We start from the raw sequence: 57671 nt of genomic DNA, 5'->3' as shown, positions 1-57671 counted from the left end.
GGGGGCGTCGGCCTGAGCCGCTCGTGTGGTGGGGGGCGTCACAGCGGCGTGCCCCGCCGTGAGAGAGTGACCGTCATGCGTGCTCGCCGTCTTGTCGCCGTCGCCAGCGTGGCGGTCGGTCTCATCGCCCTCTCCGGATGTCGTGCCGAGCCCGGCATCGCCGCCTACATCGGTGACCACCGCATCACCGACGAGCGGGTTGCCGCCGTGCTTAAGGACCTGCGCGACAAGAACCCTGAGTCGCCCGCCGCGAGCCAGCCCGGCCAGGCGGCGCCGAAGCCGACCGGCCCGGCCGACGTGGCCAGCGTGCTGGTGCTGAGCGAGGTGTGCAAGCAGGTCTCCGCCGAGAAGAACTACCAGCCGCGTGGCCAGGTGGCGTCCGACCAGGTCGCCCAGGCGCTCCAGTTGACGGCTGACACGGAGTACGTGCAGCAGATGTCCGCCCTCTACACCTGCCTGTCCGGGGTGCCGTCCGAGGCGATCGCGCCGACCGAGCAGGAGATGAAGACCCTGATCGCGGTCGGCCGCGAGGCGGGCCAGATCCCCGCCGCCACGAGCGACCAGGAGGCCGCCAGCCAGCTCGACGGCGACCAGTTGCGTGGCGCGCTGGCCACCCGACGGTCGCTGGTCGAGGCGGTCGAGCGCTACGACGTGACGGTCAGCCCCCGGTACCGCCCGTTGGAGTTCCCGGTGCTCAGCTTCCCCGGTAACATCCCCGCGGTGAGCGTGCCGCTGGGTGAGCCGGGCTCCGACATGGTCACCGACGTCACCACCCCGGAGTCCGTCGACTCGGCCGCCACTCCCGACGCCGAGGGCACGGCCAGCTGAACATGACGGCACGGATCGTCCTGCTGGTCACGTCGCCCCGGCTACCGGCCGGTCTGCTGACGGCGGCGGCCTGGGACGTCGTACGCCGGCACCCGGTGCTGACCGGCGCGGAGAGCGAGTTGGTCACGGCGGTGCGCCAGGCGGGCGCCGAGGTCGCCGTGGTGGACGGCCCGGCGACGCAACGGCTGCTGGACACCGTCGCGGAGCACGGCACGGCGGTCTGGTTGGCCGGCCCGGCCGGCGACGAGGCCCTTGCCCGGGAGTTGGGCCTGCGGCTGGCCCGGGAGCCGGGGTTGGCCGAGATGGAGCTGATGTACGGCTCGTGGGACCCGCCGGGCGCGCGACTGCTCGACGCGGTGGCCGTGCTGGACCGGTTGGCCTCGCCGGGTGGTGACCCGTGGAAGCGGGCGCAGACGCACCGCAGCCTCGCCGGTTACCTGCTGGAGGAGAGCTACGAGGCGTACGACGCGATCGACGCCGACGACACCGACGCGCTGCGGGAGGAGTTGGGCGACGTCCTCTTGCAGGTGGTGTTGCACGCGCGGCTCGCCGAGGAGCTGCCCGAGGGTGAGCGGTGGAGCATCGACGACGTGGCGGGTGGCCTGGTCGACAAGATGATCCGGCGCAATCCGCACGTCTTCGCCGGTGCCGAGGCGGGCACACTGGAGGAGATCACCGAGAACTGGGAGCGGATCAAGCGCGCGGAGAAGGCCCGGACGTCGGTGCTGGACGGCATCGCGTTGAGCCAGCCTGCCCTGGCCCTGGCCACGCAGATCCTGGCGCGTGCCGCGCGGGCGGGCATGAGTGTTCCGCCGCCACTGGCCGACACGCAGGTGGACGCCGAAGCAAGGCTGGGCGCGAGCCTCCTGGCAACGGTGGCGGCTGCCCGCGAAGCGGGCATCAACCCGGAAGCGGCCCTCCGGCGCGCGACCCTCGCCTACGCCGAAGCCCTCCGCACCGCCGAAGTCGCCGTCGAACCCCCACCCGGGGACCCTTGTCGACAATGAGGTTGTTGCCACGACAACCCGGGGCGGACGGCGACAACCTCATGATCGACGGGCGTGGGAGGGGCATCGACGGGAGCGTGCGGAACCGGCGGCGTCGTCGGGGGTGATCGGTAGGGTGGGCCGGGTGGAAGCCTTTGGGGTGCTGGCCGAGCGGGTTGTCGAGGCGTTGCTGGAGTCGCGGCCGGGGGTAGCCACCGCCGCCGGAGACCACCGGTTCGACGACCGGCTTCCTGATCTGTCCGCCGACGGGCTCGCGGCCGACCGGGCGATGCTCTCCGACGCGGCCAACGCGCTGTCCGAGCTGGACCCGGATTCACTCGACGTCGACGAGCAGGTCGACCACGCGCTGTTGACCTCCTTCGTGGACCGGGAGCTGTTCGAGCTGACCGAGATCCGCTCGCACGAGTGGAACCCGCTGTGGCACAACCCCGGATCGCTCCTGCACCCGTTGCTGACCCGCTCGTACGCCCCGGCGGAGGTGCGACTGACCCAACTGGCCGGTCGGCTCGCCGCCGTACCGGACGCCCTCGCCACCGCGCGCTCGATGCTGCGCGACATGCCGCGGATCCACGCGGAGACGGCGGTCGGGCAGTTCGCCGGCACGGCCGCCTTGATCCGTGACGAGTTGCCGGCCCTGCTCGCCCAGGTGCCGAGCGCCCTCGACCGGGTCGAGCCGGCCGCCACCGCGGCGATCGCCGCGATCGAGGAGTTCGTCGCCTGGCTGCGCGCCGGCCTGGCCGCCGACGCGGGCCCCGGACGTGACCCCCGGCTGGGCCGCCGCCGCTGGGAGGCGCGGCTGTGGCACACCCTCGACACCGAGTTGGGCGCCGCCGAGATCCAGCGCCGTGCCTGGGCCAACCTGGACCGGGTCACCACGGAGATCCGCGAGGCGGCCGTCGAGCTGGTCGGTGGTCCGGCCGACGACGCCGCGGTCCGCAGGGCGCTGGACCTGCTCGCCGCCGAGCACCCGAACGACGCGACGATCGTCGAGCTGGCCGCTGTGACACTGGACGAGGCGACCGACTTCGTCCGGGCGCACGACCTGGTCACCCTGGTCGACGACAGGTGCGTGATCCAGGAGATGCCGGAGTTCGCCAGGGGTGTCGCGGTGGCCTACTGCGACGCGCCCGGCCCGCTGGAGACCGCGGCAGTGCCGACCTTCTACTGCATCGCGCCCACCCCGGCGGACTGGCCGGCGCAGCGGGTCGAGTCGTTCTACCGGGAGTACAACGACCACATGATCCGCAACCTGACCGTGCACGAGGCGATGCCGGGGCACTTCCTCCAGCTCGCCCACGCGCGCCGCTACGTCGGCGGCACCCGGGTTCGTGCGCTGGCCGAGTCCGGCCCGTTCATCGAGGGCTGGGCGGTGTATGCGGAGGAGTTGATGACGGGCCTCGGTTTCGGTGGGCTGCCGGTGCGGTTGCAGCAGCTCAAGATGCAGCTCCGGATGACCATCAACGCGTTGCTCGACCAGTTGGTGCACGCCGAGGACCTGCCCGAGGCGGAGGCGATGGCGTTGATGACGGGGCGCGGCTTCCAGGAGGAGGGTGAGGCGGCCGGCAAGTGGCGTCGCTCGTTGCTCACCTCCACCCAGCTCTCCACCTACTTCGTCGGGTACAGCGAGGTCGCCGAGATCGCCGCCGCCCGCCCGGACGGGGTGTCGGTGCGCGACTGGCACGACGCGATGCTGTCCCACGACTGCCCGCCCCCGCGCCACCTGCGTACCCTGCTCGACGTCTGAGGAGACGCCGGGCCCGCGCGGTTCAGCGCCGCGCGGCGGTCACTGTCGCGTCGATCAGCCAGCGCGAGATGGAGTACGCGGGCGGCAGTTCCGCCGGCAGCGCATCCACACCGAACCACCGGGCCTCGGTCAGCTCCCGGCCGTCGACCACCGGCTCGGCGCGCGGGTCGGCGGCACGGGCGGTGAAGCCGGCGAGCAGCACCCCGGGGCCGGAGATCGCCCACGGCTGGCTGCCGAAGTACGCCAGTCGGTCGACGGACAACCCGACCTCCTCGCCGACCTCCCGGTGCACCGCCGCCTCCAGCGTCTCGCCGGCCTCCACGAAGCCGGCCACGAGTGCCCACAGCCCGGTCGGTCCGGTGGCGTGCCGGACCAGCAGCAGCTCGTCGGCGCGACCGGCCGGGCCGGGCCGGGTGATCGCCACCAACACCGCGGCGGAGAGCTGCATCGGGACGTACAGGCCGCAGTCGGGGCACCGCCGCGCGGTCTCGCCCGGCTTGTCGGTCAGCTCGGCGCGGCAGGCGCCACACCACCTGTGGGTACGCCGCCAGGTGATCACCGCCAACGCCCGGCTGGCGAGCGCGGCGTGCGGCTCCGGCACCTCTGCGGCGAGCGACGCCCAGCCACGTGCCCGGCCGGGAAGAGCGCCGGCGGCGGTGAGATCGGTGGCCCAGGCGGGCACCCCGTCGAGGGTGCCCAGCGGCACCCAGTCGGTGTCGGCGGGCAGGTCGGCGACGCGGAGTGGTCGACCGTCGGCGTCGGTCAGCAGTTTCGCGCCGGTCACCGGTAGGGCCAGGTTGCCGGAGGCGGGCAGCCGCCCCCGCTCGGCTCCGGGCTGGAAACCGGCGGGTCGTGCCGCGGACGCGGGTGCGTCGAGCCCGGCAGCGGCGGCCGGGCCGGTCACGACCCTCCCGGGCGGCTGTCCACGACTCCGGCGCCGGCCGGCGGGTCGAACGCGTTGTTGTCCACGGTCGCGGAGTAGCGGCTCAGCGCCAGCTCCATCGGCTTGCCGTCGACCGGTCCGGTGAAGCTGCCGAGCACACCCTCGGTGGTCACGCAGGCGGTGAAGTCACCGGAGGAGCTCTGGACGTTCACACACGCGGCGTGGTGTCCGGCGATCGTGGTGTCGCTCTGCTTGATGACCGCCTGCGGGTCCAGCGCGGCGGTGGTCAGCAGCCCGACCACCACGGGCGGTGTGACAAGACCCTGCTGGTTGGCTTCTCCGAAGAGCGTCACGGTGGGCTTGCTGCCCGGGGTGGGTGGGGTGGCCAGGGTGCACTCCGGCCGGGCGCCGGTGGTCGTGCACCGGGTGATCGCCTCCGGTGTGACGGTGAGCCGCCCGCCCGGATAGGTGTACGCGGAGCGGGCCGGGTCCTGCGCCTGCACGATCGCGGCGCTCTGGCCGCCGGGCAGCTGGTAGTCGGCCGAGTACGTCAACTCCAACGCCCGGTCGAGTCGGGCGGCGAGGTCGTTGACGAGTTCCGAGCGACCCATGGCGACTCCGGCGTCCTCGAATGTCTGACAGCCAGTGACCGTGAGCGACGCGATGACCGACACGGCGAGCATGCGGAGGGTGGTCGAGGCGGCGGGCATGCCGACCAGCCTGGTGGATCTGGTCCGCGCAGCGCAAACCCGTTGCCGGTTGACGCCCGGAAATCCGGGAATGTCCGTCAGTGCGGGGCGACTCGGGTGCGCGGGCGACGCCGTGCCGTTTCCCGTGGCCCGATACGCTGCGTTCAACACCTGCCTCAGCCGCACCGTCGCGGCCCACCCACGGACCGGATTACAACAACGAGGAGCGACTCAGTGGCAACCATCGAGGGAATCGTCGCCCGGGAGATTCTCGACTCGCGGGGCAACCCCACTGTCGAGGTCGAGGTCGGCCTGGACGACGGCACGGTGGCTCGCGCCGCGGTGCCCTCCGGCGCCTCCACCGGCGCGTTCGAGGCGATCGAGCTGCGCGACGGTGACGCCGACCGCTACCAGGGCAAGGGCGTGGAGAAGGCGGTCTCCAACGTCGAAGACAAGATCGTCGACCAGATCATCGGGTACGAGGCCAGCGAGCAGCGGCTCATCGACCAGAAGATGCTCGACATCGACGGCACCGACAGCAAGTCGGAGCTGGGCGCGAACGCCATCCTGGGGGTCTCCCTGGCGGTGGCGAAGGCCGCTGCCGGCAGCGCCGAGCTGAGCCTCTTCCGCTACCTGGGCGGCCCGAACGCGCACCTCCTGCCGGTGCCGATGATGAACATCCTCAACGGTGGCGCGCACGCCGACTCGAACGTCGACATCCAGGAATTCATGATCGCGCCGATCGGCGCGCCCACCTTCCGGGAGGCGCTGCGCTCGGGCGCGGAGGTCTACCACGCGTTGAAGTCGGTGCTGAAGAAGAAGGGTCTGTCGACCGGCCTCGGTGACGAGGGTGGCTTCGCGCCGAACCTGCCGACGAACGCGGCGGCCCTGGACCTGATCGCGGAGGCGGTCGAGAAGGCCGGCTACCGGCTCGGCACCGACATCGTGTTCGCGCTCGACGTGGCGGCCACCGAGTTCTTCGACAACGGCACCTACACCTTCGAGGGTGCCGCGAAGTCCGCCGAGGACATGAGCACCTACTACACCAAGCTGGCCGACGAGTACCCGATCGTGTCGATCGAGGACCCGCTGGCCGAGGACGACTGGAGTGGCTGGCAGACGCTGACCGCCTCGATCGGCGACCGGGTGCAGATCGTCGGCGACGACCTGTTCGTCACCAACCCGCAGCGCATCGCCCGCGGCATCGCGGAGAAGTCCGCGAACGCGGTCCTGGTCAAGGTCAACCAGATCGGCTCGCTGACCGAGACGCTGGACGCGGTGGACCTGGCCCACCGGGCCGGCTTCAAGTGCATGATGAGCCACCGCTCCGGCGAGACCGAGGACACCACCATCGCCGACCTGGCGGTCGCCACCGGTTGTGGCCAGATCAAGACCGGCGCGCCGGCCCGCTCGGACCGTGTCGCCAAGTACAACCAGCTGCTCCGGATCGAGGAGGAGCTGGCTGACGCGGCGCGCTACGCGGGCGCCGGCGCGTTCCCGCGCTACCGTTCGGCCTGAGACGCTGCCGGGAAGCCCCGCCGCGGGGCTTCCCGACAAACCCTGTAACGCACGAAGCCTCGGGAGAGGGGTGTGACGATGCAGCAGCGCCGCACACCGGGTGGTCAGCGTCCCGCCCGTCGGCCGGGTCAGTCCGGTCGGCCGGGCGGAGGCCGCTCCACGCGGGGATCGGTGCGGGAGGCCGGCGTACGCGCCGAACCCCGTACCGCCGCTGGTCGGGCACCGGGCGCGGCCCGGGGCGCCGAGGGGGTGCGCTCGGCGAACCGTCCGGCCGCCGCCCGGCGTACCGCCGCCGGTGGGTCCGTCAAGCGGCTCGTCGCACCCCACCCCCGTCGCTTCACCGGTCGGGCCACCGTGCTGTTCGCGGTCCTGATCGCGCTCGCGCTCGCCTACACGTACCCGGTCCGGGTCTACCTGGACCAGCAGGCCGACATCGAGCGCATGGAGGCGGCCCAGGCGGCGCAGGAGGCGGAGATCGCCAAGCTCACCGCCGAGGCGGCCAACTGGAAGGACAAGGAGTACATCAAGACGCAGGCTCGGGAGCGGTTCTTCATGGGCGAGCCGGGCGAGAAGATGATGGTGGTGCTGTACGACCCGGAGGGCGCGGCCCGGGACACCGGGAAGTCGGCCGGTGCAACGCCACCAGCCGGGCCGACCACCTGGTACGACACGCTCTGGTCGAGCGTGCAGGCGGCCGACAGCGAGCAGCCGGGCAAGTGAACCACCGATCAGCGCACCAGGAGAGATGGGCACCGTGACTGTCGTACCACCGTCGGAGCCGGCGGCGGACTCCGTACCCCTGCCGCAGCGGGAGCCCGCGACCGAGGCCGACCTGGCCGCGGTGGCCGCGCAGCTCGGCCGCACGCCCCGGGGCACCCGGGCGGTCGCCCACCGGTGCCCGTGCGGCCTTCCGGACGTGGTGGAGACCACCCCGCGCCTGGCCGACGGCACACCGTTCCCCACGCTCTACTACCTGACCTGCCCCCGGGCCACCGCGGCGTGCAGCCGGCTGGAGTCGGCGGGGCTGATGAAGGAGATGGCCGACCGGCTGACGACCGACCCCGAGCTGGCTGCCCACTACCGTGCCGCGCACGAGGACTACCTCGCCCGCCGGGAGGCGATCGGCGAGGTTCCGGAGATCGCCGGCATCTCGGCCGGCGGCATGCCGGGCCGGGTGAAGTGCCTACACGTGCACCTGGGGCACGCGCTGGGCGCCGGCCCCGGGGTCAACCCGTTCGGCGACGAGACGTTGGAGCTGGTCGAGCCCTGGTGGGCGGCCGGCCCGTGCGTGGACGTGCCGGCGGACGAGTGAGCGCGCAGACTGCGGATCAGATCACGGTCCGACGGGCCCGCACCGGGGACGTCCGGGGCATCCGGCGTCTGGTGGACACCTACACCAACGACCGGCGGCTGTTGAGCAAGGCCACCGTCACCCTCTACGAGCAGGTGCAGGAGTTCCGGGTCGCCGTCCGCGCCGAGGACGGCGTCGTGGTGGGCTGTGGCGCGCTGCACGTGATGTGGGAGGACCTGGCCGAGATCCGCACGGTCGCGGTGGACCCGTCGTGTCGCGGTCAGCGGATCGGGCACCGACTGGTGAGCGAGCTGATCGACGCGGCCCGGGAGCTGGGCGTGGCGCGGATCTTCGTGCTCACTTTCGAGACGCAGTTCTTCGGCGCGTTCGGCTTCCGGGAGATCGACGGCGCACCGGTGCCGCAACCCGTGTACGAGCAGCTGCTGCGTTCGTACGACGAGGGTGTCGCGGAGTTCCTGGACCTGGAGCGGGTCAAGCCGAACACGCTGGGCAACACCCGGATGCTGCTGCGCCTGTAGTCGGGTGCTCGTCGCCGGGGCGTCAGCTCGACGCGGAGGCTGCGGAGGTCGGGGCCGACGAGGGTTGCCCCCGCTCAGCACAAGCTGCAGCCATGACGGTGAGGCAGCGCCCCGTCAACACTGCCACCGTCGGCCGCACGTCGGCCACCCCCCGTCGACCCCGCCGTCCACCCTGGAGGTGGCCGGCTCGGGAAACAACCCTTTCGGTCCTGGGCGAAGCAGGGCAGGCTGTCTCCCATGCTTCGCCTCCATCTCGGGTCGGCGGATCTCTGCCGGGTGCGCTTCGGTGACCGGCTGCACCCGGTCGGCACCGCGCTGCTGGCCGGGCAGTGGCTGCGTGACCCGACGGTCGCGACGATGGCACCGGCCCTGGCCGAGCGAGCGGCAGCTGTGGAGAGCACCGGGACCGCCCAGGCGGCGACAGCGATCCTGCGACACCTGCTGCCGGCACGGGGGCGTCTGCCGGATTTCGTCACGCCCTTCGACGGGGTGGAGTCGCTCACCGCCGGCCTGGAGGCGATCCAGGCCACCCCTGCACGGCGGGTACGCGACGAGGTCGCCGCCACGTACGGGGATGTGGCGGCGACCCCGCTGCGGCGACGGTTCGCAGCGGCCGACCCGGAGGTGCTGGACCTGTTCGGCGGGGCCGTCCGCACCTGGTTCGACGCGGTCCTCGCGCCGCACTGGTCCGAGCTGGTCTCCGCGTACCGCCAGCAGGTGACCTGTGCCAGCGGGCGGCTGGCGCAACACGGCCTGGCCGGCCTCTTCGCGGACCTGCACCCGGCGATCAGCTGGCGGGAGCCGGTGCTGGAGATACGGACGTGGTGGGACGGGGACCTGCCCGGCACCGGTCACGGGCTGCTCCTGCTGCCATCCCCGCTGGCCGGGCCCCGACCACGGGTCCTGGTCGAGCCGGGTCGCCCCATCCTGCTCGTCTACCCGTCGGCGATGCCCGCGCGTGCGGCCACCGCCGACGGCGACGCCCTCGGTCGGCTGCTCGGCGTCACCCGGGCGCTGGTCCTGCGCCGACTCGCGGCCGAGAGTGGGTTGACCACCACGGTGCTGTCCCGGGCGGTCGGCATCAGCCTCTCCTCGGCCTCGGAGCACGCCAGCGCGCTGCGGGCGACCGGGCTGGTGGTCAGCGAGCGGGAGGGTGGGGCCGTCCGGCATCACCTGACGACGCTCGGCGCGAATCTGTTGCGGGGCCTGTCGGACGACCCGCCCGCGACGTGTCCGCGGCCGTGCCGACCCGCCGGATGGCCGTCCGGCCTGCCGTAAGGTTGCTGCCGTGACGACGCGTGTGGCGGCCATCGACTGCGGGACCAACTCGATCCGACTGTTGGTCGCCGACCTGCCCGACGATTCGGGCGGGCCGCCGGCACCGCTTGTCGACCTGACCCGCCGGATGGAGATCGTCCGGCTCGGTGAGGGTGTGGACCGCACCGGTCGGCTGGCCCCGGAGGCGATCGAGCGGACCCGGGTGGCGCTGGCGTCGTACGCCGCCGACATCGAGAAGCTGGGCGCGGAGCGGGTCCGCATGTGTGCCACCTCCGCCTCCCGGGACGCCGCCAACGCGGCCGACTTCACCGAGATGGTGCAGCGCACCCTCGGCGTCGCGCCCGAGGTGGTCACCGGCGACGAGGAGGCCCGGCTGTCGTTCACCGGTGCGGTGCGCGGGCTGCCGGCCGACGCGAAGGCGCCCTTCCTGGTGGTCGACATCGGCGGTGGTTCCACCGAGTTCGTGGTTGGCGACCGGGAGGCAGGGGTGCGCGCGGCGATCTCGGTCGACATCGGCTGTGTCCGGATGACCGAACGGCACCTGCCCGATGACCCTCCGACGTCCGAGCAGGTCGCTGCCGCGCAGGCCGACATTGCGGCCGCGGTGGACCGGGCGCTCGCCGCGGTGCCCGGCCGGGAGGCGGCCACACTGGTCGGCCTCGCCGGGTCGGTCACCACAGTGGTCGCCATCGCACAGGGCCTTCAGGAGTACGACCCGGAGCGCATCCACCACGCCCGGGTGTCGTACGAGGCGGTCGCCCAGGTGACGGCGGACCTGCTGGGTCAGACCCGTGCCCAGCGGTTGGCGAACCCGGTGATGCACCCGGGCCGGGCCGACGTGATCGGCGCGGGCGCGCTGGTGCTTCGCGTGATCATGGAGCGCGCCGGGATGCCCTCGGTGGTCGCCTCGGAGCACGACATCCTCGACGGCATCGCCTGGAGCCTCCAACCAGCCACCCGCTAGCCGCCTGCTAGCCGCTTGATCGACTCGCCTTCGCCGAAGTCGGGGTATCCCCGTCACCAAGACACCCCAACGTCGCCGAACCGCGCACCGCGCGATCGTCCGCTCCGTGTCGTGTTTTCCGCACCCTGCGCTCAGGTCGGCGTGTTGGGGCGAGATCGTTGACGCTACTTCGCATTGCACACTAGTCTCGAATGCGTGGACACCACACAGTTACTGAAGGGCGTGCTGGACCTGGCCGTCCTGGCCGTGCTCCGGGAGGAGGACGGCTACGGGTACGACATCCTGCGCCGGTTGCGCGAGGCTGGCCTGGAGGAGGTCGGTGACGCCTCGGTCTACGGGACGCTTCGCCGTCTCTTCGCCGCCGGCCTGCTCACCACCTATGTCGTGCCGAGCGAATCCGGGCCGCACCGTAAGTACTACTCACTCAACGCCGCGGGGCGTGACCAGTTGACCCGCTCCGGCAAGCTCTGGCGCTCGTTCGCCACCACAATGGACACTCTGCTCGACGATCGGGGGCTGGCGGCATGACCGTCACGGAGCAGGAGATCACCGACTACGTGGCGCGGGTCCGGGCCGCTCTGGCCGACCTGCCGCCCACTCAGCGCGACGAGCTGACCGAGGACCTCGCCGACCACCTCACCGAGGTTGCCGCCGAGTCCGGGGGCACGCTCGTCGAGCGGCTGGGCGAGCCCGAGACGTACGCCGCCGAACTGCGCGCCGCTGCCGGCGCCACCAGCGTCAGTGGGCGCAATCTCGACCAGCGGGTCGCCACCGCCATGGTCCAGGTCCGCACCCGGCTGCGCGCGGTCGACGTCCGACTCGGCCCGGCGCTGGGGTACGAGACGGCGAGCGAGTTCCTGCGGTTGCTGCGACCCGCCTGGTGGGTGCTGCGCGGCTACCTGGCAGCGATGCTGGTGACGATGATGAGCACCGGTGGAAGCTACGGGCTGCTGCCTCGGTTCGGCGGCGAGCTGCTCGCCGGCATGGTCATGCTCGTCGCATTCGTGCTCGCCTCCATCTGGATCGGTCGCCGATCCGCCGGCCTGGCCGGCTGGCCACGGTGGGCGCTGCACGGCGGCACGTTCGTCCTGGTGGTGTTCGCGCTCGCCGCACTCGGTCACGCGGAGGACCGTCTCGACCGCGACTACTACTACGACCAGACCTCGGTCGACAGCCAGTACAGCCAGATCCGGGACGTCTACGTCTACGACCGTGAGGGTCGTCTGGTGGAGGATGCGCGACTCTTCGACCAGAACGGCAACCCGATCCGCCTGGGTTATCCGGACTGTGGGAGCAGCATGGACGAGTACGGCAACTCGCTGCTGCGGCCGTACCCGTACTGCCCCGAACAGGCGCCCTTCGGGGCTCGTGCCCCGGGTGCGACAGTGCCGCTCACGCCACCGGCCGCCTCGACGACGACGCCGACCGCAACGCCTGGCGTCGGCACCACGTCGGAGCCGAGCGCCAACGCGGGTACGCCCGGTGCGCCGCAGCCGAGCGAGACGGCGTCCGGCGAACCCTCGGTGGGATCCACCGGTAGGCCGGGTGGCGCACCGACACCGACCGCGACGAGCTGAGTGACGATGTGAACTGGATCATGCCGATGAAGCTGGGAAATAGCTGAACGGACGAGGCGGGCGGGACGGCACCGGAAATCAATGATCGTTACGGTGTCGTCTGCTCATCAACCCCTCGGAAGGAACCACAGTGCCAGAGCAGGTCGCACCCCCCTCCGCGCCCGACGCCGCAGCACCCCAGCCGGCCGTCGAGACGCCGCAGCCGACGCCGGCCCAGCCGGAGACGGCCAAGCCGGCCGGGGCCGCGCCGGATGCGGCCACGCCGAACGCTTCCGCGCCGGATGCGGCCGCGCAGGCCACCACCGCGCCGGATGCGACCGCGCCGGATGCGGCCGCGCCGATCACCCCCGCATCCGATGCAGCCACGCCGAACACGACCGCGCCGGGTGAAGGGGCGCCGGACGTGGCCAAGCCGGAGGCGGAGAAGTCCGGTGGCAAGAAGGCGCTGGGCATCATCGGCGCGATCCTCGCGGTCGTCGTCATCGCCGGTCTGAAGTTCGGCATCGCCTCGGCGATCGGCAACTACTTCAACAAGGACGAGACGGCTGACGCCAAGGTCGGCGACTGCATCGCCGAGCTGCCCGAGGTCACCGGTACGCAGCAGGAGGAGGTCGACGGCGCCAAGGTCGTGTCCTGCACCTCCACCGACGCCGCGTACACGGTGGTCGGTCGGGTGAACGACCAAAGCCAGGCCCAGGCCCAGGCCGGCACCGCCTGCGACCAGTTCTTCAAGGAGGGCGAGGAGGGGTACGTCTTCTCCAGCATCGAGCCGGGCAAGACCGGCTACGTGCTCTGCCTGACCAAGAAGGCCTGATCACGAAGGCCTGATCACGAAGGCCTGACCACGAAGGCCTGACCAGCGAGGAAGGCCACCACCGACGGCGGCGGGAGGGATCCCGCCGCCGTTGGCGTACCCGCGGTCACCGGTCGGCGAACAGGAGGTGAATGCCACTGTTCCGGCGTCTTCCCGAGGGCCGCGCGGCGTGGCAGGCTACCGGCACGTAGGACCACTGGGCGACCAGCCAACGATGACTGACCGCTAGGAGGACGGCCCATGGGCGAAATGGTGAGCTACCGCAGCAACGGGGGCACGAGCGAGGGGTATCTCGCGATACCCGCCAGCGGAATGGCCAGCCCTGCCGTCATCGTGATCCAGGAGTGGTGGGGCCTCGTCCCACACATCCGGTCGGTGGCGGACCGCTTCGCCGAGGCCGGTTTCGTCGCCCTCGCCCCGGACTTCTACCACGGCGAGACGGCCAGCGAACCCGACGAGGCGCAGCGCCTCCTGATGGCGATGCGGATGGACGAGGCGGCGAAGGACATCTCCGGCGCGGCCGACTATCTCGCCGGGCGGCCGGAGGTCACCGGTAAGGTCGGTGCCGTGGGCTTCTGCGCCGGTGGCAGCCTGGCCCTCTGGTCGGCCACCATCTCCGAGCGGATCGTCGCCACCGCCGGCTTCTACCCCGTGCTGCCCTGGGAGTCGATGCGCCCCGACTGGGCCGACTACGCCGGGAAGGCCGCTGTCATCCACTGCTCCGAAGAGGACGGCACCTCGGCCGCCGAGGGCGTGCAGACCGCCCGGCGGGCCATCGAGGAGGCCGGCGGCAACTGCCACCTCTACGACTACCCGGGCACCTCGCACGCCTTCTTCAACGACGACCGGCCGGAGGCGTTCGACCAGCGCGCCGCCGCCACGGCCTTCGCCCGCACCCTGGAACTCTTCCGGGCCAAGCTTGGCTGAGTCGCGTACCCCGGAACAGGTGGTCGCCCGCGCAGCGCGGGCGGCCGACCTGGCCGACCTCGACGCGGGTGTCAGCGACTGTTTCGCCTGCCCCCGCCTGGTCGAGTGGCGGGAGGAGGTGGCCCGCACCCGCCGGGCCGCCTTCCGCGACCAGGAGTACTGGGGTCGGCCGGTGCCCGGCTTCGGCCCCGCCGACGCGCGGATCGCGATCCTCGGGCTGGCGCCCGCGGCGCACGGCGGCAACCGCACCGGTCGGATCTTCACCGGCGACCGGTCCGGTGACGTGCTGTTCGCCGCGCTGCACCGGGCGGGGCTGGCCAACCAACCGACGAGCGTCGCCGCCGACGACGGGCTCACCCTGCGCGACATCCGGATCTTCTCGGCCGTCCGATGTGCGCCGCCGGACAACAAGCCGACGCCGAAGGAGCGGGACACGTGCGCACCCTGGCTGCACCGTGAGGTCTCGCTGATCCGGCCCACGCTGCGCGTCGTGGTCGCGCTCGGCGCATTCGCCTGGGCTGCGTGGTGGCCGGTGCTGCGTCAGGTGTACGGGCTGCGACCGCCCAGCCCGCGACCGGTGTTCGGTCATGGGGCACACTGGTCCGGCACAGCCGCTCCGGACCTGCTGGGCAGCTACCACGTCAGCCAGCAGAACACCTTCACCGGGCGGTTGACGCCAAAGATGCTGGACGACGTCTTCGACCAGGCTAAACAGCTGGCCGAGGTGGACTGAGAACGCGTGGGGCGGTGGCGATGACAGACGGAACACGCCCACCCGCGCCGTCACCGGCTGACGAGTCCGGTGTGTTGCGCCCGGCGGTGGGCCTGCTTCGCAGGTGGTGGCCGGTCGGCGCGGTCGCCGCGCTGCTGGCCGGTGCCGCGCTGGCGTCCGCCCACTCGTCGCTCGGGACCAGTCGGATCCCACCAGCGGCGGAGAACGTCCCCTGGGTGCCCGAGTACCCGACAGTCGAGCCGTCCCCGTCCATCCCGGTCGAGCCACGCGAGGCCGGCGAGGCCACCCAGGCGCACATACCGCAGTGGATCGCCACTGTGGCGATGGTCCTGCTGGGGCTCGCCATCCTGGCCGCCCTCGGCTACCTGACCTGGGTCCTGATCCGGGGCGCGTTGCGCCGTACCACCCGGTCGTTGCCGGCGCAGCGGGCCCGGCGTACCGCCGAGGGCACCGCCCGCGAGGTGGTCGCCGCCCTCGACGCCGGCCTGGTGGAGTTGGACGACCGGGACACCGACCCACGGGTGGCGGTGATCGCCTGCTGGGTGCGCCTGGAGGAGGCCGCCGCGGCGGCCGGCGTGCCACGACTCACCGGGGACACCCCCACCGACCTGGTCAGCCGGCTGCTGCGCGGAGACCCGGCGGCCGGTGTGCCGGCGATCGTCAGCGCCGACGTGCTGGCCGAGTTCGCGCACGTCTACCGGGAGGCCCGGTACGCCACCCGTCCGGTCGACGAACGCACCCGCGACCAGGCCCGCGCCGCGCTGCGCCGGCTGCGTGGCGAGCTCACCACGGCGGTGACGACCACATGAGCAGCACCAGCATCGACGACCTGCTCGCGTTCGAGGAGGAGGCGACGCCGTCCGGTCCGCCGGAGCGCCGCTCCCGGCTGGGTCCCGTGCTGCGCGCGCTCGCGGGAGCCGCCGCGCTGGTCGCGGTGCTGCTCGTCGGTCTCCGCGCGGTGGGCCTCCAGATCTCACTGCCGGTACTGATCGCAGGGGTGCTCGCCGTCCTGGCGGTCCGCCGGGTCACCGCACTGCTCGCGCCGCCACCCCTGCCGCCGGCCGGTGCCCGGTCCGCGCCGGGCGAGGAGGACGGCAGCTACAACTGGGGTGCCCGGGACGCGCTGCGGAGCGCGATCAACCGGTGGGAGTGGCCCCTGGACTGGTCCGCGACCCGACCCGAGCGGTTCACCGGGACGGTTCTGCCCCGGATCGGTGAGCTGGCCGACGAGCGGATGCGCCTGAAGCACGGCGTCACCCGGGAGTCGGATCCGGCCCGTGCCCGTGCCCTGCTGGGTGACCGACTGTGGACGTTCCTGGAGACCCCGCCTCGCCGCACCCCGTCGCCGCGCGACCTCGCGGTGATCGTCGCCGAACTGGAGAAAATCTGATGAAGGACGTGGACCGGAGCATCGCCCCCGCCGAGGTCGGCCACCTCGCCCGGGCCGTCCTGGACGCGGTGGGCACCGTCGTGGTCGGCAAGCGGGACGCGTTGGAACTGGTCCTCGCCGGCATCCTCGCGGGTGGGCACGTCCTGCTGGAAGACCTGCCCGGGTTGGGTAAGACGCTCACCGCGCGCTCGTTCGCGCAGGCGCTCGGGTTGGACTTCCGCCGGTTGCAGTTCACCCCCGACCTGCTCCCCGCCGACGTCACCGGTTCGTTCCTGTACGACCAGCGCAACGGCGACTTCGCCTTCCGGGCCGGCCCGGTATTCACCAACCTGCTCCTCGCCGACGAGATCAACCGGACGCCGCCGAAGACCCAGTCCGCGCTGCTGGAGGCGATGCAGGAGAAGCAGGTCTCGGTGGAGGGTGTGACCTACAAGCTGGACGAGCCGTTCCACGTGCTGGCCACCGCCAACCCCATCGAGTACGAGGGCACCTACCCGCTGCCCGAGGCGCAACTGGACCGTTTCCTGCTGCGGGTCTCGTTCGGCTACCCGCACCACGAAGAGGAGTGGGAGGTGCTCCGCCGTCGGATGGGTCGTCGCCGCGAGGAGGCGGACATCAAGGCGGTGGTCGACGCGGCCACGTTGCGGGCGATGCAGGCCGCCCTGGAGGACGTGGTGGTGGAGGACTCCGTCGGCCGGTACATCGTGGCCCTCACCGCGGCCACGCGGGAGCACCCGTCGGTGCTGGTCGGCGCGTCACCGCGCGGTTCGTTGGCGCTGCTGCTGCTGGCCCGGGTGCGGGCCGTCTTCGCCGGACGGGACTACGTGGTGCCGGAGGACGTCAAGGAGGTGGCCGCACCCGCGCTGGCCCACCGGATCACCCTGCGCCCGGAGATGTGGTTGCGTCGGGTCGACCCGGCGTTCGTGGTCGGCGAGGTGCTGGAAGGCACCCCGGCCCCGGCGAGCGGCGCGCTGCCCAGCTACGCCGCTGGCGGGCCCCAGCGCTGATGACCGCACCGACCGAGTCGAGATCCACCGAGCCGGAACCGGCTGCCGGCTGGGCGCCCACCCCGGCGCTCGGTCGGGCGGTGCTGCTCGCCGGTCTGCTGCTCGTGGCGGGGGTGCTGCTGGGGCGGGTCGACCTGATCGTGCTGGCCGCCCCGTTCGCACTGGGCACCGCGTACGCGCTGCGTCGACGGCCGACGGCACTGCCACAGGTGTGGATCACCACGGGTGACGACGGGCCACTGGTCGAGGGCGGCGCCGCGACGGCGGCCGTCAGCGTCGGAAACCCGGACACTGTCGACTACGACCTGGTGGTGCTGCGTACCCGGGTGTCGCCGTGGCTGCGGATCTTCCGGGCCGGCTTCGCCCGGGACGAGGCCGTCGCCGACGTGCCGCCGACCGGTGGTGAGGGTCCGGCGGTCAGCGGCGCGGGTCGTTCCGTGGCCGACCGGCCGTTCGTGACGTCGGTGCCCGTCGGATCGGCTGTCGACCTGGAGTTGGCCGGCCGTGCCCTGCGTTGGGGCCGACACCCGGTCGGCCCGGCCGGCGCTCGGGTCGCCACGGCAGGGGGCCTGCTGGTTTCCCGCGCGGTGATCGTCGAGCCGGTTCGCGTGCGGGTGTACCCGCGTACCGAGCCGTTCGAGGCGGTGGAGGCGATGCCCCGGGCCGCCGGTCTGGTCGGGGCGCACCACTCGCGGCGGCCCGGCGAGGGCGGCGAACTGGCCGGCGTACGGGTCTTCGCTCCCGGGGACCGGTTGCGCCGGATCGACTGGCGGGTCTCGCTGCGCGCCCGCCAACTGCACGTGGCCTCCACCCTCTCCGACCGGGACGCCGAGGTGGTGGTGCTGCTCGACGTGCTCGCCGAGGCGGGGCGTTCCGGCGGGGTGAACGGTGCCGCCTCGGTGCTGGACACCACAGTCCGGGCCACCGCCGCGATCGCCGAGCACTACCTGCACCGCGGTGACCGCGTCTCGCTGCTGGAGTACGGGCCGGCAGCCCGCCGGCTCCGTCCGGCGGCCGGACGACGGCAGTACCTGACGGTCCTGGAGTGGCTGCTCGACATCCGCGTCACGTCGTCGTCGCACGAGCCGTACGACCAGGTTTTCGGCCCGCAACTGCTGTCGTCGGACGCGCTGGTGGTGGTCCTCACCCCGCTGCTGGACGAACGGTCCGCGCAGATGCTCGCCCGGTTGGCCCGCGCCGGCCGGTTCGTGGTGGCTGTCGACACGTTGCCGACCGACCTGGCGTCACCGAAGGACCGGGGGTGGGCCGAGGTGGCGTACCGGCTGTGGCGGTTGGATCGTGAGGTCATGATCGGGCAGCTCCGGGAGCACGGCGTACCGGTGGTGCGCTGGGCCGGCGCCGGCAGCCTGGACCAGGTGCTGAGGGATGTGGCGAGGTTGGCGACGGCCCCAAGGGTGGGTGGCCGGTGAGCGCGAGGAGTGAGCTTGCGAGCCCCGCAGTCGCGAACGAGCGGAGGCGCAGATGATCGACGCCGTGACCGGGCGGGTCCGGGCGGTCCAGCACGCTGTCACCCGGATCAGCGTCGCTCCGCTCCTGGTGCGGTGTGCGATTTTCGTCGTCGTGCTTGCCGGGTTCGCCCTCGCCTTTCCCGCTGAGGTGCTTGCCGGGCGGCCGATCCTGTTCCTGACGGTTGCCGCGTTGTTGCCCGCCTTCGGCCCGCGTCGGGTCTGGGCGACCTTCACGGCGTTGGTCACCGTCGGCGGCTGGTTGCTCGCCACCGACGGGTACGGCCGCCCTGTTGCCCTCTGGCGGCTGCTCGCCCTTGCCGCCCTGCTCTACCTGGGGCACACCCTGTGTGCGCTGGCCGCGCTGCTTCCGTACGACGCGGTGGTGGACCCCGAACTGATCACTCGGTGGCTGTTGCGCTCGGCGGCGGTCCTGCTGGGCACCGCCGTGCTGGGGGTGCTGTTGTTGCAGGCCGGGGGCTTGGGTGGGGAGACCGGTTACCAGTGGGTGACGGTGCTGGGTCTGCTGCTCGCCGTGGGCACGGCAGCGTTGCTGGGCTGGCTCCTGCGGCGGCGGTGACCGCTGCTACGGGAGGGTTACGCAGGTCACAGGGGTTGTGCTCCGTCACAGATGGGGGGCGCGAGCGGGATTACCTGAGCCGGCCGGGGAAAGATAGACAACGTGAATCCGAAGCGGATCCTTGTGGTTGGTGCCGGGCACGTCGGTCTGTACGCGGCCCTGCGCCTGTCGAAGAAGCTCAGCTCCCGTGAGGCTGAGGTCATGGTGGTGGATCCCCAGCCGCACATGACCTATCAGCCGTTCCTGCCCGAGGCGGCGGCGGGCAACATCTCCCCGCGGCACTCCGTGGTGCCCCTGCGGCGGGAGTTGAAGCGCTGCAAGATGGTGGCCGGCACCGTCACGCGGATCGAGCACGACCGCAAGGTGGCGACCGTGCAGCCGATCAGCGGCCCGGCCCGGGAGATCACCTACGACCACGTGGTCGTGGCTCCGGGCTCGGTGTCCCGCACCCTGCCGATCCCCGGCCTGCACGAGCAGGGCATCGGGTTCAAGACCATCGGCGAGGCGATCTACCTGCGCAACCACGTGCTGGACCGGCTCGACGTGGCTGCTGCCACGCCCGATGCGGACGTCCGTCGCGCGGCGCTGACCTTCACCTTCGTCGGCGGTGGGTACGCCGGCATCGAGGCGCTCGCCGAGATGGAGGACATGGCTCGCGACGCCCTGCGCTACTACCCGGAGCTGAAGCAGGACGAGGTTCGCTGGGTGCTGGTCGAGGCCACTCAGCGGGTGCTGCCCGAGGTCGACCGGGACATGGGCGCCTACACCGTCCAGCAGTTGATGAAGCGGAACATGGACATCCGGCTGGACACCCGGCTCGAGTCCTGCGTCGACGGCGTGGTGAAGCTCTCCGACGGTGACAGCTTCCGCTCCGACACGATCGTGTGGACGGCCGGCGTGAAGCCCTCGCCGATGCTGGACTCGACCGACTTCCCGCGTGACGACCGTCGGCGGATCACCTGCCTGCCCACGCTCCAGGTGGTCGACGGCGACCGGGTGGTCGAGGGCGCGTGGAGCGCCGGTGACTGTGCCGCGGTGCCGGACCTGACGAAGGAGCCGGGCAACTTCTGCTCGCCGAGCGCGCAGCACGCGGTGCGCCAGGCCGCCCGGATGGCCGACAACATCGCCGCCGTGATCCGGGGCCGCGAGCCGGTGGACTACAAGCACAAGCACGTCGGCAGCGTCGCGAGCCTCGGTCTGCACAAGGGCGTCGCCCAGGTGTACGGGATCAAGATGACCGGCTGGCCGGCCTGGGTCATGCACCGGACGTACCACATGAGCCGGATCCCGTCGTTCAACCGCAAGGTCCGGGTGGTGGTGGACTGGACGCTGGCGTTCGTCCTCAAGCGTGAGGTGGTCGCCCTGGGGCAGCTGCACGACCCGCGCGAGGAGTTCTCCGAGGCGTCTCAGCCGGTCGGCGCCCCGCGCGTCTGATCAGCAGCTCGCGAAAGGGTCCCTTCCGTCGGAAGGGGCCCTTTTCTCATGCCTGGGCAGACCGTCAGACCCGCCAGATCCAGGCGTCGGCGATCCGGGTGGCCGGGCCGTAGAGCTGTTCCAGGGTCGCCCGCAGGCTGTCCGCGTGCGGGGCGTCGTCGGCCAACGCCACACAGGAGGCGCCCCAGAAGTCGGCGTCCCGGGCGGCCTGACGGCGCTGCTCGTCGCCGATGGCCGGTTGGTCGCCGCGTCGGGCGACGTCGGCCAGCAGAGCGGAGGTGGGCTGTTTGAAGGTGCCCATCGCGGCGGTGCCGCCCCGCCCGTACGGGCCGATGAAGAACCCTTCCGGGAGGCCGAAGGCGGCGTCGGCGGCGGTGGCCCAGCGCATCGGCCAGGGTTCCTTGGGCGTGGGCAGTGGCACCGGGACCAGCACCCCGCCGGGGCGTACGCACTGCCGCCAGTGTCCGCCGGTGACGAATTCCGGCACCGCGGGTCGGTCGGCGGTCGGCAGCGGGGTCGGGAAGATCGGCAGCAGCGCCGCGCCGACGGCCAGTGGCACCAGCCGTCGTGCCCGACCGGTGCTGCGCAGCGCCCGGTCGACCGCTAGCACCAGCAGTGTCGCGATGATCGGCAGCAGTGCCAGCGCGAACCGCATCGGCAGCGCGCCGTCCACCACCGGCAGCCCGCTGATCAGGGCGTACGGGCCGGGAATCGCTGTTTTGGTGCCGCCGAGCACCACTTCCGGGCCGAGGGAGAGCGCACCCATCACCAGGCCTGCGACGACGCAGGCGAAGACCAGCCGACGTCGCCCGACCCACATCGCGCTGGCCGCGGCGACCAGCAGCAGGGGCCAGCCCAGGAAGGTGTTGTACTCGGCCGGTCCGGTGGTCAGCCGGGCCGACTCGTCGCTGCCGACGACCGACAGTGGGGAGAGGGTCCACCAGCTGCTCAGGTCGGCGGAGAAGTAGGCCGGCGTGAACATGCCGTCGGCGACTCCCTGCGGGCCGGCGAACTGGAACCACAGCGGGTAGCCGAGCACCAGCAGGGCCAGCCCGGCGGCGATGGCCAGCCCGCCGGCGAAGCCGGGTAGCGCCCGCCGGGCCAGGTCGCGGTCCGCCACGGCGTAGCTGATCGCCATCACCAGCAGGGTGATGGCGGCGAGGAAGAGCACCTCCTCACCGACGAAGACCTGCGCGGTGACAGCGGCGGCCAGCCCGACAGCGGAGGTGATCATCCGTCGGCGGTCCGGCCCGGCGGCCAGGTCGCGACCCGGACCGTCGGGTGCCGGCCCCGGGTCGGACGCCCGCAGCAGCCGGACGACCAGCCACACGATCACCGGTACCAGCCACTGGGCGGTCATATGCAGGTGGCTGTTGGTCTGCGAGACCATCCCCGGGCCGAACCCGCACAGAGCGCCGCCGAGCACGGCGGCGAGCCGGCGGGCCCGCAGGGTCCGGTGGAACAGCAGGTACCACGCGAGAGCGGTGCCGGCGAGGTTCGCGGCGGCGAGCAGCGCGAAGGTGACCGGAGCGCCCAGCAGCAGGGTGACCGGCGCGAAGGCGACGCCGAGCGCGATCACCGTGGTGTTGGCCATCAGGTTGACGCCGTCGGGGGCGTTGAGCCGGTCGCTGAGCAGGTCGAAGTCGCCGAGCAGCGCGCGGGCGTCGACAGCGAGGAACCACTCGTAGAGGGCCTGGTCTTCCGGGTTGAGCGACAGGATGCGGCCGGCGGGGTCGGGCCACAGCCCGTGGGTGAGCCAGCCGGCCAGCACGGCCCAGAGCAGAGCGACGAGCACATCGCCCCGGTGTCGGCCGACGGCGGCCAGCAGCCGGGTGGTCCGAGGCCGGCGGTTGACCTGATCGGCAAGGCGGAGGGCCTGCTCAGGGGCCGCGTCGGGGGCCGTGGGGGCTGCGCTGCTCACGGCATCGACCCTAATGTGGCCAACCCGTCGGGGTACGCCGGGTCGCCGGAGACCGGCTACGGTGACACTGCACTGTGCGTGTCGGCGCGCCGGTGCCACCCGCCCGGGTGGTGGAAAGGCAGACACGGCCGCCTTAAAAGCGGCTGCCGAAAGGCGTGCGGGTTCGACCCCCGCCCCGGGCACCTGTCACTCAGACGCATTCTCATTCGTGATCACCAGGACTTGGCTGCGCCGTTTACTCTTGGAGGGCACGTTCACGTGCACACGACCCCCTGAGGGAGGCCAGACAGTGAAGACCTCGAACCCGGTGCTCGCCCGGCTCGGCCAAGCGGCCGAGCGGGAGCGCTCCGCCGGGTACGCCCCGGCCGGGCCGTACGGACAGCCCGGCATTCCCCAGCAGTACCCGTCCCAGGCCGGTTACCCGGCCGCGCCCCCCACCGTGGCGCCGATGACCGTCGACGACGTGGTCGTCAAGACGGTCGCCCTCCTCGGCATCCTCGGCATCACCGCTGCGGCCGCCTGGGTGCTCGTGCCCGACGCGTTGGTCGGTACCGCCTGGATCGGCGCGGCGGTGGTCGGCCTGGTCCTCGGCTTGATCATCTCGTTCTCCCGGATGGCCAACCCGGCACTCGTCATCGCGTACGCGGTCGTCGAGGGCGTCTTCGTCGGCATGGTCAGCAAGGCGTTCGAGACGGCGTACGACGGCATCGTGCTCCAGGCCGCCGCAGCCAGCTTCGGCATCTTCTTCCTGATGGCGATGCTCTACAAGGCGAAGGTCATCCGGGCCACCCCGGCGTTCGTCAAGGGCATGATCGCGGTGATGGTCGGTCTCTTCGCCGTCATGATGATCAACCTGGTGCTGGCGCTCTTCGGCGTCAACACCGGTCTGCGTGACGGCAGCCCGCTGGCGATCGGCTTCAGCCTGGTCTGCATCGTCGTCGCGTCGCTGAGCTTCGTGCTCAGCTTCAAGGAGATCGAGGACGGCGTCCGGATGGGTCTGCCGCAGCGCTATTCCTGGGTGGCCGCGTTCGGCATCCTGGTCAGCCTGGTCTGGCTCTACATCGAGATCCTGCGCCTGCTGAGCTACTTCCAGGGCGACGACTGACCTCGTCCGCCCTGCCGAACGGCGCCCGTCCCCGCTCCGGTGGGGGCGGGCGCCGTCGTCCGCGCCGTTTCCCCGCCGCCGCCGGTCCGCCCGGGGCAGAGTGACTGCAAGGGGTACGCGGGTGAAGGAGGCGGCGGTGCGCAGCAACAACCCGGTACTCAACCGGCTGGACGAGGCCGGCCGGGTGGAGGCCCGGGTGCTCGGCTCCCGCGACGTCGAGCCGATGAGCGTCGACGACGTGGTGGTGCGTACCGTCGGGTTGCTCCTCGTCACCGGCGCGGCGGCGGCGGTGTCCTGGGCGGTGATCCCGGATGCGGTGTGGCTGGGCGCCGCGCTGGCCGGCAGCGCGCTCGCCTCGATCGCACTGGTCCTGGTCATCTCGTTGCGCGCGATCACCAACCCGGTGCCGATCCTCGGCTACGCCGTCCTCCAGGGTCTGCTGCTGGGGGTGGCGAGCCGCACCTTCGAGCAGGTCTATCCCGGCATCGTGGTGCAGGCGGTGGCCGGCACCTTCGGCGTCTTCCTCGGCATGGCGGCGCTCTACCGGGCCCGGGTGATCCGGGCGACGCCCCGGTTGGCGCGTCTGGTGATCGGCACGCTGCTCGGCATCGCCGTGCTCAGCGTTGTCAACCTGGTGTCGTACCTGATCTCCGGACGGCCAGGGCTGGCGGTCTACAGCGTCAGTGGCGAGGTCGGCTGGTTGCCGTACGCCTTCTCGGTGGTCGCCATCATCGCCGGGGCGTTCAGCTTCATCCTCGACTTCGATCTCGTCGAGCGTTCGGTGCGCGACGGGCGACCTCGCCGGTTCGCGTGGCTGAGCGCGTTCGGCCTGCTCACCGGGTTGGTCTTCCTCTACTGGCAGCTGCTGCGGCTGCTCAGCTACCTGCGCCGCTGACCCGCATGATCGACTCGGTGTCGTGAAAGTCGGCGTGTCCGAGGCGCCGTGATGCCCCGATTTTCCCGAGCCCGAGTCGATCTCCGCCGTGGCGGCGGTCGGCCGTAGACTCGGCGGCGATGAGCGCAGCGGAATTGGACAAGGCCGTGACGTTGCTGGTGCGTCAGGTCGTGCACTGGCAGCAGCCGCGCTGGGCGGCGGCTGCGACCGCCGGCAACGTGTCCCGCGCCGACCTGGTGCACCGGCTGGTGCAGGAGATCGCCAACCTGGCCGCTGACGCCGAGGGGGAGCCGCGCCGGACGGTGCCCCGGCTCGACAACGACCTGGCCCTACCCGACCAGGTGCGGGTGGTGGTGGCGGACCTGGTGGCCGCCGGTGCCGACGACGAGGTGCTGGCGCGGGCCGCCGCCGAAGTGACGGCGACCCGCAACGCGCTCTGAGGCCTCCTCCGCGATGGGCGGGTGCGGCCAGTGGCGGCTCAGCTCAGGCGTTCGAGCACCATGGCCATGCCCTGTCCACCGCCTACGCACATCGTCTCCAGACCGATGGTCTTGTCGTGCCACTCCAGGGCGTTCAGCAGGGTGCCGGTGATCCGGGCACCGGTCATCCCGAACGGGTGGCCGACGGCGATGGCGCCGCCCATGACGTTCAGCTTCTCCTCCGGGATGCCCAACTGGCGGTAGGAGGGGACGACCTGCGCGGCGAACGCCTCGTTGATCTCGACGAGGTCGACGTCGTCGATGGTCATCCCGGCGCGGCGGAGCGCCTGCCGGGACGCCTCCACCGGCCCGAGACCCATGATCTCCGGCGACAGGGCGGTCACACCGGTGGAGACGATCCGGGCCAGCGGGGTGAGCCCGAGGTCCTCGGCCCGCTGGGCGCTCATCACCACGACGGCGGCCGCGCCGTCGTTGAGAGGGCAGCAGTTGCCGGCGGTGATGCGGCCGTCCGGGCGGAACACCGGCTTGAGACCGGAGACCGCGTCGAGGGTGACGCCGGCACGGGGACCGTCGTCGGTGCTGACCACGGTGCCGTCCGGCGTGGTGACCGGGGTGATCTCTCGGGCCCAGAAACCGTCGGCGATGGCCTTCTCCGCGAGGTTCTGGCTGCGTACGCCGAACTCGTCCATGTCGGCGCGGGTGACGTCGTACACCTGGGCCAGGTTCTCCGCGGTCTGACCCATGGTCAGGTAGATGTCGGGCAGGTCGCCCGTCTCGCGCGGGTCGGTCCACACCTCGGCGCCGCCCTGCGCGCGTCGCTTGGAGCGCTCGCCGGCTGCGCCGAAACGGGGGTTCTCCCAGCCACCGCCGACCAGGGCCTGGGCCTCGGAGGGCAGTCCGTCGGAGCTGCCCCGGGCGTAGCGGGACACCATCTCCACGCCGGCGGAGACGAACACGTCGCCCTCACCGGCCCGGATCGCGTGCATCGCCATCCTGGTGGTCTGCAACGACGAGGCGCAGTACCGGGTCAGCGTGGCACCGGGCACGGTGTCCAGACCGAGCAGCGTCGACACCACCCGGGCCATGTTGAAGCCCTGCTCGCCGCCGGGCAGGCCGCAGCCGAGGTAGAGATCGTCGATGGTGGTCGGGTCGAGCGCGGGGATCTTGTCCAGGGCCGCCTGGACGATGGTCGCGGCGAGGTCGTCGGAGCGGACGTCGCGCAGGGACCCCTTGTGCGCCCGGCCGATGGGGGAGCGGGCGGTGGCGACGATGACGGCGTCGCGGGACGACTCAATCGGCATGGACCAACGTTAACCCGCCGGTAACATGGCGCGGAAGGCGCAGGCGCGGCGGGAAATGTCACCCCCGCCGGGGCGATCTAGCGCCGGGTGGCGACCGTCGCGGCGGCGGCGACGGCGGGCAGCAGCGCGTGCGCCCAGACCCGGTAGCCGTCGGCGGAGGGGTGGAAGCCGTCGTGGCAGAGCGTCCCCGCGTCGGCGCGGAACACCGGCCCGGTCTCGGTGGCCAGGTCGACCACCGAGCCGCCGGCGTCGAGCACGGCAGTGGTCTGCGCGCGGGCCATCCGCCGGCCGGACCAGCCGACCACCTGGCGCAGAGGAGGGGCGATGGCACGCACCGCGCCGAGGTCGGGGCAGGTGCCGACGACCACCTCGACCCGCGCCTCCCGCAGCCGGTGCACCGCCGCGCCGAGATAGGCCGCCGCGTCGGAGGGCCGGCGCAGCCCGGTGGCATCGTTGGCGCCGATCAGGATCAGCGCCACGTCGGGCCGCTCGCCGAGCAGGGACCGCGCCACCTGGGTGGCCAGGTCGGTCGAGCGGGAACCGGAGACACCGACGCTGGACAGGTGCACCCGCCGGCCGGTCGGGCCCTCCGCGAGCAGGTGTGCCAACTGCCCGCCGATGGTGTCCTCGAGACGGTCGACACCGACGCCCAGGGCCGACGAGTCACCGAGCAGCACCAGCCGCAGCGGCGGAGCCTCGGCCCGGCCGATCGTGGCCCGCAGGGCCAGCCCCAGCTCCGGCTGGGCGTACCGACGGTGTCGGGCGACGAACGCCTCGCCGGCCAGGACGGCAGCACCCCCCACGGTGCCGGCGAGCAGCGAGAACGCCGCCGCCCGGCCCAGCCGGCCGGCGACGCCGGCGGTCACGCCCCGCACTGTGCGCTCGTTCATGCCAGTCCCTCCACTGTCGAGGTGTCCGAGGCGGACCCGTGCTGCGGCGTCGCGCCCACACCGAAGAACGCGCGGCGACGCAGCTGCGCCCACCTGCCCGCCGGCCCTCGGTCGCGGCCCCGGACCCGGGTGGCGCTGACTTCCGTGCCGGCGTGCCGGGCCGCCTCCTGCGCGGCCTCAGGCAGCGACCGTACGCCCTCGCCCCGGGTCGGCGTAACCCGTCTTTCCTGCGCAGCGCCGAGCGCGGACAGCATCGTGGGCAGGAGCGCGGCGGCGGCCATCGCGTAACCCTCGGCGGAGGGATGGAACCGGTCCCAGGCGAACATCCGGGTCGGCTCGGCGGTGAACCGGGGGCCGAGCAGGTCACCGAGGGAGACCGTCCAACCGCCCGCCTCGACCACGGCGACCGTCTGGGCGGCGGCTAGTTGCCGGCTCCACCGGTGCGCCAACCATCGCAACGGCGGTTGGATCGGACGAATCGCGCCCAGGTCGGGGCAGGTGCCGACGACCACCTCGCAGCCGGCGTCGCGCAGGGTGTGCACCGCCTCGACCAGGTATCGCACCGCCAGCCCGCGTGGCGTGCGGTTGGTGATGTCGTTGCCGCCGATGAGGATCACCGCGATGTCGGGTCGGCACTCCAGCGCCGCCTCCACCTGGTGACGGAGCGCCGCCGAGATGGCACCGACCACCGCGAAGCGGTGCAGTCGCACCGGCCGGTGCAGCCGACGGGACAGACCGTTGGCGAGCAGCGCCCCGGGCGTCTCCCGACGGCGGTGCACCCCGTAGCCGGCCGCCGACGAGTCACCGAGCACGACCATGGTGAGCGGGGGGCCGGGGAACTTCGCGCCGTACATGCCGTCGCATCGCGGGGGCGGCGCCTCGGCCATCGGGATGGTGCGTCGAGCCTGCCGAGCCTGGCCGAGCAGCACCCCGCCGGTAGCCACTGCGGCCGCCGCTGTGGCACCCGTGCCGATGGCCACCAGGCGGGCCACCCGCCGGGCCTGCCGCCATCTCGCACCACCGGGTACGACGGAATCAGCCACCCCCATACCGCGACATTATCGCGCCGGCCCGACACGCCGCTGTCGTCGTGACGGCACGCGGGTGCCTGGAAACCGACGCGGCGGGGTATCTGTCCAGGAGAGGCCGGCCGACTTGCGCGGACCCGCCACGCTGATCCGGCGGAGAGGAGCACGACGATGGGGAAGACACTGAAGCGCAGCGCGGCGTTCGCGGCACTGGCGCGGGCACTGGCGTCCGGGGCCCGGGGTGGGCCGTCGTTGGGCACCCGCCTGGCCGCGCTGCCCCGGATGATCCGGGCCACCACCAAGGGGGAGTACGACGGCGGCCTCCGGCTGGCCCTGATGACAGCGGCCACGGCCTACATCGTCTCGCCGATCGACCTGCTCCCGGAGATCCCGCTGGCCATCTTCGGACTCGCCGACGACGCGGTCATGATCACCTGGTTGGCCGGCAGCGTGCTCGCCGAGACCGACCGCTTCCTGGAGTGGGAAGGCCGCCGCAGCTCCGTCATCCCCGGGGGGCTCGTGCCCTGACGGCACGTACGCTGGGCGCGAGTAAACGTCTGCCCGGCCGCCGTCGCCGGCGCCGCAACGAAGGGCACACCGTGCAGTACTACGACAACGTCGTCGACATGATCGGCAACACCCCGCTGGTACGTCTGCGTAACGTCACCGAGGGCATCCAGGCCACCGTGCTCGCCAAGGTGGAGTACGTCAACCCGGGCGGCTCGGTGAAGGACCGGATCGCGCTGCGGATGGTGGAGGACGCCGAGGCCGCCGGCCTGCTCAAGCCCGGCGGCACCATCGTCGAGCCGACCAGCGGCAACACCGGTGTCGGGCTGGCCCTGGTGGCCCAGCTCAAGGGCTACCGGTGCGTCTTCGTCTGCCCGGACAAGGTCAGCCAGGACAAGCAGGACGTGCTCCGGGCGTACGGCGCCGAGGTGGTGGTCTGCCCGACCGCTGTCGCCCCGGAGGACCCGCGCTCGTACTACAACGTGTCCGACCGGCTGACCCGGGAGATCCCCGGCGCCTGGAAGCCCAACCAGTACAGCAACCCGGCCAACCCGCGCTCGCACTACGAGACCACCGGCCCGGAGCTGTGGAAGCAGACCGAGGGCGGCCTCACCCACTTCGTGGCGGGTGTCGGCACCGGCGGCACGATCTCCGGCATCGGGCGGTACCTCAAGGAGGCGTCCGAGGGCCGCGTCCGGATCGTCGGGGCGGACCCGGAGGGTTCGGTCTACTCCGGCGGCACGGGCCGTCCGTACCTGGTGGAGGGCGTCGGCGAGGACTTCTGGCCGGAGACGTACGACCGGGGTGTCGCGGACGAGATCGTCGAGGTCTCCGACAAGGCGTCCTTCGAGATGACCCGGCGGCTGGCCCGCGAGGAGGGGCTGCTGGTCGGCGGTTCCTGCGGGATGGCCGTGGTCGCCGCGTTGGAGGTCGCCCGCAAGGCCGGCCCGGACGACGTGGTGGTGGTGCTGCTGCCGGACGGCGGCCGGGGTTACCTCTCGAAGATCTTCAACGACTCGTGGATGGCCCGGTACGGCTTCCTCGACAACTCCGGCGCGGAGCCGACGGTGGCCGACGCCCTGGCCAGCAAGCCCGGCGGGCTGCCCGAGCTGGTGCACGTGCACCCGACCGAGACGGTTCGCGACGCGATCGACTACATGCGCGAGTACGGCGTCTCGCAGCTGCCGGTGCTGAAGGCCGAGCCGCCGGTGGTGACCGGCGAGGTCGCCGGCTCGATCGCCGAGCGGGACCTGCTCGACGCGCTCTTCACCGGCCAGGCCCACCTGCACGACACGATCGAGCGGCACATGGGCGACCCGCTGCCGATGATCGGTGGTGGTCAGCCGGTGAGCGAGGCGGTCGGGCTGCTGGAGAAGTCCGACGCGGCCCTGGTCCTGGTCGACGGCAAGCCCAAGGGCGTCCTGACCCGCCAGGACCTCCTGGCCCACCTGGGAGCCCACTAGACGAGTACGTTCCGACCCCGGCCACGGCTGTCGGTGCAGCCGTGGCCGGTGGTGACCGTCGGTCACCTCCGTCGGGGGCGGATGCGGCAGTGAGCGATATACCTCAGAGTCATATTCATGCCTCTGAGGTATATCGCTCAACAGCACATCGACCTGGCGGGCCAGCCCTCGGGCCGGGTAGTTCAGAGGGGGCGGGTGTAGCGGACCTGCGGGGTGAGGGCCGTGCCGATGTGCTCCTCGCGCTCGATGCCCGTGGACGTCCAGCCGCCGCGCTCGTAGAAGGAGCGGGCGTGGGCGTTGTCCCGGAGCACCCAGAGCACCGCGCGACGCCAACCTCTGGCCCGCATGGCGTCCAGGGCGTCCACCATCAGGGCGCGACCGACGCCCCGGCCCTGCTCGCGCGGGTCGAGGTGGATCGCGTTGAGCAGCCCGGTGGCGGGGTCGTCCTCGTCGTCCGGGCCCAGGTGGCTGAACCCGACCAGCACCCCGGCCCGCTCGGCCACCGTCATCCGGTGGGTGTCCTGTTCCCAGCCCCACCGCTCGACCCAGTACCGCCCCATCGCCTCGGGTGTCGGGTCGGCCAGGGCTTCGACCGGGAGGAAGGCGGAGTACGCGGCGACCCGGGAACGCTGGTGAAGGGCACCCACCGCCATCAGGTCGTCGCCGGTTGCGGAGCGGAGCGTGACGGTCACCCGGCCGAGGCTACCCGGCGAGGTGGGAGCTGCACCGTGGTCAGATCCTCCGCGATGATCAGGTCACCGTCGAAGTACTCGCGTGCCTCGTCGTGGAACCGGCGCGAGTCGGGGTAGCGCTGGGAGAAGTGGGTGAGCACGAGCCGGCGTACCCCGGACTCGGTCGCCACCCGGGCGGCCTGCGCCGCGGTGAGGTGGCCGACCTCGGCGGCGAGCGCGGCCTCCGACTCCAGGAAGGTCGACTCGATGACCAGCAGGTCGGCGTGCTCGGCCAGCGCGTACACGCCGTCGCAGAGGCCGGTGTCCATCACGAACGCGAAGCGCTGCCCGTGCCGTGGCTCGCTGACCTCGTCGCGGGTGACGCGACGCCCGTCGAGGTCCAGGTGGCCGACGCGGATCAGCTCGCCGACGGCCGGCCCGGCGATGCCGTACGCGGCCAGCTTCTCCGGCAGCATTCGGTGACCGTCCGGCTCTACCAGCCGGTAGCCGTACGTCTCGATGGGGTGCCGCAGCCGGCGTGCCTCCAGCGTGCCGCACGACAGGGCGATCCGTTGCCCGTCCGCCTCGATGGGTTCGACCCGCAGTTCGGCGGTCTCGTAGAACGAGGTCGCGTGCCGTAGCCGGGCGAAGTATTCGGCGCCTCCGGCGGGAAAGTGCACAGCGACCGGGTGCGGCACCCGGTCCAGGGAGAGGCGCTGGATGGTGCCGGGCAGGCCGAGGCAGTGGTCGCCGTGGAAGTGGGTGACGCAGATGCGGGTGAGGTCGCTGGCGGTGACAGTGGTGTGCAGGAGTTGACGCTGGCTGCCCTCACCCGGGTCGAAGAGGATCACCTCGTCGTCCCAGCGCAGCACGTACCCGTTGTGGTTGCGTTGCCGCGTCGGTGCCTGGCTGGCTGTCCCCAGCACCACCAGTTCGCGCATCGACATCGGCGGGCCTCCGGAGATGGAGCGACCCCCGGGGCGCTCCGCGCTCGCGCGCGGGCCGGCTGGACTTGGCCGGCACCCCGGGGGTCGGGTGGCTGTCTGGAATTCGCCGCACCGCTGCCACACGGTCTCGACGATGGTGCTGGTGCCCGCCTGTTGGCGGACCGATCACTGTCGAGGACAGCGGCTAGCTGACAGCCACCTCACGAGTCCGATTGCTATACAAGTCTGGACCACCTCCTTTCACGTGTACGGCCACGCTATCGAGTTCTCGCCGCCCTCGGCAACGGATTTCGATCACAGGGTCAGATGGGAATGCCCGACCAGCTCAGCGGGGTGGCGCTGGTGCTGACGATCACGCCTCCGAAACGAGAACAAGGCCACCGGGCGCGAAACCCGGTGGCCTTGTCAGTTGACGCAATGGTGGTCAGCCGCCGACGCGCGCCACACCGACCGGGCAGCTCAGCCCGTTGGGGCCGTGGTTGCAGTACCCGTTCGGGTTCTTGGTCGGGGCGAGGTACTGCTGGTGGTAGTCCTCGGCGAAGTAGTAGCTGCCGAGCGGGGCGATCTCGGTGGTGATCTCACCCTTGCCGGCTCGCGTCACGATCGGCTGGAACGCGTCCCGCGACGACTCGGCGATGGTCCGCTGCTCGTCGGTGGTCGTGTAGATCGCCGACCGGTACTGGGTGCCCACGTCGTTGCCCTGACGCATGCCCTGGGTCGGGTCGTGGTTCTCCCAGAAGACCTTCAACAGGTCCTCGTAATTGATCTTGCTGGGGTCGTACACCACCTGGACGACCTCGGCGTGCCCGGTGCGGCCGGAACACGTCTCCTCGTACGTCGGGTTCTTGGTGATGCCACCCGCGTAGCCGGCGGAGGTCGTGTAGACACCGGGCAGCGTCCAGAACAGCCGCTCGGCGCCCCAGAAGCAGCCCATGCCGAAGACCGCCACCTGGAGGCCCTCCGGGAACGGGCCCTTCAACGGGGTGCCCAGCACCTCGTGGCGGTCAGCGACCGGCATGGCGATCGGACGGCCCGGAAGGGCCTGGTCGGGCGAAACCATCTCGGCGTTCATACGGCGCAAAAACACGTGGGGATCTCCTCTCGTACCTCTCGCAGCGTGCAACACCGGTGGGTCCACCTTCCTTACCCGCGCGAGTGTGAGTCAGGCCGCGCCTCAGAGCGCGGCGGCGACCCGGTCCGCGTAGGTCTGGGCCTCGGTGTCGTCCTCGTAGCGGGTACGCGGCCAGAAGAACCCGCGCAGCCCGTCGCCCCTGGTCCGTGGCACCACGTGGGTGTGCAGGTGCGGGACGGACTGGGACACCTTGTTGTTCATCGCCACGAACGTCCCGCCGGCCCCCAGACCGGACTCCACGGCCAGCGCCAGGCGTTGGACCAGCGCGAAGTAGCCCGGCAGCAGGTCGGACGGCAGATCGGTCAGGGCCACCAGGTGCACCCGGGGGACCACCAGCACGTGCCCCTTGAACACCGGTCGGGTGTCCAGGAACGCCACCCCGTCCGGTGTGTCGGCCACCCGGAACGCCGGGACCCCACCCGCCACGATCCCGCAGAACACGCAACCGCTCATCGGCACAGGCTATGCCGCTACCTCGCGGGACACGCTGCCCCCTGCGCGCGGCCCGACTGTGGTACTCATCTACGTGAATCGATCAGCACGGGGGGACGTGCTGTGGCGAAGCTCCGAAAGGACGAACCTTGCAGCTCAGAAGAAGCATCAGTCTGGCCGCGGCGGCGTTGACCGCCGGTCTGCTCACCGGCGGGGTCCCGGGGCAGGCACTGGCCGCCGCCGCGCCGACCGCGACCCCGCTGCCGCTGAGCACTGTGGCCGACGTGGTGTCGGCCGGTGACCGGGTCTTCGTCAGCGGTGGCCGCTCCGCCACCGACGTCGTCGTGACCAGCGCGGCCGGCGCGGTCGTCGGCACCCTGTCCGACCTTCCCGGCCCCACCGACCTGCTGCTCAGCGCCGACCGGCGGACCCTCTACGTGGCGCTGCCGACAGCCAACGCCATCGCCGCGTTCGACACCGGTTCGCTCGTCGAGTCGGCCCGCTACGACACCGGCGAGGGCGAGTGCCCGTCGTCGCTGGCGCTCACCGGGCGCTACCTGTGGTTCGGCTACGGATGCGACCAGTGGGGTGGCAACATCGGCCGGATCGACCTGGGCCGTCAACCAGCCCGGCTCAGCACCGGGGTCGCGGACGAGGACTTCTACAACGCGCCACTGCTGGCGGCCGCCGGTCAGAACCGGTCGGTGCTGCTCGCCGGGCAGGCGTCGCTGAGTCCGGCGTCGGTGTACGCCTACGGCATCAGCACCGCCGGAGCACTGACCCTGCTGCGGACCAACCAGTTCTCGGCCGTCGGCAGCAACCTGCGTGACATCGCCCTGGACCCGACCGGCGCCACCCTCTACACGGCTGCCGGCTCCCCGCCGCTGGTGCAGGCGTTCCCGTTCGCCGACATCACCAGCCCCACCGCGACGTACGCCACCGGTCCCTACCCGCGAGCCGTCGAGGTGTCGCGTACCGGCACCCAGATCGCCGCCGGCGCCGATGCCGCGTACGACCCGGACGTCTTCCTGTTCAGCGTCGACGGCACCGAACTGGCCCGCTACGAGTTGGGCGACGAGCTCAGCGCCGGAGGGCTGGCCTGGTCCCCGAACGGAGCCCGGGTCTACGCGGTCACCTCGGACTGGACCGGTGCCCGTCCGGCGACTCTGCACGTCCTGCCCGTCCCGGCCGCCTGACCGCCTTCCCGAGTGCGGGGCCGGGCCAGACGGTCCGGCCCCGCCCGGGAGCGCGGGTTCCGTTCCAGCCCTCGGGACGGGGCACTAGCCTCACACCATGAACCACGGCTTCGAGACGCTCGCCATCCACGCCGGCCAGGACCCTGAGGCCCGCACCGGTGCGGTGATCCCACCGATCTACCAGACCAGCACGTACGCGCAGGACGCCGTCGGCGCGCCCCGGCTCGGCTACGAGTACAGCCGCTCGGGTAACCCGACCCGCGACGCGCTCCAGGAGTGCCTGGCGGCGCTGGAGGGTGGGCCGGTGGGGCTCGCCTTCGCCAGTGGCCTGGCCGCCGAGGACACCCTGCTGCGGGCCGTGTGCCAGCCCGGCGACCACGTGGTGATCCCCGACGACGCGTACGGCGGCACCTACCGGCTCTTCGCCCGTGTCGCCCAGCGCTGGGGCCTGGAGTTCACCCCGGCCAAGGTCTCCGACCCGGACGCGATCCGGGCCGCCGTCCAGCCCGGCCGCACGAAGATCGTCTGGCTGGAGACGCCGACCAACCCGTTGCTCGGCATCGCCGACATCGCCGCCCTGGCCGCCGTGGCACACGACGCGGGCGCGCTGCTCGTCGTGGACAACACCTTCGCCTCGCCGTACCTGCAACAGCCGATCGCGCACGGCGCGGACGTCGTGGTGCACTCCACCACGAAGTACATCGGCGGGCACTCCGACGTGGTCGGTGGCGCGCTCGTCGTCGCCGACGCGGGGCTCGGCGAGGAACTGCGCTACCACCAGAACGCGATGGGCGCGATCAACGGCCCGTTCGACGCCTGGCTCACGCTGCGCGGCATCAAGACCCTCGGGGTGCGCATGGACCGGCACTGCGACAACGCCGAGCGGCTCGCCGCGTACCTCGACGGGCACGCCAAGGTGGCCCAGGTGATCTACCCCGGGCTGGCCTCGCACCCCGGTCACGAGGTGGCCGCGAAGCAGATGCGCCGGTTCGGCGGCATGATCTCGTTCCGCGCCTCCGGCGGTGAGGACCACGCCGTCGAGATCTGCAACCGCACCAAGCTCTTCGTGCTCGCCGAGTCGCTGGGCGGCGTGGAATCCCTGATCGAGCACCCCGGCCGCATGACACACGCAAGTGCTGCCGGCTCGCCGCTTGAAGTTCCCGGCGATCTCGTGCGACTGTCTGTCGGCATCGAGACGGTCGACGACCTGCTCGCCGATCTGGAGCAGGCACTGGGCTGACCGCTGGGGAGGATGGCCGTGCAGGACATCATGGCGACCTGGGTCGGGGCGACCGCCAAGCAGATCGCCCGGGGCGTACGCCGGGGTGACGTCTCGGCCACCCAGGTCGTCGCCGATCACCTCGAGTACATCTCCCGAGCCGACCGTGAGCTGGCCGCGTTCCGGGCCGTTCGCGGCGGGGAGGCGATCACCGAGGCGGAGAAGGTCGACGAGCAGGAGGACCTCGCCAACCTGCCGCTGGCGGGGGTTCCGGTGGCGGTGAAGGAGAACACCCCGGTCGCCGGCCTGCCCACGTGGAACGGGTCGACGGCCGCCCGCACCGACGTCGCGGAGGCCGACCACGAGGTGGTGCGTCGGCTGCGCGGCGCGGGCGCGGTGATCCTGGGTGTGACCCGGATGCCGGAGCTGGGGCTGTGGGCGCTCACGGACGACGACAGCGCGGTGACCCGCAATCCGTGGGACAGCACGCGTACCCCCGGTGGCTCCTCCGGCGGCGCAGCCGCCGCGGTGGCCGCGGGGCTGGTGCCGATCGCGCACGGCAACGACGGTCTCGGCTCGATCCGGATCCCCGCGGCCTGCTGCGGCCTGGTCGGGCTCAAGCCTGGTCGGGGCGTGGTGCCCTGCCAGCTCGGTGCGGACGACTGGTTCGGTCTCACCGAACACGGCATGCTGACCAGCACCGTCGCCGACGCGGCGGTCGGCTTCTCGGTGCTCGCCGGTCGCCGTCCCGAGAAGCTGGTCCCGCCGCAGCGGCTGCGGGTGGGCGTCTCGTTGCGATCACCGGTGCGGGGTGTCACACCTGACGAACCCAACCGCGACGCGGTGGCCGCCGCCGGCCGGCTCCTCGCCGCCGCCGGGCACGACACGGTGCCGGCCGATCCGGTCTACCCCACCGCGCTCGGCCTGCAGGGCATCGCCACGTGGTTCGCCGCTGCCGCCACCGACGTCCGGGCGTCCGGGCTGGACCGGCGTGGTCTGCAACGCCGTACCCGGCGGCACGTCGCGCTGGGCGAGTGGGCGCAGCGCCGCGGTTACGTGCGGGAGGCCGACCGGGCGGCGTGGCGGCAACGGTCTGTCGACTTCTTCGGCGATCACTCCGTCGACCTGCTGCTCACCCCGGCGTTGGCCACCGCGCCGCCGGAGGCCGCGCGCTGGTCCGAGCGGTCGTGGCGAGCGAACATGACGGCCAACATCCGCTACGCCCCGTACGCCGCACCGTGGAATGTCGCCGGCCTGCCGGCGGTGGTGGTACCGGTGGGTCGGCGCCCGGACGGTCTGCCGGTCGCTGTGCAACTGGTCGGTCCGCCCGGCTCCGAGTTGCTGCTGCTCGGTGTCGCCGGCCAGTTCGAGATGGCCGCCCCCTGGGCGCGCCACGCCCCCGGCTACCCCCGGATCGGAACGGGGTCGCCGGCCGTCGCATGATCGGCCGCCCCCGATCGAGCCGGTGTCGCCGCCGAGGGCTCCGAGGGCGGGTGGCACGATCGGGGCATGACGGAACTGGTCGGTCTCGACGACGTGCGCGCCGCACGGGAGTTGCTCGCTGGCGTCACCCGGACCACCCCGCTGGAGCCCTCGCGTCCGCTGAGCGCGGCGCTGGGCGGGCCGACCTGGCTCAAGTGCGAGAACGTGCAGCGTGCCGGCTCGTACAAGGTGCGGGGCGCGTACGTGCGGATCTCACGCCTGTCGGCGGCGGAGCGGGAGCGCGGCGTGGTCGCGGCGAGCGCCGGAAACCACGCGCAGGGCGTGGCCCTCGCCGCCGGCCTGGTCGGCACGCACGCCACCGTCTTCATGCCGATCAACGCGCCGCTGCCGAAGGTGGCGGCCACCAAGGGGTACGGCGCGCAGGTCGAGTTGGCCGGCAACACCGTCGACGAGTCGTTGGTCGCCGCCCACACGTACGCCGAGCGCACCGGCGCGGTGCTGATCCACCCCTTCGACCATCCGGACGTGATCGCCGGCCAGGGGACCGTCGCGCTGGAGATCCTCGAACAGTGCCCGGACGTGAAGACGATCATCACCGGGGTCGGTGGCGGCGGTCTGATCTCCGGCATGGCGGTGGCCGCGAAGGCGTTGCGGCCGGAGGTACGGATCATCGGCGTCCAGGCGGCCGGTGCGGCGGCGTTCCCGCCCTCACTGGTGGCCGGCGAGCCGGTCCGGCTGCCCACCTTCGCCACCATCGCCGACGGCATCGCTGTCGGCCGGCCGGGGGAGATCACCTTCAACCACGTGCGCAAACTGGTCGACGAGGTGGTCACGGTGTCCGAGGAGGACATCTCCCGTGCCCTGTTGATGTTGCTGGAACGCGGCAAGCAGGTTGTCGAGCCGGCCGGGGCGGTAGGTGTCGCCGCGCTGCTCGCGGGCGTCGTCGAGGTGGAGACGCCGACGGTCGCGGTGCTCTCCGGTGGCAACATCGACCCGTTGCTGATGATGCGGGTGATCGAGCACGGGCTGGCCGCCGCGGGTCGCTACCTGCGGGTGACGGTGCGCTGTTCGGACCGGCCGGGGCAGCTCGCGTCGTTGCTCAGCCAGATCGCCGAGCACCGGGCCAACGTCGTGGACGTGGAGCACCAGCGGGCCAACCCCCACCTCGGCCTCGGTGAGGTGGAGGTGGCGTTGTCGGTCGAGACCCGTGGCGTGGAGCACTCGGACACGCTGATCAGCGCGTTGCGGGCCAGCGGCTACCAGGTGGTCTTCGCAGCCGAGGCGTGACACCTGTGGGTGTCACGCCTCGGAAAGTGCGCGTTTGGGGATCGGCCGGCGACGTCAGCCGGAGAACGGCTCGAAGCTGACCACTGTCACCTTGATGTCGGCGCCACTCGGTGCCGTGTAGGTGCAGGTCTGCCCGGCCCGGCCGCCCAGGATCGCCTTGCCCAGCGCCGACTCGGGGCTGTAGACGGTCAGGTCGGTGGTGGCGGCGATCTCCCGCGAGCCGAGCAGGAAGGTCTCGGTGTCGTCGGTGTCGTCGTCGAAGTAGATCGTCACGACCATGCCGGGGGAGACCGCGTCCGCCGTCGGCGCCTCGCCGACCTTGGCGGTGCGCAGCAGCTCCGTCAGGTAGCGGATGCGACCTTCGGCCTTGCCCTGCTCCTCGCGGGCGGCGTGGTAGCCACCGTTTTCCCGCAGGTCGCCCTCCTCGCGCCGCGCGTTGATCTCGGCGGCGATGGCCGGACGGTTGGCGATGTGCTCGTCGAGCTCGGCCTGGAGGCGGTCGTACGCGTCCTGCGACAGCCAGGTGGCGGGCGCCTCGTTGCCAGTGGACACAGGCGTTCTCCTCAGTTGTGCGTGGCTGGCTGACAGGTGAACTACCAAGTTACCAGTGCGGTACGACACAGCGTGTCGGCCATCACCGCCGGTGCCCGGATCCGACACCGCGCGTAGAGGGACCGCTGCCGCTGCGGAAAGGGCTGTTCCCGCAGGTCAGGCCGGGGGACGGCAGCGTAGGACCTCGCCGATGAACGGCCGTGCGGTGGTGGCGAGGCGGTGTCGGGTCGTCACGTGCCGGTTGCCCGGCTGGGCGGTCACCGTGACCTCTTCCCGGGCCACCTCGGCACCCGCGCGGTCCCGCGCCCGTAGGACGCAGACCGCCGATCCACCCGACGGCACCGTCACCCGGAAGTCGACAAGCACCTGGTTGTCGGTGATGTCGGTATAAGTGATCACCTGGGCGTCGTAGACCGGGTCGCCGTACTGGCGGTAGAGCCGTACGGAGATCACGGTCAGCGTCCCCACGAGCGCCAGCAGCACCAGCGCGGCCAGCAACGTGCGTCGCCGCCGCCCGCCCGGTGCCCGGCGACGGCCGTAGCGCCCGGCCGGAAAAACCGGCGCGCCTGATGAAATTGTGGCGTGCGTCTCGGTCACCGGCGGGTATCTCCTGGCGTTGTTGTCGGCGGCATCAGCAAGAATGGCAGAGTCCCATCCTCCCACCCGGTCCAGCGGCAGGAATGGCAGGTCATGCACGGGCTGCTGACCGGCGACAAGGGTGCGGTGAGAAAGATCCCGGCAGGTCAGCCGGTCGAGCCCGGTCGGGTCCACCGTCCGGCACAGACGAGGAGCGCCGAAGTTGGCAGAGCAACTGCGTCTCATGGCCGTGCACGCGCACCCGGACGACGAGTCGAGCAAGGGCGCGGCGACGACGGCGAAATATGTCGCACAGGGGGTGGACGTCCTGGTCGTGACGTGCACGGGTGGCGAGCGCGGGAGCGTGCTCAACCCCAAGCTCGACCGACCCGACGTGTGGGCCAACATCGCCGACATCCGGCGTGCCGAGATGGACGCCGCGCGGGCGATCCTCGGCATCGACCAGGCCTGGCTCGGCTTCGTCGACTCCGGCCTGCCCGAGGGCGACCCGCTGCCGCCGCTGCCCGAGGGTTGTTTCGCGCTGCAGGACGTCGAGGTGGCCGCCGGGCCCCTGGTGCGGTTGATGCGCGAGTTCCGTCCGCACGTGGTCACCACGTACGACGAGGAGGGCGGCTACCCGCACCCCGACCACATCATGTGCCACAAGGTGAGCGTGGCCGCCTTCGATGCCGCCGGTGACCCGGAGCGCTACCCGGAGCTGGGCGCCCCCTGGCAGCCGTTGAAGCTCTACTACGACATCGGGTTCTCCAAGGGCAAGATCATGGCCCTGCACGAGGGCATGCTGGCCGCGGGTCTGGAGTCGCCGTACGAGGAGTGGCTCAAGCGGTGGGAGGACCGGCCCGACAAGGGTCCCCGGATCACCACCCGGGTGGAGTGCGCCGAATACTTCCCGGTCCGCGACGACGCGCTGCGCGCCCACGCCACCCAGGTCGACCCGGACGGCTTCTGGTTCCACGTGCCGATGGAGCTTCAGCAGCGTGCCTGGCCGACCGAGGACTACGAACTGGCCCGCTCGGTGGTCGACAGCCCGCTGCCCGAGTCGGATCTCTTCGCCGGGGTGCGGGAGACGGCGCACGCACGCTGATTCCGGCCGGGTCTACCCTGGTTACCAACCGCACATCGGAGGAACGCCATGCTGACCGCTGCCCAGGTGCTCGCGGAGAACAACTTCGGGGACACCCGCACGGGTGGTCTGGCCGGCCCGATGGGCCTGTTCCTCATCCTGCTGTTGGCCACCGCGACCATCCTGCTGATCCGCAACATGAACTCTCGGTTGCGTCGCCTGCCGGACCAGTTCCCGCGGCAGACGGGGTCGACCGACCCGACCAGGGCCGATGCGGCAGTCGTCGATCCGACAGACGGGACCGGGGGGCGTGATTCATCCTCGCCCGCTCCCAACGGGCACCAGCAGCACCGGAACGGGTAGTCGCCCCATGAATCACGCCGAACCGGGTGGTCGACCCCTGTTGCGACCACCCGGTTTGGCTTAGCCTTCCGCCGGGGGACCAAAAGTCTCCGAGCCGTGTGCGGGAGGGGGCGCCGATGACCAGCACAGCACCGGCCGCCCGCCGCAACCTCGGTCGGTCGGCTGACGGGGGAGGTCGATGACCTCCGGTCCAGCCAACGACTCGTTCGACCGGCTCGGGGTGCGGGGCACCCCGGGCCGGTTACTCGTGCTCACCGCCGCCGTCACGCTGACCGCCGTCGTCGCCGCCACGGTGGGGTTGACCCTCCCGGCCCGGCTACCGGCCGACGACCCGCTCGGCGGTCCGGCCCGCTTCGGCATCGCGGTCGCCGTCCTCGGCCTCGCCCAACTGGCCCGGCTCCGGTTCCGTTCGGCCGCCGGCATGGTCAGCATTACCTGGGGTGAGGCGGCGCTGATCGTCTGCCTCTATCTGACCCCGGCCGGCTGGCTCCCGTCCGCCACGCTGCTCGGCACCGGGCTGGCCTGGACGGTGCTCTCCCTGCACAACGATCGCCGCCCGGTCCTGGAGATCGTCCGGATCGCCGCGTCGCTGGCCGCCGCGTCAGCGCTGGCTGTTTCCGTGACCACGGCGCTCGGGCGGCCACTGCTCTCCCCGCCCACCCCGATGCTGGCGCTGGCTGTGCTCGCCGGGTCGGTGACCTATCTGCTGGTGACCGCCTGGTTGGGTGGGGTGACCCTGGGCCTACGGCACGGCCTGCCGATCGGCCCGCCGCTGCTCGCCGCGTTGCGCGGCAAGCTGCTGATGTTCGTCGGCAACGTGGCGGTCGGCCTCGTGGTGATCGCTCTGCTGGAGCTCGACCCGCGCTGGTTGCTGTTGCTGCCGCCGCTGCTCTGGCTGCTCCAGCAGACCTACCGCTACCGGTTGCGCTCCGATCTGGAGCGCCGCACCTGGAGGGCCTTCGCCGAGGCCACCGCCGCCCTCAACCAGCTCGACGAGCGGGGGGTGGCGAGCGCGGCGGTCACCGGTGCGCTGACGCTGTTCAACGCCGAACTGGTGGACGTCGACGTGGCCCGGGCCGACGGCCGGTGGCACCGGTACCGGGGCGACGCCGGCGGTCAGACGGCCGACCGTGAGACGGACCCACCGGAGGAGACGGAGCCGGACGAGCACGAGCTGATCCGGGCACTGTCGGTCGGCGCCGCCCCGGTTGGTCGACTGCGGGTGCGCTTTCCCCGCTCCGCTCCGCCCACCGCCCGGGAACGCGACGCCGTGGCCGCGTTCGGCGACGCGCTCGCTGCCGCCCTGCACGACGCCGCGACTCACCGGGAGCTGCGGTTGGTGACCGCCCGGTCGTCGTACGAGGCGGTGCACGACCCGCTCACCGGGTTGGTCAACCGGGCGGCGATGCTCGGCAAGGGCGACCAGTCGCTGCGGCAACTCGCGCACGATCACCCGGTGGCGTTGTTGCTGCTGGACATCAACCAGTTCAAGGAAGTCAACGACACCCTCGGTCATGCGGCGGGCGACCAGTTGCTGCGGCTGACCGCGAACCGGCTCGACACGCTGGTTCGCCCCGGCGACCTGCTCGGCCGCCTCGGCGGTGACGAGTTCGCCCTGCTCCTCACCGCGGTGCCGGTGCTCGGCGACCGGGCCGCCCCGATGGCCCACGCGTTGCGCCAGGCCCGGGAGATCGCCGAACGGCTGGCCGCGCCGACCGAGGTGGCCGGCGTCCGGATGTCGATCGAGGTCTCCGTCGGTGTGGTGGTGGCCGACGCCGGCACCGCCGACCTGACCGAGCTGCTGCGCCGGGCCGACATCGCGATGTACCAGGCCAAGGAGGGCGGCGGCAACGTCGCCGCGTACGACGGCAGCCGCGACGCGGCCAGCACGGATCAGCTCGCCCTGCTGGCCGAGCTCCGCGAGGCGTTGACAGTCGACGACCAGCTGGTGCTGGCGTTGCAACCGGCGGTCGACCTGACCACTGGCGCGCCCACCGGTGTGGAGGCGCTGATCCGCTGGCAGCATCCCCGGCGCGGATGGTTGAACCCGGCCGACTTCATCCGGCCCGTGGAGAACAGCGAGCAACTCGGCACCTTCACCCGCTACGTGCTGGACAAGGCGCTCGGTGTGGCCGCCGGCTGGGCCCGGGAGGGGTTGGACGTCCCGATCTCGGTCAACCTGTCGGCACGCAGCCTGCTGGACCGCCGGCTGCCGGCGGAGATCGCCGACGCGCTGCGCCGACACCAGGTGCCACCGCACCGGCTCGTCCTGGAGATCACCGAGACGGTGGTGATGAGCGAGTTGGAGGTCATCGACGAGGTGCTGGCCACCCTCCGGTCGATGGGTGTGCAACTCGCTGTGGACGACTTCGGCACCGGCTTCTCGTCGCTGACCTTCCTCACCCGGATCGCCGTGGACGAGTTGAAGGTGGACCGCTCGTTCGTGATCCGGATGGCGGACTCGCCGGAGGCGGCGGCGATCGTCCGCACGACAGTGGGTCTCGCCCACGAGTTGGGGCTGCGCGTGGTCGCCGAGGGGGTGGAGACCGCCGAGCAGCGGATGGCCCTGGCCGAGCTGGGCTGCACCTCCGCGCAGGGCTACCACTTCTTCAAGCCCATGCCGGCGGACAAGATCGGCGCGGTGCTGGGGTCGTTGCGCGACTCGGCGGAGTCGAACGTGTTCCGGCTCCGCGCCGACGGCGCCTCCTGACCGCCGGGCACGCCCGAGCGGGGGTGGTTATGGTCGTCGGGTGAACCGACTCGCCGAGGCCACCAGTCCGTACCTCCTCCAGCACGCCGACAACCCGGTCGACTGGTGGCAGTGGTCCGACGAGGCGTTCGCCGAGGCGAAACGGCGCGACGTCCCCGTACTCATCTCGGTGGGTTACGCGGCCTGCCACTGGTGTCACGTGATGGCCCACGAGTCGTTCGAGAACGAGCAGGTCGGGGCCTTGCTGAACGACAACTTCGTGTCGATCAAGGTGGATCGCGAGGAGCGCCCGGACGTCGACGCGATCTACATGACCGCGACCCAGGCGATGACCGGCCAGGGCGGCTGGCCGATGACCGTCTTCGCCACCCCGGACGGCACCCCGTTCTTCTGCGGCACCTACTTCCCGAAGGTCAACTTCGTCCAGTTGCTCCAGTCGGTCACCACCGCGTGGCGGGAGCAGCGCGAGGCGGTGGTACGCCAGGGCGCCGCCGTGGTCGAGGCGATCGGGGGCGCGCAGGCAGTGGGCGGCCCCACCGCCCCGCTGGACGCGCCGCTGCTCGACGCCGCGGCCGGCCAACTGGCCAAGGAGTACGACGCGACGAACGGCGGCTTCGGCGGTGCCCCGAAGTTCCCGCCGCACATGAACCTGCTCTTCCTGCTGCGCCACTACCAGCGCACCGGTGACCCGCAGAGCCTGGAGATCACCCGGCACACCGCCGAGGCGATGGCCCGGGGCGGCATCTACGACCAGCTCGCCGGCGGCTTCGCCCGCTACTCGGTGGACGCGCACTGGACGGTGCCGCACTTCGAGAAGATGCTCTACGACAACGCGCTCCTGCTCCGTCTCTACACCCAGCTGTGGCGGCTCACCGGTGACCCGCTGGCCCGCCGTGTCGCCCGGGACACCGCCCGGTTCCTCGCCGACGAGCTGCACCGGCCGGGCGAGGGCTTCGCGTCCGCGCTGGACGCCGACACCGATGGCGTCGAGGGCCTGACCTACGCCTGGACGCCCGCGCAGCTCGTGGAGGCGTTGGGCGAGGAGGACGGTCGGTGGGCCGCCGACCTGTTCACGGTGACCGACGAGGGCACCTTCGAGGATGGGATGAGCGTGCTGCGGCTCGCCCGGGACGTGGACGACGCCGCGCCCGAGGTCCGCGCCCGCTGGCAGCAGGTGGTGGGACGGCTGCTCGCGGCCCGGGATACCCGCCCGCAGCCGGCCCGCGACGACAAGGTGGTGGCCGCCTGGAACGGGCTGGCGATCACCGCCATCGCCGAGTTCCAGCAGGTCGCCGCCGTGTACGCGTCTCCGCAGGACGAGGACGCCAACCTGATGGACGGCGTGACCATCGTCGCCGACGGGGCGATGCGTCAGGCCGCCGAGCACCTGGCCACCGTGCACCTGGTGGACGGCCGGCTGCGCCGGGTCTCCCGGGACGGCACTGTCGGCGAGCCGGCCGGTGTCCTGGAGGACTACGGCAGTGTGGCCGAGGCCTTCTGCGCGCTGCACCAGCTCACCGGCGAGGGGCGCTGGCTGACGCTGGCCGGCGAGCTGCTGGACACCGCGTTGGCGCGCTTCGCCGCACCCGGTGGCGCCTTCTACGACACCGCCGACGACGCCGAGCGGCTGGTCGCCCGACCCGCCGACCCGACCGACAACGCCACCCCCTCCGGCCGGTCGGCGCTGATCGCCGGGCTCGTCGCGTACTCGGCCCTGACCGGGGAGACCCGCTACCGGGAGGCCGCCGAGGCGGCGCTCGCCACCGTCGCGCCGATCGTCGGGCGGCACCCCCGGTTCACCGGGTACGCGGCCATGACCGGCGAGGCGTTGCTGTCCGGGCCGTACGAGATCGCCGTCGTCACCGACGACCCGACGGGCGACCCCCTGGTGGCCGCTGCCCGTCGGTACGCCCCGCCCGGGGCGGTGGTGGTCGCCGGCCGCTCGGACCAGCCAGGTGTGCCGCTGCTCGCCGACCGTCCGCTGGTCGACGGCCGGTCCGCCGCGTACGTCTGCCGGGGTTTCGTCTGTCAGCGGCCGGTCACCTCCGTCGAGGGGTTGGTCGCCGAGTTGGGTAGCACCCGGTAGTCGTCGGTGCGCCACGCCGGTGTCCGGACGGGGCACCCGGCGCAGGGTCGCCGGCCCTCCGGGGAGGCGTGCCGAGGGCCCGGATAGGCTGGCCGCGCTATGGATTCCCGTACCGGACTGCCTGTTGTCGGCATGGTGGGTGGCGGCCAGTTGGCCCGGATGACCCACCAGGCCGCGATCGCCCTCGGCCAGTCACTGCGTGTGCTCGCGACCGCCCCCGACGACGGCGCGGCGCTGGTCGCCGCCGACGTCCAGTACGGCGACCACACCGACCTGGCCGCCCTGCGTACCTTCGCCAAGGGCTGCGACGTCGTCACCTTCGACCACGAGCATGTGCCCTCCGAGCACATCCGCACGCTGGCGGCGGAAGGGGTGACCCTCTACCCGCCGGCGGACGCGCTGCTGCACGCTCAGGACAAGCAGGTGATGCGGGAACGCCTCACCGAGCTGGGTGCTCCGAACCCGGCGTGGCGGCCGGTCGCTGAGCCCGCCGACCTGGTCGGTTTCGGCGAGCAGGTCGGTTGGCCCGTGGTGCTCAAGGCGGCGCGCGGCGGGTACGACGGCCGGGGCGTCTGGATGGTCGACGACGCCGCCCAGGCCACCGAGCTGGCAGAGACCCTGCTGGCGGGTGGCACCCGGCTGATCGTCGAGGAGCGGGTGCCGCTGCGTCGGGAGTTGGCAGTGCAGGTGGCCCGGTCGCCGTTCGGTCAGGTGGCCGCGTACCCGGTGGTCGAGACCGTGCAGCGCGACGGCATCAACGTGGAGGTGCTGGCCCCGGCGCCCGACCTGGACGAGGAGCTGGCGGTCTCCGCGCAGCAGCTCGCCATCGACCTGGCCACCGCGCTCGGTGTGATCGGTCTGCTGGCCGTGGAGCTGTTCGAGGTCCGTGACGCCGCCGGCCGTCCCGCCATCGTCGTCAACGAGCTGGCGATGCGCCCGCACAACTCCGGGCACTGGACCATCGAGGGTGCCCGGACATCCCAGTTCGAGCAGCACGTGCGGGCGGTGCTGGACTATCCGATGGGCGACACGGCGCTGACCGCGCCGGTGGTGGTGTCGGCGAACGTGCTCGGCGGTGAGCCCGGCGGGATGTCGATCGACGAGCGGTTGCACCACCTCTTCGCCGCCGAGCCGGGCGCGAAGGTGCACCTCTACGGCAAGCAGGTGCGACCGGGCCGGAAGATCGGGCACGTCACCGTGCTCGGCGACGACCTGGAAGACCTCCGGGCGCGGGCGGCACGGGCCGTTCGCTGGTTGCGCGAGGGCCACGAGTGAGCGGGAACGAGGAGAGGGCCGCGGTGAGCACCGTCGGGTTGATCATGGGCAGTGACTCGGACTGGCCGACCATGCGGGCCGCCGCCGAGGTGCTGGACGACTTCGGCGTGTCGTACGAGGTGCGGGTGGTCTCGGCGCACCGGACTCCGGTCGCGATGATCGAGTACGGCCGCGACGCCGCCGACCGTGGCCTCAAGGTGATCATCGCTGGGGCCGGCGGTGCCGCCGCACTGCCGGGCATGGTGGCCTCGGTGACGCCACTGCCGGTGATCGGCGTGCCGGTGCCGCTGAAGCACCTCGACGGCATGGACTCGCTGCTGTCCATCGTGCAGATGCCGGCCGGGGTTCCGGTCGCCACCGTGTCGATCGGCAACGCGCGCAACGCCGGCCTGCTCGCCGTACGGATCCTCGGCGCCTCCGACGAGGAGCTGCGCGCCAAGATGACCACCTACCAGCGGGAGCTGGAGGAGCTGGTAGCCACCAAGGAAGCAGCGCTCCAGAAAACGCTCCGCTAACCCGTCGCCTCCACCGCGGCCGGCCCGCGAACCGCGCCCGCTCAGCCGGCGTCGTCACCCACCCCGCCGTGACCCTCCGGTCTCATCTCATCTCATGCCGCGCAGCGCGGTCTGTAGGCGTTCCTGGGCGCGGCGGCGGCGTTCGTTGCTCGCCCCGAGCACGAGCAGCAGGATGCCGACCGGGATGAGCGCCAGCCACGGGCCGAGGCTGACCAGCGCGTGGATCGCGGTGATCGCGGTGACCGACGCGCCGACGATCACCGGGGCCTGCTGCCGGGTGGACGAGCCGAAGATCAGCACCGCGACCGCGCCGAGCAGCAACAGCATCTGCCGCAGGGTGCTGGACTCGGTGGCCAGGACGATGGCCAGGGTCGGGACGAAGGCGGTGACCAGCGCCGGCCCGTACGCCACCCAACTGCTCAGATCGGGTCGGTGGCGCAGTTCGAGGACTCCGACGAGCAGGGCCAGTGCGGCGAACGGCAACGTGTATGCCTCGGGCAGCGCGACGTCGGCGACCCGCATCAGGATCCACCAGGCGGTGATCTCGCAGACCACCACCGCCCAGAACAGGATCCGGCGTTCCACCGGCCGGCGACCGGGCCGGGTCGCTGCCACGCCGAGCACCGCGCCCCAGGCGGCCAGCAGGGCGGCGATGTGTCGGGGCGAGTCGAAGGCGAGGGCCAGGGCGATGAGCGCGGCAGCGTAGCCGCTCCACTGCACCGTGGAGGCTTCCCGCTGCGCCTCGGGTTGCCGCAGCCGGGGCAGGACCGCGGCGAACACCTGGAGGACCGCACCGACCGCGAGCACCCCGAACGCGGACCAGACCGGGGCCAGCCCGGCGACCAGGCCGGCGGTGAGCACGAAGAGTTGGGCCATCAGCGACGCGAACAGCCAACCGAGGATGCGGGCCCGCTGGGTGGTGCCGAACAGGGCCGCCACCACGCCCACGCCGACCGCCCCGCCCAGGGTGAACACTGTGAGTTCCCGGGCGGCGAGGCTCCCGGCGAGCCCGGCGCCGCCGGCGGCCAACCCGATGACGAACACCAGGACCCGGGCCAGCCGCAGCGAGCGGGCCCGTTCGGCCAGTGGCGGCGGTGGGGTCAACGCGAGGCCGAGCATCGCGATGGTGAAGACGGAGAGCGCGGCGAGGGTGCTCGCCGGCCAGCCGCTGCCCAACGCGATGGGCGTGATCAACAGCGTGACGGCGGCCCCGGGCAGCACCACCGGCACGGCTCGGGAGCGTCGTCCACCGCTGAAGCCGGTGGCCGCGAGCGCGGCGGTCGCGGTGAGCAGCAGTGCGGTCAGCACGTGGGTGGGGTCGACCACGTCCGGGGGCGGGGTGAGCAGCTCCGGCGGCGGGCCGTGCCAGATCCGGGTCAGTGTGCGGTGCGGTTCGACCAGCGCGGCGACCAGCGCGGGGGCGATCGAGGCGAGGGCCAGGGCGGTCGGGAGGGCCGCAGCGGCCAGCGCGCCGGCCGCCGGGTTGAACCGCCACCGCCGTCGTTCCGGGTCGTCCGGCAGTCGGCGTAGGGCCCCGTCGAGGCGTACCGCCCACCGCCGGACCGGTTGGGCGGCGCCGGTGGGCGGCACGGTGGCCGCTCGGATCAGCTCGGCCAGCACGCCGAGCAGTGCCGCGGCGGCCGCGTAGACACCTGCGGCGAGGCCGGTGGGGATCGCGGCGAGGGCACTGATGGTGGCCCCGCCGACCACAGCGGCGCTGACCCAGGGCAGATATTGCGGCACCTGCCGGCGGACCGCCGCCACGGCGGCCAGGCCGAGACTGGACGCGGCCAGCGCCGCGGTCAGCACCACCTGCGCCGAGTGTTCGAACTCGGCGGCCAGCGCCGCCACCGCACCGGGAAGGGCCAGCAGCGCCGCGCCGAGGGCCGCACCACCGATCTGAGCCAGGTGCGGTGGCATCCCCTCGGTGTCGATGTCGGTCACCTGCGGGCCGGCCAGGACGCGTGCCACCGTGGCCACCACCACGCCGATGAGCGCGATGCTGCCCAGGGCCAGCGCCGTGGTCCACGGCCGGACCAGGCCGGCCCCGGCGGCGTGCAACGCGACCACCCCGGCCACCGTGGCCCGGGACAGCCCGGCGCGGGCCTCCTCGGTGGCGACCGCGGCGATCCCGAACACGGTGGCGACCATGCCGCCGACCAGGACCGGCGACCACCAGGCCAGGTCGAACGCGGCGGGCGCGCCGATCGTGGCGAGCACCGCCGCCACGCCGGACGCGTCCCAGCGCCAGGGCGGCGGGAGCAGGATGCCGGCGGCGAGGGCCAACAGCGCCAACGCGACGGGCGCCTGCCAGGTCGAACCGCCGACGGGAGCGGCGGGCCAGCCGCTCAGGTCACCCCTCCAGATCGGGCCGGGGGTGGCGAGCACGCCGACCCCGCCGCGCACCGCGGACCAGCCGGCGAGTACGCCGATGAGGAGGCCGCCGACGGCGAGGCCGAGGATCGGCCCGCGTCGCCACTCCTCCGGCATGCTGCGCGCGCCGACCGCGACGACCAGGACGAGGGCGGCGGCCACCGCCAACTGCCCGCCCGGTGCGAGCACCGCGCCGATCCGCACCAGTGTGGCGACCAGCGCGGTGGTGACCGCGGCGGCGGCCAGGTCGGAGCCGTCGAGGGTGAGGTCGGCGCGACGGCCCGCGTCGATGGAGGGGGCCAGGAAGAGCAGCACCGCCGCGACCAGCAGGAGCGCACCGACCCAGGCGTCGGCGACGGTGGCGCCGGGCGCGCCGAACGCGGCCGCGGTGACGAGCAGCGCGCCCAGCCCGGTGCCGACGGACAGCGGCGCGGGGATGCGGCGCTGGGAGACCTGCACGATGGCGGCGTAGCCGAGGGTCACGCAGACGGCCAGGAAGCTGGCCGCCAGGACCGGTACTGTCACCTCCCGGAGACTCGCCGGGGTGGGAGTCGGGTCGACCGGCATGGTGGCGGTCACGAACGCCGCCACCGCCCCGGGCAACGCGAACGCGGCACCACCGGCGGCCCAGGCGGTGACCGTGTCGGAGGCCGCCGAGGCGATCCGGATCCGAGGTGCCAACGCGAGCAGGGTGCCGGCCACGAACAGGGTGAGCAGGACGGCGGCGCTGAGTGTGGGGCGGCTGAGACTGGCACCGGCACCGAAGAGGCCCACCACCGCCGCACCGACGGCGTGTGCCACCGCGGCGCGGTCGGTGCGGGCGGAGAGCCCGATGACACCGATGCCGATCGAGGTGATCACCATCGGCCAGGGGGCCACCGCCCACCCGAGACCCAACGAGGCCGGGACGGCGAGCGCGGTCAGGGCCGCGCCGGCGACCGCGAACTCGCGGCGGATCTCCGGAGGCAGCGCCAGCACCGCGGCGATGGTGAGCAGGAACGCGGCACCCGCGAGCTGCCAGGTGGTCGGGCCGACCGCCGCCGCCAGTTCGGCCGGGTAACGGTCCAGGTCGGCGCCCCAGGCAGGCAGCGCCGCCCGGACCGGTGCGACCCCGGCGCGTAGTGCGCCACCGGCGACCACCAGGCCGCTGACCGTCAACGCCACCGCCGAGGCGATCTGCGGACCACGGCGGGCGGCCTCGGGGACCGCGCGGACCGCCAGCCCGGTCACCGTGATGACCAGCGCGATCAGCAACAACGCCCGGCCGGGCAGCGCCACCGAGACGATTCGGCTGAGCGCACCGATCACGGCCAGGGTGACGATGCCGGCCGCGACGTCGGGCAACGGCGGTCGACGCAGAACCAGCGCGCCCGCCAACCCGACCGTGGCGGCCAGCAGCAGCACCATCCCGGCGCCGGTGGCCGTCGGAACGGTCTGCGCCCGCAGCAGAGCGGTGACCGCGTACGCCAGGGCGACGGCGACCGCCACCGCGTGCAGCAACCAGGTCAGCTCACGAAGCCCGGGCACCGGGCGCGCGGGCCGAGGGTCGGTGGCGCCCGCGTCGGCGTCGACCAGCTCGGCGGCCTCCTCCGGGTCGCCCTCGGGCCGGCTCTCGGCGTTGCGTTGGCGAGGCGCCGACGCGGCGTCCGGCAGTGGCAGGTCCTGCCGGACGGAGCGTTCCATGACCACGCCGGAGCGGGCCAGCCAGAGGTCGACGAGGGCGACCAGGGCCAGCACCAGCGCCCAGCCGCCCGGGCCGGTGATCCGGTCGTACGCGAGCAGCGGCAGCACCGGCTGTGCGGCGAGCACTGTGGCGAAGCGGGGTGCGCGTAGGCCCGTCCAGCCGGCGTACCCGAATGCGACGCCCGCCGTGACCGCGAAGATCACCCCGCTGAAGACGGTGGCGGAGACGCCGCCGGTGCCGATCCGGTCCACCGCCCAGAGGGCGTTACCGGCGAGTGGCACGAGGAGGAGGCCGACCGCGGCGATGGTCTCGGCGGTCGAGGTGAGCCCGCGCCGGGCCAGCACCGGCGGTGCGAGCAGCATCAGCGCGGTGGCCAGGAGCAGGATGCCGAGCCGGGCCACCGCGTCCATCGAGCTGGTCGCCACGGCGGCGAAGACCACAGCGGCCACGCCGAGCAGCAGCGCACCGAGCCCGAGGGGGATGTTCTGCACCTCGCGCGACGAGGCCTCCGGCGGGTGCTCCGGGTCGTCCGCGTCGAGCCATCGGGGCGGCGGTGGCGGGTCCTCCGGAGCCGGCGGGGTGTTCTGGCGGGGCACCCGGGGAGGCGCGCCGGTGGTGGCGGTCGGTGGCCGCCGGCCGGGGCGGCGGCGCAGCACCCGACGGGGTCGGGTGGCCTGCTTGACCCGCTCCTCGCCGGCGTGGGCGAGGATGTCCCGCTGGAAGAGCGCGGCCTGCATCTTGGCGGCGATCTGCCGTTGCTCACGGGCGATGGCGGCGTCGCGCGCCTTCATCTCCGCTATGGAACGTTCGATGTCCGCCAGGTGTTCGACCCACTGTGGCTGGTCGGCCCCACAGTGCGGGCATCGGACAGCCGGCTTGATCTCCCGGCCGCACGAGGAGCATTGAAAGGTCGCCACGACACCCCTCCACCCGCACTGTGGACTACCACTGTCGCAGCATGCCCAAAGCTGGCGCGGATTTCGACTCTTGTCGGCGGGTCCGGGGCAAACAACGACACCGGCCGGCCCCCGAGATGCTCGGTGGCCGGCCGGTCGAAGCGCGTTCGGTCAGGGGCGACCCATGCCCCGGTACTCCCAGCCGGCCTGGGTCCACAGTGCCGAATCCAGGCAGTTGCGGCCGTCGACCACCTTGCGCCCGTTGACCAGTTCGCCGAGGGCGACCGGGTCGGCGTTGCGGAAGTCGGCCCACTCGGTGAGGACGCAGACCAGGTCGGCGCCGGCGACCGCCTCGTTGATGCCGCTCTCGTAGGTCAGCTCGGGGACCGCGCGGCGGGCGTTGTCGGCGCCCTGCGGGTCGTACACGTGCACGTCGGCACCGGCCTTGTGCAGCAGCGCGGCGACGGCGAGCGCCGGCGCGTCGCGGACGTCGTCGGTGTTGGGCTTGAAGGTGGCGCCGAGCACGGCGATCCGGGTGCCGGAGAAGTCCGGCCCGGCCGGCCCGGAGCGGCGGCCGAGCAGATCCGCGGCGAGGTTCAGCACCCGGGTACGACGGCGCAGGTTGATCAGGTCGACCTCGTGCAGGAAACGCAGCGCCTCGCCGGCGCCCAACTCCTGGGCCCGGGCCTGGAACGCCCGGATGTCCTTGGGCAGGCAGGCGCCGCCGAAGCCGAGGCCGGCCTGGAGGAACCGGTTGCCGATGCGCGGGTCGTAGCCGATCGCGCGGGCCAGTTGGGTGACGTCGCCGCCGGACGCCTCGCAGACCTCGGCCATGGCGTTGATGAAGGAGATCTTGGTGGCCAGGAAGGCGTTCGCGGCGACCTTGACCAGCTCGGCGGTGGCGAAGTCGGTGACCACCAGGGGCACCTCGCGGTCCTCGGTGGCAGCCAGGTCGAACACGCCCTTGTGCGCGGCGTAGAGCATGCCGTTGGCCCACTCGCTCTTCACGCCCACGACGATCCGGTTGGGGCGCAGGACGTCGTCGACGGCGAAGCCCTCCTGGAGGAACTCGGGGCTCCACGCCACCTCGACGCCGAGGTCGTCGGGGGTGTGCTTGCCGACGAGCTGCTCCACCCACTCGGCCGTGCCGACCGGCACGGTGGACTTGCCGACGATCAGGGCCTTACGGGTCAGGTGCTGCGCGAGGCTGGTGACCGACGCCTCGACGTACGACAGGTCGGCGCCCATTCCGTCGGCCCGCTGGGGGGTGCCGACGCAGATGAAGTGCACGTCACCGAAGTCGGCGGTCTCGGCGATGTCGGTGCTGAACCGCAGGCGTCCGGCGGCGAGGTTGCGCCGGAGCAGCTCGTCGAGGCCGGGCTCGTGGATCGGCACCTGACCGGCGTTCAGCATCGCGATCTTGTCCGCGTCGACGTCGAACCCGAGCACGTCGTAGCCCAGTTCGGCGTAGCAGATGGCGTACGTCGCACCGAGGTAGCCGGTCCCCAGGAACGTCACCCGCGGCCGAGGCGCGCCCGAGGGCGGTGTCACCGCGGCGATGGCGGGGGTCGGCTGGATGGTGGGGTAGGGGATCGTCACGCCTGTCTTCTCCGCTCGCACTGGCGGCGCGTCGTCGCGTCGCATTCCGCTGCGGCGCCTGGGCGGGGCACCGGAGGGTGGCTCACTGTCTGCCCTCCATCATTGCCCAGCGGCGTGGGTGCACCCTCATGCCCATGCCTACGCGCCGGTAACATCTCCTGAACTGCAGTCGCTAGTCTTCAGTCTGCTCGGTCAGCGGTCCGGAGTCGTCACAGACTGCGCATGATAGCGGTGAAGGGGAGGGGCCGACATGGCCGCAGGGGAGTCGTTCGACGTCTACCGGTTGCCCGATGAGCACCAGGCGATCCGGGACGCGGTCCGGGAGGTCTGCGCGGCGAAGGTGGCCCCGCACGCCGCCGAGGCCGACGAGACCGGGGAGTTCCCCAAGGCGTCCTACGACGCCCTGCGGGCGGCCGACTTCCACGCCCCCCACATCCCCGAGGAGTACGGCGGGGCGGGCGCGGACGCCCTGGCCACCGCGATCGTGATCGAGGAGGTCGCCCGCGCCTGCGCGTCCTCCTCGCTGATCCCGGCGGTGAACAAACTTGGCACGATGCCGCTGCTGTTGTCCGGTTCCGAGGAGATCAAGCGCCGCTATCTGACGCCGGTCGCGGCGGGTGAGGCCATGTTCTCGTACTGCCTCTCCGAGCCGGAGGCGGGCAGCGACGCGGCGTCGATGACCACCCGGGCGGTGCGTGACGGGGATCACTGGGTGCTCAACGGCGTGAAGCGCTGGATCACCAACGCCGGCGTGTCGGAGTTCTACACCGTCTTCGCCGTCACCGACCCGTCCGCGCGGTCCCGGGGCATCTCGGCCTTCGTGGTCGAGAAGTCCGACCCCGGGGTGAGCTTTGGCGCGCCGGAGAAGAAGCTCGGCATCAAGGGCTCGCCGACCCGCGAGGTCTACCTCGACAACGTGCGGATCCCCGCCGACCGGATGATCGGCGCGGAGGGCACCGGCTTCGCGACCGCGATGAAGACCCTGGACCACACCCGCGTCACCATCGCCGCGCAGGCCGTCGGGATCGCGCAGGGCGCGCTCGACTACGCCAAGGGGTACGTGACGGAGCGCCGGCAGTTCGGCAAGGCGGTCGCCGAGTTCCAGGGCATCCAGTTCATGCTCGCCGACATGGGCATGAAGCTGGAGGCGGCCCGGCAGCTCACGTACGCGGCCGCCGGCAAGTCCGAGCGGGGCGACGCGGACCTCACCTACTTCGGCGCGGCGGCCAAGTGTTTCGCCTCGGACGCCGCCATGGAGATCACCACAGATGCGGTGCAGTTGCTCGGTGGCTACGGCTACACCCGGGACTACCCGGTCGAGCGGATGATGCGGGACGCCAAGATCACGCAGATCTACGAGGGCACCAACCAGGTGCAGCGCATCGTCATGGCCCGGCAGCTGCTGGCCGGCGTCGTCTAGTTCGCGTAGCCGCCGGTGGTCCGGGGCGCCGACACCGGCGCACCGGACCACCGGCGGTTCCCTCACCGGTCCGGGGCCGTCTCGCTGGCGGGTCGCAGCGGGCCGCCGCGCAGCGCGTACGCCAGCAGACCGGTCACGGCCAGCACTGCGGCGCAGGCGGTGGCAGCGGTGGTACCGGCGGGCTGGGTCAGCCAACTGGCGACCTGGACGCGCACGTCAGTGCTCGGCCCCAGGAACGGCAGGACCGCGATGAGGGTCCAGGTGAGCGGGGCGATCCAGGACAGCGCGGCGCCGAACAGCGCGGTGCCGAGCGCGGTCAGCCCGAGCAGGCCGGCGGTGTTGCGCAGCACGAGGGCGAGCGGCTCGTACCGCACGTCGGTGAGTGCGCTGAGCGACAGCAGGGCGGTGATCACGGCGGCGGCGAGCAGCAGGTGCCCGGCCCGCCGCAGCGGCCAGTTGACCGACGCGGTGTGGTCGAGGGCGTCGTCGGCACCGTTGAGGGTGGCCCCGAACGCGACCACCGCCAGCATGATGGTGAGGCTGGCCGTACGGGCGTTGATCGTCGTCGAGGTCGTGTAGGTCGACGACATCACCCACGCCAGCACGATCACGGCGGTGGCGACACCCAGGGCGAGGGGCACCTGACGGGAGCGCAGGTACAGCTGAAGCCACCTCACGGCTTGTCCTCGGACAGGAGCGCCAGCAGGGCGTCGGGGCGGCAGTCCAGCGCTGCCTCCCGTGCCGCCGCCATCCGTTGCCGCTGCTCGGCCTGCGGCAGGCTCACCAGCGCCTGGTAGGCGCGCTGTGCGCGCTCGGCGTCCGCGCGATCCCACCAGGACTCCAGTGTCGGTGGTTGGTCGGTCAGCCAGGCGGCGGCGACCATCCGGGCGAGAGGCTCGTCGCCCCGCTCCGACCCTTCGCCACACTCCTGCTGCCAGGCGGCCCGGAGCAGGAACGGCCGGAAGTAGTCGTCGGACAGGTCGGCGCCTCCGGTGCTGGTGATCGTCGGGGCGTCGAAGACGAGCGTGTCGACGGGGTGCCGGGGCCGTGACAGGTCGGGGGAGAGTTGCGCCCAGTAGGCGACCTGTTGGGTCTCCACCGCCCGGATCGGGGCGTTGGGTAGCTTCGCCGCCATCACGGCCAGGGCTTCCCGGGCCGGGCCGACGACGTCGGGCAGCACCCCGGCGTGTGCGCGGGTCACGCAGACCTGCGGGCCGTCGTTGTCGCAGATCAGCTCGACGGCGACCGGGTCGGCGGCGACCGCGCCGCGGGTTCCGCCCACGGGCAGCAGCGGCACGGTGACGGCGGCGCCGAGCACCGCGGGGAGCACTGCCAGCGCGATGGCCCGACGCCGGACCGCGCCCAGGAGCAGTAGCCCGGTGGCGGCGAGGGACACCAGCCACACCATCTGGAGCAGGCTGACCCGGTTGATTACCGTCTGGAAGTCGTCCACGCCCCCGCTGAAGACCGGGATGAGCAGCACCGCCGACGGTTCGGGCCGGAACCTGGTCAGAGTCGAGGCGGTGTCAGCCATCATGACCAGGTCCGGTACCAGCCCCACCAGGACGAAGCCGACCACGGCGAGAACGGGTGCGGTGATCAACCGGGGTACGGCCCGGCCGGCGGCCATTCCCAGCCAGGCCGCGGCGACCAACGCCGGGATGCCGACCGCGGTCACGACCATCGCGTTGGCCGGGAAGTACGCCGACGTCCGCACCACCCACCCGGCCGCGATGAGGAACACCAGGAGGTACGCGGTCACCACCGAGATCGCGAGAGCACTGGCGGTCGGGCCGACGCGCTGCCACCGTGGCCGGACGGTGCTGGCGAACAACTCGTCGACCCGGCAACGGGCGTCGCGGCGGCCCAGCAACGCCCCGCCGGCCAGCGCGAGTGGCAGCAGCACCATCAGCATCGTCCGGGTGGTGACCGCCAGTTGCATCCAGCGCCCGGCGAAGAACTGGGTGGCGGTGAGCAGCAGCACCGTGCCGG

52 protein-coding genes, 1 tRNA gene and 1 pseudogene (2 of these 54 only partly in view) are annotated in these 57671 nt (G+C 72.3%); 38 read left to right on the top strand and 16 right to left on the bottom strand.

All coding sequences use genetic code 11. The features are described 5' to 3' along the window. The 4 genes from mfd to O3438_RS18350 all read left to right on the top strand — a co-directional run. On the top strand, positions 1-16 hold the 3' portion of the coding sequence (mfd, locus tag O3438_RS18365; RefSeq protein WP_269681117.1) for a transcription-repair coupling factor. It extends 3617 nt beyond the left edge of the window; 16 of the gene's 3633 nt are visible here — the last part of the coding sequence; the start codon falls outside the window, past its left edge; the stop codon is at positions 14-16. Positions 17-75: 59 nt separating this feature from the next. Further along, complete coding sequence (locus O3438_RS18360; protein WP_269681116.1) at positions 76-828, top strand: hypothetical protein; 753 nt, start codon at positions 76-78, stop codon at positions 826-828. A 2-nt stretch (positions 829-830) separates the two neighbouring features. Next, on the top strand, positions 831-1835 hold the full coding sequence (locus tag O3438_RS18355) for a nucleoside triphosphate pyrophosphohydrolase (RefSeq protein WP_269681115.1): 1005 nt from the start codon (positions 831-833) through the stop codon (positions 1833-1835). A gap of 124 nt (positions 1836-1959) precedes the next feature. Beyond that, positions 1960-3579, top strand: coding sequence for a DUF885 domain-containing protein (locus O3438_RS18350; protein ID WP_269681114.1), 1620 nt, complete (start codon positions 1960-1962; stop codon positions 3577-3579). Positions 3580-3601: 22 nt separating this feature from the next. Here the strand turns inward: O3438_RS18350 and nudC are convergent, their stop codons facing one another. Both nudC and O3438_RS18340 read right to left on the bottom strand, forming a co-directional pair. Beyond that, positions 3602-4483, bottom strand: coding sequence for an NAD(+) diphosphatase (nudC, locus tag O3438_RS18345; protein WP_269681113.1), 882 nt, complete (start codon positions 4481-4483; stop codon positions 3602-3604). Then, positions 4480-5172, bottom strand: a complete 693-nt coding sequence (locus O3438_RS18340) for a hypothetical protein (protein ID WP_269681112.1) — start codon at positions 5170-5172, stop codon at positions 4480-4482. The genes nudC and O3438_RS18340 overlap by 4 nt, the downstream gene beginning before the upstream one ends. Positions 5173-5385: 213 nt before the next feature. Here O3438_RS18340 and eno point away from each other — a divergent pair, with 213 nt between their 5' ends. From eno to O3438_RS18255, 17 genes are all read left to right on the top strand, one after another. Next, on the top strand, positions 5386-6669 hold the full coding sequence (gene eno, locus O3438_RS18335) for a phosphopyruvate hydratase (protein ID WP_269681111.1): 1284 nt from the start codon (positions 5386-5388) through the stop codon (positions 6667-6669). A 78-nt stretch (positions 6670-6747) separates the two neighbouring features. Further along, positions 6748-7389: an FtsB family cell division protein gene (locus O3438_RS18330; RefSeq protein WP_269683676.1), complete on the top strand. Its 642-nt coding sequence runs from the start codon at positions 6748-6750 to the stop codon at positions 7387-7389. Positions 7390-7423: 34 nt separating this feature from the next. Continuing rightward, complete coding sequence (locus O3438_RS18325; protein ID WP_145786338.1) at positions 7424-7981, top strand: DUF501 domain-containing protein; 558 nt, start codon at positions 7424-7426, stop codon at positions 7979-7981. Then, positions 7978-8499 (top strand): amino-acid N-acetyltransferase, encoded by a 522-nt coding sequence (locus O3438_RS18320; RefSeq protein WP_269681110.1) that lies wholly within the window; start codon positions 7978-7980, stop codon positions 8497-8499. The genes O3438_RS18325 and O3438_RS18320 overlap by 4 nt, the downstream gene beginning before the upstream one ends. Positions 8500-8736: 237 nt before the next feature. Continuing rightward, positions 8737-9777, top strand: a complete 1041-nt coding sequence (locus tag O3438_RS18315) for an ArsR/SmtB family transcription factor (protein WP_269681109.1) — start codon at positions 8737-8739, stop codon at positions 9775-9777. A gap of 22 nt (positions 9778-9799) precedes the next feature. Beyond that, positions 9800-10741, top strand: coding sequence for a Ppx/GppA phosphatase family protein (locus O3438_RS18310; RefSeq protein ID WP_269683675.1), 942 nt, complete (start codon positions 9800-9802; stop codon positions 10739-10741). A gap of 195 nt (positions 10742-10936) precedes the next feature. Beyond that, positions 10937-11269, top strand: a complete 333-nt coding sequence (locus O3438_RS18305; protein ID WP_088986312.1) for a PadR family transcriptional regulator — start codon at positions 10937-10939, stop codon at positions 11267-11269. Continuing rightward, on the top strand, positions 11266-12318 hold the full coding sequence (locus O3438_RS18300; RefSeq protein ID WP_269681108.1) for an HAAS signaling domain-containing protein: 1053 nt from the start codon (positions 11266-11268) through the stop codon (positions 12316-12318). Before O3438_RS18305 ends, O3438_RS18300 begins: the two co-directional genes overlap by 4 nt. A gap of 130 nt (positions 12319-12448) precedes the next feature. Beyond that, positions 12449-13132, top strand: coding sequence for an LppU/SCO3897 family protein (locus O3438_RS18295; RefSeq protein WP_269681107.1), 684 nt, complete (start codon positions 12449-12451; stop codon positions 13130-13132). Positions 13133-13372: 240 nt separating this feature from the next. Continuing rightward, positions 13373-14059: a dienelactone hydrolase family protein gene (locus O3438_RS18290; protein ID WP_269681106.1), complete on the top strand. Its 687-nt coding sequence runs from the start codon at positions 13373-13375 to the stop codon at positions 14057-14059. 19 nt (positions 14060-14078) lie between these two features. After that, positions 14079-14792 (top strand): uracil-DNA glycosylase, encoded by a 714-nt coding sequence (locus tag O3438_RS18285; protein WP_269681105.1) that lies wholly within the window; start codon positions 14079-14081, stop codon positions 14790-14792. A gap of 20 nt (positions 14793-14812) precedes the next feature. Then, positions 14813-15601 carry a DUF4129 domain-containing protein gene (locus tag O3438_RS18280; RefSeq protein WP_269681104.1) on the top strand — a complete coding sequence of 263 codons (789 nt, stop codon included), beginning with the start codon at positions 14813-14815 and terminating at the stop codon, positions 15599-15601. Then, a complete protein-coding gene (locus tag O3438_RS18275) occupies positions 15598-16182 on the top strand; it encodes a hypothetical protein (protein WP_269681103.1) in 585 nt (194 codons plus the stop codon). Before O3438_RS18280 ends, O3438_RS18275 begins: the two co-directional genes overlap by 4 nt. Continuing rightward, complete coding sequence (locus O3438_RS18270) at positions 16182-17189, top strand: AAA family ATPase (RefSeq protein ID WP_088986306.1); 1008 nt, start codon at positions 16182-16184, stop codon at positions 17187-17189. Before O3438_RS18275 ends, O3438_RS18270 begins: the two co-directional genes overlap by 1 nt. Then, positions 17189-18619, top strand: coding sequence for a DUF58 domain-containing protein (locus O3438_RS18265; protein WP_269681102.1), 1431 nt, complete (start codon positions 17189-17191; stop codon positions 18617-18619). Before O3438_RS18270 ends, O3438_RS18265 begins: the two co-directional genes overlap by 1 nt. Before the next feature lie 55 nt (positions 18620-18674). Further along, positions 18675-19235: a hypothetical protein gene (locus O3438_RS18260; protein ID WP_442929729.1), complete on the top strand. Its 561-nt coding sequence runs from the start codon at positions 18675-18677 to the stop codon at positions 19233-19235. A 102-nt stretch (positions 19236-19337) separates the two neighbouring features. Beyond that, complete coding sequence (locus O3438_RS18255) at positions 19338-20669, top strand: NAD(P)/FAD-dependent oxidoreductase (RefSeq protein ID WP_269681100.1); 1332 nt, start codon at positions 19338-19340, stop codon at positions 20667-20669. A gap of 64 nt (positions 20670-20733) precedes the next feature. On the opposite strand, the gene O3438_RS18250 is transcribed toward O3438_RS18255, so the two are convergent. Further along, on the bottom strand, positions 20734-22590 hold the full coding sequence (locus O3438_RS18250) for a hypothetical protein (RefSeq protein WP_269681099.1): 1857 nt from the start codon (positions 22588-22590) through the stop codon (positions 20734-20736). Between the two features lie 101 nt (positions 22591-22691). Here O3438_RS18250 and O3438_RS18245 point away from each other — a divergent pair. From O3438_RS18245 to O3438_RS18230, 4 genes are all read left to right on the top strand, one after another. Further along, positions 22692-22772 (top strand) — tRNA-Leu (locus tag O3438_RS18245). A 107-nt stretch (positions 22773-22879) separates the two neighbouring features. Next, positions 22880-23695: a Bax inhibitor-1/YccA family protein gene (locus tag O3438_RS18240; protein WP_269681098.1), complete on the top strand. Its 816-nt coding sequence runs from the start codon at positions 22880-22882 to the stop codon at positions 23693-23695. 136 nt (positions 23696-23831) lie between these two features. Next, the gene (locus O3438_RS18235; protein WP_269681097.1) at positions 23832-24590 is read left to right on the top strand and encodes a Bax inhibitor-1/YccA family protein; all 759 of its coding nucleotides are present in this window, start codon (positions 23832-23834) and stop codon (positions 24588-24590) included. Positions 24591-24709: 119 nt separating this feature from the next. Beyond that, positions 24710-25030, top strand: a complete 321-nt coding sequence (locus tag O3438_RS18230) for a hypothetical protein (protein ID WP_269681096.1) — start codon at positions 24710-24712, stop codon at positions 25028-25030. A 38-nt stretch (positions 25031-25068) separates the two neighbouring features. Here the strand turns inward: O3438_RS18230 and O3438_RS18225 are convergent, their stop codons facing one another. The 3 genes and pseudogenes from O3438_RS18225 to O3438_RS18215 all read right to left on the bottom strand — a co-directional run. Next, positions 25069-26331, bottom strand: coding sequence for an acetyl-CoA C-acetyltransferase (locus tag O3438_RS18225; RefSeq protein ID WP_269681095.1), 1263 nt, complete (start codon positions 26329-26331; stop codon positions 25069-25071). Positions 26332-26408: 77 nt separating this feature from the next. Further along, positions 26409-27221 carry an SGNH/GDSL hydrolase family protein gene (locus O3438_RS18220; protein WP_269681094.1) on the bottom strand — a complete coding sequence of 271 codons (813 nt, stop codon included), beginning with the start codon at positions 27219-27221 and terminating at the stop codon, positions 26409-26411. Continuing rightward, positions 27207-28270, bottom strand: a pseudogene (locus O3438_RS18215) (SGNH/GDSL hydrolase family protein); the annotation flags it as partial. The pseudogene O3438_RS18215 and the gene O3438_RS18220, both read right to left, overlap by 15 nt. Before the next feature lie 150 nt (positions 28271-28420). Between O3438_RS18215 and O3438_RS18210 the strand changes: the two are divergent. Both O3438_RS18210 and O3438_RS18205 read left to right on the top strand, forming a co-directional pair. After that, the gene (locus O3438_RS18210; RefSeq protein WP_269681092.1) at positions 28421-28777 is read left to right on the top strand and encodes a YkvA family protein; all 357 of its coding nucleotides are present in this window, start codon (positions 28421-28423) and stop codon (positions 28775-28777) included. A gap of 71 nt (positions 28778-28848) precedes the next feature. Next, positions 28849-30219 (top strand): cystathionine beta-synthase, encoded by a 1371-nt coding sequence (locus O3438_RS18205; RefSeq protein WP_269681091.1) that lies wholly within the window; start codon positions 28849-28851, stop codon positions 30217-30219. Positions 30220-30401: 182 nt separating this feature from the next. On the opposite strand, the gene O3438_RS18200 is transcribed toward O3438_RS18205, so the two are convergent. The 4 genes from O3438_RS18200 to O3438_RS18185 all read right to left on the bottom strand — a co-directional run bounded on the left by O3438_RS18200 (position 30402) and on the right by O3438_RS18185 (position 33422). Next, positions 30402-30911, bottom strand: coding sequence for a GNAT family N-acetyltransferase (locus O3438_RS18200; protein WP_269681090.1), 510 nt, complete (start codon positions 30909-30911; stop codon positions 30402-30404). After that, entirely contained in the window at positions 30908-31837 is a 930-nt protein-coding gene (locus tag O3438_RS18195; protein ID WP_269681089.1) for a ribonuclease Z, read from the bottom strand. Before O3438_RS18195 ends, O3438_RS18200 begins: the two co-directional genes overlap by 4 nt. Before the next feature lie 424 nt (positions 31838-32261). Continuing rightward, the gene (gene msrA / locus O3438_RS18190; RefSeq protein WP_269681088.1) at positions 32262-32924 is read right to left on the bottom strand and encodes a peptide-methionine (S)-S-oxide reductase MsrA; all 663 of its coding nucleotides are present in this window, start codon (positions 32922-32924) and stop codon (positions 32262-32264) included. 87 nt (positions 32925-33011) lie between these two features. Further along, complete coding sequence (locus O3438_RS18185) at positions 33012-33422, bottom strand: HIT family protein (RefSeq protein WP_269681087.1); 411 nt, start codon at positions 33420-33422, stop codon at positions 33012-33014. A gap of 128 nt (positions 33423-33550) precedes the next feature. Here O3438_RS18185 and O3438_RS18180 point away from each other — a divergent pair, with 128 nt between their 5' ends. The 4 genes from O3438_RS18180 (at position 33551) to ilvA (ending at position 38546) form a co-directional block, all read left to right on the top strand. Continuing rightward, positions 33551-34597, top strand: a complete 1047-nt coding sequence (locus O3438_RS18180) for a hypothetical protein (protein WP_269681086.1) — start codon at positions 33551-33553, stop codon at positions 34595-34597. 97 nt (positions 34598-34694) lie between these two features. Beyond that, positions 34695-35837 (top strand): cystathionine gamma-synthase, encoded by a 1143-nt coding sequence (locus O3438_RS18175; RefSeq protein WP_269681085.1) that lies wholly within the window; start codon positions 34695-34697, stop codon positions 35835-35837. Between the two features lie 12 nt (positions 35838-35849). Then, the gene (locus O3438_RS18170; protein ID WP_269681084.1) at positions 35850-37259 is read left to right on the top strand and encodes an amidase; all 1410 of its coding nucleotides are present in this window, start codon (positions 35850-35852) and stop codon (positions 37257-37259) included. A gap of 66 nt (positions 37260-37325) precedes the next feature. Continuing rightward, the gene (gene ilvA / locus O3438_RS18165) at positions 37326-38546 is read left to right on the top strand and encodes a threonine ammonia-lyase (protein ID WP_269681083.1); all 1221 of its coding nucleotides are present in this window, start codon (positions 37326-37328) and stop codon (positions 38544-38546) included. A 54-nt stretch (positions 38547-38600) separates the two neighbouring features. Here the strand turns inward: ilvA and greA are convergent, their stop codons facing one another. After that, the gene (gene greA, locus O3438_RS18160) at positions 38601-39098 is read right to left on the bottom strand and encodes a transcription elongation factor GreA (RefSeq protein WP_088986285.1); all 498 of its coding nucleotides are present in this window, start codon (positions 39096-39098) and stop codon (positions 38601-38603) included. Between the two features lie 156 nt (positions 39099-39254). Continuing rightward, on the bottom strand, positions 39255-39695 hold the full coding sequence (locus tag O3438_RS18155) for a DUF4307 domain-containing protein (RefSeq protein WP_269681082.1): 441 nt from the start codon (positions 39693-39695) through the stop codon (positions 39255-39257). Positions 39696-39897: 202 nt separating this feature from the next. Here O3438_RS18155 and mca point away from each other — a divergent pair, with 202 nt between their 5' ends. From mca to purE, 6 genes are all read left to right on the top strand, one after another. Continuing rightward, entirely contained in the window at positions 39898-40779 is an 882-nt protein-coding gene (mca, locus tag O3438_RS18150) for a mycothiol conjugate amidase Mca (RefSeq protein ID WP_269681081.1), read from the top strand. A gap of 48 nt (positions 40780-40827) precedes the next feature. Continuing rightward, positions 40828-41121 carry a hypothetical protein gene (locus tag O3438_RS18145; protein WP_269681080.1) on the top strand — a complete coding sequence of 98 codons (294 nt, stop codon included), beginning with the start codon at positions 40828-40830 and terminating at the stop codon, positions 41119-41121. A gap of 178 nt (positions 41122-41299) precedes the next feature. Further along, complete coding sequence (locus O3438_RS18140; protein WP_269681079.1) at positions 41300-43831, top strand: putative bifunctional diguanylate cyclase/phosphodiesterase; 2532 nt, start codon at positions 41300-41302, stop codon at positions 43829-43831. 40 nt (positions 43832-43871) lie between these two features. After that, positions 43872-45917 (top strand): thioredoxin domain-containing protein, encoded by a 2046-nt coding sequence (locus O3438_RS18135; protein WP_269681078.1) that lies wholly within the window; start codon positions 43872-43874, stop codon positions 45915-45917. A 99-nt stretch (positions 45918-46016) separates the two neighbouring features. After that, on the top strand, positions 46017-47192 hold the full coding sequence (locus O3438_RS18130; protein WP_269681077.1) for a 5-(carboxyamino)imidazole ribonucleotide synthase: 1176 nt from the start codon (positions 46017-46019) through the stop codon (positions 47190-47192). Between the two features lie 23 nt (positions 47193-47215). Continuing rightward, positions 47216-47707, top strand: coding sequence for a 5-(carboxyamino)imidazole ribonucleotide mutase (purE, locus tag O3438_RS18125; protein WP_269683674.1), 492 nt, complete (start codon positions 47216-47218; stop codon positions 47705-47707). 87 nt (positions 47708-47794) lie between these two features. On the opposite strand, the gene O3438_RS18120 is transcribed toward purE, so the two are convergent. Beyond that, positions 47795-52681 (bottom strand): SCO7613 C-terminal domain-containing membrane protein, encoded by a 4887-nt coding sequence (locus O3438_RS18120; protein WP_269681076.1) that lies wholly within the window; start codon positions 52679-52681, stop codon positions 47795-47797. Positions 52682-52831: 150 nt separating this feature from the next. After that, on the bottom strand, positions 52832-54259 hold the full coding sequence (locus O3438_RS18115) for a UDP-glucose dehydrogenase family protein (RefSeq protein ID WP_269681075.1): 1428 nt from the start codon (positions 54257-54259) through the stop codon (positions 52832-52834). Positions 54260-54509: 250 nt separating this feature from the next. Between O3438_RS18115 and O3438_RS18110 the strand changes: the two genes are divergently transcribed. Beyond that, a complete protein-coding gene (locus O3438_RS18110; protein WP_269681074.1) occupies positions 54510-55679 on the top strand; it encodes an acyl-CoA dehydrogenase family protein in 1170 nt (389 codons plus the stop codon). A gap of 62 nt (positions 55680-55741) precedes the next feature. On the opposite strand, the gene O3438_RS18105 is transcribed toward O3438_RS18110, so the two are convergent. Both O3438_RS18105 and O3438_RS18100 read right to left on the bottom strand, forming a co-directional pair. Then, a complete protein-coding gene (locus O3438_RS18105; protein ID WP_269681073.1) occupies positions 55742-56356 on the bottom strand; it encodes a hypothetical protein in 615 nt (204 codons plus the stop codon). Continuing rightward, a protein-coding gene (locus O3438_RS18100; RefSeq protein ID WP_269681072.1) for a hypothetical protein crosses the window boundary here: on the bottom strand, positions 56353-57671 show its 3' portion. The gene runs 73 nt beyond the window's last position; 1319 of the gene's 1392 nt are visible here — the last part of the coding sequence; its start codon lies off the right edge, out of view; its stop codon occupies positions 56353-56355. Before O3438_RS18100 ends, O3438_RS18105 begins: the two co-directional genes overlap by 4 nt.

This window comes from Micromonospora sp. WMMC250 (assembly GCF_027460215.1).
GTDB classification, from domain to species: Bacteria; Actinomycetota; Actinomycetes; order Mycobacteriales; family Micromonosporaceae; genus Micromonospora; species Micromonospora taraxaci.
This window is presented reverse-complemented; position numbering and strand designations above follow the sequence as displayed.

Excerpts from the sequence above, each read along its gene's own strand:
- O3438_RS18175 (WP_269681085.1), top strand. The coding sequence starts at position 34,695 with ATGAACCACGGCTTCGAGACGCTCGCCATCCACGCCGGCCAGGACCCT.
- O3438_RS18210 (WP_269681092.1), top strand. The coding sequence starts at position 28,421 with ATGGGGAAGACACTGAAGCGCAGCGCGGCGTTCGCGGCACTGGCGCGG.
- O3438_RS18355 (WP_269681115.1), top strand. The coding sequence starts at position 831 with ATGACGGCACGGATCGTCCTGCTGGTCACGTCGCCCCGGCTACCGGCC.
- O3438_RS18110 (WP_269681074.1), top strand. The coding sequence starts at position 54,510 with ATGGCCGCAGGGGAGTCGTTCGACGTCTACCGGTTGCCCGATGAGCAC.
- O3438_RS18225 (WP_269681095.1), bottom strand. The coding sequence starts at position 26,331 with ATGCCGATTGAGTCGTCCCGCGACGCCGTCATCGTCGCCACCGCCCGC.
- O3438_RS18195 (WP_269681089.1), bottom strand. The coding sequence starts at position 31,837 with ATGTCGATGCGCGAACTGGTGGTGCTGGGGACAGCCAGCCAGGCACCG.
- O3438_RS18280 (WP_269681104.1), top strand. The coding sequence starts at position 14,813 with ATGACAGACGGAACACGCCCACCCGCGCCGTCACCGGCTGACGAGTCC.
- O3438_RS18315 (WP_269681109.1), top strand. The coding sequence starts at position 8,737 with ATGCTTCGCCTCCATCTCGGGTCGGCGGATCTCTGCCGGGTGCGCTTC.
- O3438_RS18270 (WP_088986306.1), top strand. The coding sequence starts at position 16,182 with ATGAAGGACGTGGACCGGAGCATCGCCCCCGCCGAGGTCGGCCACCTC.
- O3438_RS18275 (WP_269681103.1), top strand. The coding sequence starts at position 15,598 with ATGAGCAGCACCAGCATCGACGACCTGCTCGCGTTCGAGGAGGAGGCG.
- O3438_RS18300 (WP_269681108.1), top strand. The coding sequence starts at position 11,266 with ATGACCGTCACGGAGCAGGAGATCACCGACTACGTGGCGCGGGTCCGG.
- O3438_RS18360 (WP_269681116.1), top strand. The coding sequence starts at position 76 with ATGCGTGCTCGCCGTCTTGTCGCCGTCGCCAGCGTGGCGGTCGGTCTC.
- O3438_RS18140 (WP_269681079.1), top strand. The coding sequence starts at position 41,300 with ATGACCTCCGGTCCAGCCAACGACTCGTTCGACCGGCTCGGGGTGCGG.
- O3438_RS18330 (WP_269683676.1), top strand. The coding sequence starts at position 6,748 with ATGCAGCAGCGCCGCACACCGGGTGGTCAGCGTCCCGCCCGTCGGCCG.
- O3438_RS18340 (WP_269681112.1), bottom strand. The coding sequence starts at position 5,172 with ATGCCCGCCGCCTCGACCACCCTCCGCATGCTCGCCGTGTCGGTCATC.
- O3438_RS18185 (WP_269681087.1), bottom strand. The coding sequence starts at position 33,422 with ATGAGCGGTTGCGTGTTCTGCGGGATCGTGGCGGGTGGGGTCCCGGCG.
- O3438_RS18170 (WP_269681084.1), top strand. The coding sequence starts at position 35,850 with ATGGCCGTGCAGGACATCATGGCGACCTGGGTCGGGGCGACCGCCAAG.
- O3438_RS18145 (WP_269681080.1), top strand. The coding sequence starts at position 40,828 with ATGCTGACCGCTGCCCAGGTGCTCGCGGAGAACAACTTCGGGGACACC.
- O3438_RS18130 (WP_269681077.1), top strand. The coding sequence starts at position 46,017 with ATGGATTCCCGTACCGGACTGCCTGTTGTCGGCATGGTGGGTGGCGGC.
- O3438_RS18230 (WP_269681096.1), top strand. The coding sequence starts at position 24,710 with ATGAGCGCAGCGGAATTGGACAAGGCCGTGACGTTGCTGGTGCGTCAG.
- ilvA (WP_269681083.1), top strand. The coding sequence starts at position 37,326 with ATGACGGAACTGGTCGGTCTCGACGACGTGCGCGCCGCACGGGAGTTG.
- O3438_RS18265 (WP_269681102.1), top strand. The coding sequence starts at position 17,189 with ATGACCGCACCGACCGAGTCGAGATCCACCGAGCCGGAACCGGCTGCC.
- O3438_RS18290 (WP_269681106.1), top strand. The coding sequence starts at position 13,373 with ATGGGCGAAATGGTGAGCTACCGCAGCAACGGGGGCACGAGCGAGGGG.
- O3438_RS18220 (WP_269681094.1), bottom strand. The coding sequence starts at position 27,221 with ATGAACGAGCGCACAGTGCGGGGCGTGACCGCCGGCGTCGCCGGCCGG.